Source organism: Sinomonas sp. (genome assembly GCF_036848755.1).
Lineage (GTDB): Bacteria > Actinomycetota > Actinomycetes > Actinomycetales > Micrococcaceae > Sinomonas.
Window position 1 is genome coordinate 1 of the sequence record NZ_DAIUJO010000012.1, and the last position, 47,665, is coordinate 47,665.

Below are 47,665 nucleotides of genomic sequence, written 5' to 3' on the forward strand. Positions count from 1 at the left end.
AGCGGCGACGACGGCAACGGCCGAGAGACGGCCGAAACGAATAGCCTTCACGAAAATGACCCCTTCCAGGGTGATTTGAGGTGCGCCGTGCGAAGGGCGCTGACCATCGGGTGCGTACGAGTCGTACTGACTTCGAACGTAAGAGCCTCAGGTAACGAGATTCCGCGACGATGGTTAACGCAAGGTGAACACGTGGGGGAGGGCCGGTGACATCTGGCGCGGGAGTCTTGCACATCACACGGTTGCCTGAGTAATGGAACGGCTCCCAAGCTCCAGGCAACGCAGAGGTGAACGCAGCGCTCCCACCCGTCGTGGTCCAGCGCCCAGCATGCCTCCCTAAACTGCCTCTATGGAGATCGCTCACGGGGGGAAGGCGCCGGAGGGAGAGTCGACGCGGCCGGCTTCGGGGACGGTGAAGCTCGCCGGCGTGCCCCGGGCCGCGAGGGACCGCGCACGCGCCGGCTGGGCGCGCACCCGCGCCTCCCTCATGCCCGTTCTCCTCATGGCGTTCGGCGCGGTCTCGGCCTACCTCATCGCACAGCAGCTCCTGCACCATGTAGGCCCCATCTTCGCTGCGACGTCCGCTCTCGTCTCACTCGGCTTCGGGCGCGACCTCACGCTGCGCAAGGTGCTCGAAGTCTCCGCAGGCTGCACCCTCGGGATCGTGCTGGGCGACCTCATGGTGACGTTCTTCGGCGGGGGTATCACCCAGGCCGCGATCGTGCTCGTCGTCTCGCTCCTGCTGGCCCGCTTCCTCGACCGCGGGGTGATCTTCGCGACGCAGCTCGGCATCCAGTCGCTCTTCGTCGTGCTCCTGCCGGCCCCGGTCGGCGGCCCGTTCACCCGGAGCCTCGACGCCGTCGTCGGCGGCCTCGTCTCGCTCCTGATCACGGCGCTCCTCCCGCGCGACCCACGCGTCCAGCCCCGGCACGACCTCCAGCAGCTGGTCGGTGCGTTCTCCGAGATGCTCCGCGAGTGTTCCGAGGCGCTCATGCACGCCGATTCGACCCGCGCGTGGCATGCTCTCGTGCGCGGCCGCGGCTCGCAGAGCCTCGTCGATGCCATCCGGACCACCCTCAAGTCCTCGAGCGAGGTCACGCGCCTCGCACCCGCCTACCGCCGCTACCGCTCCGAGATCGAGAACTTCGAGCACGCCGTCGAATACCTTGACCTCGCGCTCCGGAACGGACGGGTGGTCGCGCGTCGGATCGCGAGCGCCATCAACAACGCCGCGCTTTCCGAGGCGGGGGCGGAGAGCATCGCGGAGCTCCTCGAGAACACCGCGGAGGCGCTCGACCTCGTCGCCGCCGGGCTCTCGACGACCGACCGCGAGGAGCGACGCGTCAACCGCCGCACTGCGGGCCTCATGCTCGAAGACATCGCGTCCCGGGCCCATCCCCGCAAGCTGCACGTCGAGCGGCTCGAGGGGGAGGCGCTCGTGATCCTCATCCGGCCCATGCTCGTGGACCTCCTCGAAGCCTCCGGCTACGACCACGAAGAGGCGGTCGCGCTGCTTCCGGCCCTGTGAGGGCGCCGTCGGCGCGCCCGCGACGGGCTGGCTCCGGGAGCGCGCGCAGGAATGTCGGAGCTCCCCACTAGCCTTGGTTCATGGCTTCGAAGACCTCCACACGCGCCTCCCGGCCCCAAGCCGGATACCGCTGCGCAGAATGCGGCTGGACGACCGTCAAGTGGGTTGGGCGGTGTGGCGAATGCCAGGCCTGGGGCACCGTCGAGGAGGTCGGCGCCGCCGTGGCGCGGACGACGGCGGCGGTCACCGTCCGCGAGCCCGCGCGCCTGATCGCGGAGGTCGACGCGACCGAGGCCGCCTTCCTGCCGACGGGGGTGGGTGAGCTCGACCGCGTCCTCGGGGGCGGCCTGGTACCGGGCGCCGTGATCTTGCTTGCCGGAGAGCCGGGGGTGGGCAAGTCGACGCTCCTGCTCGACGTCGCGGCCAAAGTCGCGAGCGCAGGTTCGCCGACGGCCCCTTCACCGGTCCTCTACGTCACAGGCGAGGAGTCGGCCGCCCAGGTCAAGCTGCGCGCCGAACGCATCGGGGCGGTCTCCCCAGGGCTCTACCTCTCGGCGGAGACGGACCTCGGCCAAGCCCTCGGCCAAGTCGAGAAGCTCGAACCGCGGCTCCTCGTCGTCGATTCCGTCCAGACGCTCTCGAGCGCCGAGGTCGAGGGCAGCGCGGGCGGCGTCTCGCAGGTCAGGGAAGTCACGGCGTCGCTCATCGCTGCCGCCAAACGGCGCAATATGACCACGCTCCTCGTGGGCCACGTGACGAAGGACGGGTCGATCGCAGGGCCGCGCCTGCTCGAGCACCTCGTGGACGTGGTGTGCCAATTCGAGGGGGAGCGGCACTCGAGGCTCCGGCTCATCCGGGCCGTCAAGAACCGCTACGGCCCGACGGACGAGGTCGGGTGCTTCGACCTCGGCGAGGACGGGATCGCGAGCGTCACGGACCCATCGGGGCTCTTCGTCTCGCGCACGAAGGAGCCCGTGTCCGGGACCTGCATCACGGTCACGCTTGAGGGGCGTCGGCCTCTTCTCGCGGAGGTTCAGTCCCTCCTCGCCGAAAGCTCGAACGCCCAGCCCCGTCGGGCGACGAGCGGCCTCGACTCCTCGCGGGTCGCCATGCTGCTCGCCGTGCTCCAGCAGCGGGCCGGATGCGTGCTGCACAAGGACGACAGCTACGTCGCGACGGTCGGCGGAGTGAAGCTGAGCGAGCCCGCCACCGATCTCGCGGTGGCCCTCGCGGTCGCGTCCGCGAAGACCCGCCAAGCCCTTCCCCAACGGCTCATCGCGTTCGGCGAGGTCGGCCTCGCGGGCGAGGTGCGGCCCGTGCCCGGAATCAACCGGCGCATCCAGGAGGCCCACCGTCTCGGCTTCACCCACGCCGTCGTGCCGGCGAGCCCCACAGGACCCGGCGAGATTCCGGCCGGGTTCTCCGTGCGCGAGGTGAGCCACGTGGCCGAGGCCCTCGGGCTGCTGATCGCGGAGAAGTAGAGCGCACAATGGTCGCCGAATCGTTGCCGTAGGCGAACATCACGCGCCTGTACGCGCATATAGCATGGAACCCGTGCCCACTGGGTGCCTTTGCTGTGCCGCGAAAGGGAATGACATATGGCTCGGAGTCCCGAGGAAGTGCTAGCCGCCACCTTGGGTCGGGTAGCACCGGGAACGGGCCTCCGCGATGGCCTCGAGCGGATTCTGAGGGGCCGCACGGGTGCGCTCATCGTCCTCGGCTTCGACCGCACCGTCGAGTCCATCTGCTCGGGCGGCTTCGAGATCGGCATCGACTTCTCCCCGACACGGCTCCGCGAGCTCGCGAAAATGGATGGTGCCATCGTCACGGACCGCGAGGCGAAGACGATCCTGCGCGCAGCGGTGCACCTCGTCCCCGACCCGACGATTCCCACGTCGGAGTCCGGCACACGGCATCGGACCGCCGAGCGCGTCGCGATCCAGACTGGACTGCCGGTCATCTCGGTGAGCCAGTCGATGCAGATCATCGCGCTCTACGTCCGGGGCCTGCGCTACGTGCTCGAGGGTTCCGAGAAGGTCCTCGCGCGCGCCAACCAGGCCCTCGCGACGCTCGAACGCTACCGCGCGCGCCTCGACCAGGTCACGAACTCCCTCTCCGCACTCGAGATCGAGGCGATGGTGACGGTTCGCGACGTCGCACAGACCCTCCAGCGGCAGGAAATGGTGCGCCGCATCTCGGAGGAAATCGGCCAGTACGTTCTCGAGCTCGGCGAGGACGGGCGCCTGCTCTCCCTCCAGCTCGAGGAACTCACGGTCGGACGCGGGCCGGGCAGCGACGTCGTCATCCGCGATTACGCCGGCGACGACGCGACGGCGGAGACGATCGACGCCGCCGCCCTGGCCCTCACCGAACTCTCCTCGACCGACCTCATCGACCTCAACCGCATCGCCGCCATCCTCGGCTACGCGGGCGGCGAGAGCACCCTCGACGCCGTGGTCGAGCCACGCGGCTACCGACTCATCTCGGGGCTCAAGCCCGTGCCGCGGGCCGTCGCCGACCGGCTCGTAGACCACTTCGGCGGCCTACAGAATCTTATGGCAGCAACGATCGAGGACCTCATGACAGTGGACGGCATCGGCGAGCAGCGGGCGCGGACCGTCCGCGAGGGACTCAGCCGAATGGCCGAAGCGAGCCTGCTCGACCGCTTCCTCTGAGCACACCGCCTGGCCGCCCCCTCGTCTGGAGGGTCGGCTCTCTCGCATCAGAACAGGCCTAGGCTAGAGGGCAGATCGGCCCCTCTGATCTCCTGGCGAAAGGGCGCGAAAGACATGGGTGACAATCACGAGCACACGAGGGTCGTCGAGTTCCAGAACCTGCTCCTCGACAGCGCCGACATGAGGACGTTCCTCGACGGCCTCTCCTCGGCAGCCGCACGCGGCCTCTCCCACGAGATCCCGGTTCAGTGCAGCGTGACCGTCTCGCGGGACCGCAAGCCGACGACCATGGGCCTGAGCGCCGAGCTCGCGGACGAGCTCGACCAGATCCAGTACGCCGCCCTCGAGGGGCCCTGCATCGACGCCCTGCGCACCGGGCACGTCTTCGATGTGCGCGACCTCGAGACCGAAGAACGGTGGCCCCGTTACACGGCGGGACTTCGCCCCACGGGCGTCCGGTCCATCCTCGCGGTACCGATCCCCCTCGCGGGCAGTGCGGCGGCGGCGCTCAACTGCTACGCGTACGCCCCCGAAGCGTTCGGCCGGGAAGCGCGCCAAGACGCCCTCGAGTTCGCGCAGGTCGCCTCGACCTCGGTCGCACTTGCCGTGCGTCTCACTTCGGAGTCGGACCGGGCGGCCGATCTGGCGACCGCGCTCGAGTCCAGGACGTCGATCAATCTCGCAGCGGGCGTCATCATGGCCCAATCCCGCTGCACCTCCGAGGAGGCCATCGAGATACTCAAGCGGGCCTCGAACCACCGGAACGTCAAACTCCGCGACATTGCCTCCTCGATCCTTGCCCGCTTCGACGATCCCGACCCCGACACGCACTTCAGCTAGAGGCTCCGATCCGGCCGGCTATTGGAGCGTGAACACAGCCTTCGGGCTGTCGAGGGGACCGAGCGATGTCGTCAGGACGTAGGTGCCGGGAAGGGGCTTGACCGGGACGTCCCTGCAGCCCTCGGTCGAACGCACGCGCGGCCACGGGAAGTTCGCGGTCTCACTCGCCCCTGGAGCGAGGGTCTTCAGGAGGTCGGCCGAGCCGTCCTGGCAGTCCTTCGAGTCGAAGATGCGGTCGGCGCCGCTCTCGATCAGGTACTCCATCTGCGACGTGCCAACGTTCAGCGTGCACGGAATGCTGTTCTGGTTCGTGACCTTGAGCGTCAGAACCGGGTCTTCGGTGGGGCCGTAGACCCGTTTGTCCGTGGAGGCCGTGACTGCGAACTTCGCAGGGTCGCACGCGACCGTCGGCGTAGGCGCCGACGTTGCCGCGCCCGGGGACGCCGCGCCTGCGGACGCGGAAGCTCCAGTTGCCGCATCGGTCGGGCCAGCGGACGGCGAGGCCGAGTTCGCGCTCGGCGACGAAGCCGGCTGCGAGGTGGCCGTGGCCGCGACAGGACCGCCGTCCTCCGACGTCCGGCCCGACGCCGTCGGGTGGCCCGAGCTGCGCACGAGCGCCCAGGCACCGCCGCCGAAAGCCACGAGCACGAGCGCGAGGAGCGCCCCGACGAGGAGCCGACGGCGCCGGTAGACGGCAGGGCTGTGGCGACGGGGTACGGGGCGCGAGGCAGCAGGCCGAGAGGATCCCTGACCGTTCCTGCCTCGTCCTCCACCCTGTGTTCCGCGCGCTGCCATGCGTCTAGGCTAGGAAATCTTGGGCTGCCCGCGGGCGCGCCGCGCCGCGCGGCTAGAGTGGAATCGCCCATAGCCGGTCCCGGGACCCGAAGGAGGAGCTCTGACCGCGAAGCTGCACGGCGCCGTCGTCCGCTGGTTCGCCGCCGAGGCCCGCGACCTCCCATGGCGTGACCCCGAATGCAGCCCGTGGGGCGTGCTCGTGAGCGAGGTCATGCTGCAACAGACCCCGGTGGCGAGGGTGCTCCCGGTATGGCGCGAATGGATGGAACGCTGGCCGAAGCCCGGAGATCTCGCGGCCGAGCCGTCAGGGGAGGCTGTCCGCGCCTGGGGGCGCCTCGGTTATCCACGCCGTGCGCTGCGCCTTCACGCCGCCGCCTCCGTCATCGCCACGACGTACGGCGGCGAGCTGCCGGACTCCGAGGCAGGCCTCCTCGCGCTGCCCGGTGTGGGCGGCTACACAGCTGCCGCGGTCGCAGCCTTCGCGTTCGGCCGGCGGGCGTCCGTGGTCGACACCAATATCCGGCGCGTGCACGCGCGGCTCGTCCGGGGCGAGGCACTCCCGGCCCCGGCTCTCACGGCGGCGGAGCGGCGGCTCGCCGAGTCGCTCCTCCCGGACGACGACGAGACTTCCGTCCGCTGGAACGCAGGGGTGATGGAGCTCGGGGCCATCGTCTGCACGGCACGTTCGCCCAAGTGCTCGGTCTGCCCAGTCGCCGATGAGTGTGCGTGGCGCGCGGCAGGGGAGCCCCCGCCGTCGTATGTTCCGAAGGGCCAGGCGTGGCACGGCACTGACCGGCAGGTGCGAGGCGCCGTGATGGCGGTGCTGCGCGAGGCCTCCCGCCCGGTGCCGCGCGCTGCCCTGGAGGCGCCACCGACGGCGGTCACCGACGCGGGTGTGACGGCCCCAGGGCTCGCGCGCCTCCACGCGCTCGCGCCCGCCCCGGAACAGCTCGAACGCTGCGTCGCCGGGCTCCTCGCGGACGGCCTGGCCGTCGAGCTCCCTGCCGGGCTCGCGCTCCCCCACTGACGGCGCCCCCAGGGACAGCGCCCCCAGGGACAGCGCCCCCAGGGACAGCGCACACAGCGCTGCGCCCGCGCGCGGCTACTCCCGCGCGCGCCCCGCGAGCCACTTGATCATGCGCGTATTGCCCAGGGTGTTCGGCTTGACGCGGGCCAAGTCGAGGAACTCGGCAACCCCCTCGTCGGCGGAGCGCAGGAGCTCCGAATACACCTCGGGATCCACCGCCGACTGGTCGGCCATGACCTCGAATCCGTGGCGCTCGAAGAAGCGCACCTCGAAGGTGAGGCAGAACACGCGCTGCACGCCGATTTCGGCCGCGTCCTCGAGGAGCCGCTCCACGAGGGCGTGACCCACGCCGTGGCCCCGCCAGCTGTCCGCGGCAGCGAGGGTGCGGACCTCGGCGAGGTCCTCCCACATGACGTGGAGCGCACCGCAGCCGACGAGCTCCCCATCCTCGGTCTCCGCGACCCGGAACTCCTGGATCGATTCGAAGTAGGCCACGGACTCCTTCGAGATGAGGATCCGCCGCTCCGCGAGAGGGGCCACGAGCCGCTTGATCGCCGCGACATCGCTCGTGCGCGCGCGTCGCACCCGGAAGGTCGGGGCGGCGGCGGGCTCGGTCGTGGCTTGGGCGGCTGTCATGCAGCCATCCTAGAGCCCGAGTTCCTTAGGCAGGTCACGCTCCTCCCCGAGGACGTGCTGCGCGAGGAACGAGCTCACGACGCCGTACCAGACCTTCGCGTGCTGCGGCTTGAGGATCCAGTGGTTCTCGTCCGGGAAGTAGAGGAACCGGTGCGGCGTGTGCCCCGACTCGTCGACGGCCAGCTGCGACTTGCTGAGGAGCTCGTACCAGAGCCGCAGGCCCTCCCCGATCGGGACCCGGTAGTCCTTGTCCCCATGGATGACGAGCATGGGCGTGCGGATCTCGCTGACCGCGCGATGCGGCGAGTACGCCTCCTGCATGGCCTCGTCCATTTCCTTCGCCCAGTAGTGAGCCATGTCGGTGGTCATGCCGAAGCCCTCGAGTGCCCAGAGGCTCGCGTGGGTGACGATCGCCCGGAAGCGGTCCGTGTGGCCTGCCACCCAGTTCGCCATGTACCCGCCGAACGAGCCCCCCATCGCTGCGGTCCTCTGCGGGTCGAGATCGGGCCGTTGGAGTGCCGCATCCGTGAGGGCCATGAGGTCGGTGAAGGGCTCGGCGCCCCATCGTCCCCAGCCGCGCTGGATGAAGTCCTGCCCATACCCGGTCGAGAGGGCCGGGTCCGGGAGAAGGACGGCGTAGCCCTGCGCCGTCAGGAGCCAAGGGTTCCATCGCCACGTCCACGCGTTCCACGACCCGATCGGCCCTCCGTGAATCCACAGGAGCAGCGGATGGCGGGTTCGCTCGCTGCTCGGGTTCTCCGCGTTCCGCGGCAGAGCGAGCCACGCGCGCAGGGGCGTCCCGTCGTCGGCGGTCGCGGTGACCTCCTCGAGGCGTCCTGGGATCTCGGGGCGCTCCGTCGGATTCGCCAGCCTGGTCACGTCCCCGCTCGCGAGATCGATCCGCACCGCCTCGGCCGGGAACAGGTACGAGCTGCGCAAGGCGTAGGCGGCCGAGCCGTCGGGTGCGACGACGACGTCGGTGTAGGCGGCGTCGTCGGACGTCACCCGGGTGACCTCGCCGCTCGCGGCGTCGATGCGGAAGACCGGCGAGCGCCCGGCGTCGTCCGCGCTGACGAGGAGGGCCGAGCTGTCCGGGAGCCACACCTGGGGGTGGGCCTGGCGGTCCCAGTCCGGGGCGGCGGGGCGCAGCTCACCGCTCGCGAGGTCGAGGAGATGCAGTTCGCTCCGGTAGGACTCGGTGGGCGTCGTGTGGGGTTCGACGACGACGGCGAGCGTGCGGCCGTCCGGGCTTGCCGGACCGGGGAAGAAGTCCTTGCGGTCTTCGGCGAGCAGCGTGCGGCGGGTGCCGCTCGCGGCGTCGATCGCGACGAGCTCGCTCCGCTGGTCCGCCTTCGCAAGCGACGTGAGGACCCCCGCGTACAGCGTCGTGCCGTCCGCGCTCACGTGCGTCTCGCCGAAGCGGAGTCCCGGCCCGATGCCGACGGTGAGGTTGCGGAGCTCGAGCGCGGGCGCCTCGTCGACCGTGGACGGCCTGCCGGGCTCCGGCGCCTTGGATGAGCGTTCGACGGCGAAGAGCCGCGGCTCGTCGGGGCCGAGGTCTGCGTCCCAGAAGCGGACCGGGTAGCCCGAGTGGAGGATCGCTGAAACTTTGCCGTCCTTGCGTTCCTTGCGGCGCTTCTCGTCGTCCTCCTCGTCGGCGGTCCCCGCCAAGGCCGAGGCTTGGACGAACGTGGCGTCCGCGGTACGTGCCGTCAGGACGGAGCCGACGCCGCCGGCCCGGCTCAGCGCGACGCGCGCTTCTCCGCCGTCCCGCGGGAGCAGCCACAGCGCATTGACCGGTTCCTCGTCCGGCTTCTCAGGGTCGGGGCGGGCCGAGGTGAAGAAGAGGTCCCCGTTCGCCGCGAACGCCGCACCCGCCTCGCCCTTCGCGCTGCGCGTGATGCGCCGGGCCGGGCGTTGCCCAGCGGGGTCGATCTCCCAGAGCGCCGAACCGTACTCGGTGCCGTTGCCGTTCACGGTGGCGACGGTTGTGACAAGCCTCGAGCCGTCGGGGCTCAGCACGAGGCCGCTCAGGCGGGGGATCGCCACATAGTGGTCAAGGTCGTGGAACGGGGTCTCGGGGGCAGGCTGCGGCTCGCGGTGCGGTGTCTGGGGCTCTTCGGTCTGGACGTCGGCGCTCATGGCACCGATTCAACCCGTTCTGTGGCGTGGGGCACAGAGGCGTTCACTCGTGGTGAAACACTTCTTTCAGACCCGCGCCCCTCCTCCTTGCGCCGTCACGTCCGCAGGGTTCACACCCTGCGGACGTGACGGCGCAAGGCTAGGCGGGCTCCCCGAAGCCCTGCTCCACCTGCTCCCGCACCAGGCGCACGGCCCGCGCCGCGTCCGCCCCCGAAGCCTCGACGACGAGCTGCTCGCCCTTCTTTGCCCCCAAGCCCATGAGAGCCATCACGGACTGCGCGTCGACCCCGTTGATCGTCACCTCCGCGTCCAGCTGAGAGAGCCTCCCGGCAAGGACTGCCGCCGGCCGCGCGTGCAGCCCGGTGCGGTTCGAGAGCGTGAGGACAGCCGACTCCGACGGCTCGGCCACTTCCGGCGCCTCCTCGGGAACGGCACCCGGAACCGCCTCCTCCGCGGCCCGCACGACCGCGTCCAGGCCCGCCCCGGACTCGGCCGCGACCGCAGCCGCCACGGCACCCTCGACGAGCGCGGCGTCCGCGATCCGCACCCGTGAGCGCTGCTCGTCGTCGAGGAACTCGAGCACCGACTCCGCCGTCATGATCGCGGAACCGAGATCGGCAATGACAACGACGCCCGCGCCGCGATCGGCCTCGGCGATCCCCTTCATGACCTTCTCGAAACTTGTGCCCACACCGCCGTCGTCGGTCCCGCCCGCCGCAACGAGCGGCACTGAGGCCGCCATCTGCTCCGCGAGCTCGACGACTCCCTCCGCGAGTCGGACGCTGTGCGAGACGATGAGCAGGCCCACTGGGCTCACGCGACCTCCCCCGCGCTGATCTCGGAGACCGCGGCAGTCACGGCCGCGCGCAGGATGTACGACGTCGACATGGCCCCCGGGTCGAGGTGGCCCGCGCTGCGGCTCCCGAGGTAGCTTGCCCTGCCCTTCCGGGCCACGAGCGGTTTCGTCGCCTGGGCGCCGGCCTCGGCAGCGGACGCTGCGGCCTCGAGCGCCGCCTCGCCGTCGGCCGGCGTCGAAGCCGCTTTGACCGCGGGGGTCCACGCGTCGACCATCGTCTTGTCGCCCGGCTCGGCCTTGCCTCGGGCCACGATGCCGTCCCGCGCCGCCGCCAACATGGCCTCGACCCCAGGGCCGTCGAGCTTGTCACGGTCGCCCGCCGCCACCGACGCGCGGAGGAATGCCGTGCCATACAGTGGGCCGGCCGCCCCGCCCACCTTGCTCATGAGCGTCATCGCCGCGAGCTTGAGGGCGGCCGCCACGGAATCGCTCGGCCCCTCGTCGAGCTTCGCGACCACGGCGCGGAAGCCACGGTCCATGTTCTCGCCGTGGTCGCCGTCGCCGATGGCCCGGTCGAGGTCGATGAGCTCCTCGCGCCGCTCGGCGAGGACTCGGGCGCACTCCCGAAGCCAACGATCAGCCCACGCGGCATCTAACGCCGTCATGATCACACCCCCCATCGCAGCGCCGGAGTCCTGACCGGCGCGTCCCACAAAGCGGTCAACTCGTCGTCGAGCCGCAGGACCGTGATGGAGCAGCCCTGCATCTCGAGCGACGTCGTGTAGTTTCCCACCAGGCTCCGCTCTACGCTCGCTCCCCGCTCCGCGAGAAGCTGTGCGGCGCGCCGGTACACGATGTACAGCTCGGAGAGGGGCGTGCCCCCCATGCCGTTGACGAACACGAGCACCTTCTCCCCGCCCCGGAGGCCGAGGTCCTCGACGACGGGGGTGAGCAGGTGCTCCGTGAGGGCGTCGGCGGGCTCGAGGCCGACGCGCTTGCGCCCCGGTTCACCGTGGATGCCGATACCGATCTCGATCTCGTCCTCCGCGAGCTCGAAGCTCGGCTTCCCGGCATGCGGGACCGTGCAGGGGGTCAGGGCGAGGCCCATGGACCGGACAGCGGCGACGACCTTATTCGCCACGGCTTCGACCGCGTCGAGCGGGTCGCCCCGCTCGGCAGCGGCGCCCGCGATCTTCTCGACGAGCACCGTCCCGGCGACCCCGCGCCGTCCTGCCGTGTAGAGGGAATCCTCGACCGCGACGTCGTCGTTCACGAGGACGGACCGCACCTCGATGCCCTCCGCTTCGCACAGCTCCGCGGCCGTCTCGAAGTTGAGCACGTCGCCCGTGTAGTTCTTCACGATATGGACGACGCCGGCCCCGCCGTCCGCGGCCCGGGTCGCCGGAAGGATCTGGTCTGGCGTCGGGGACGTGAAGACCGCCCCCGGGACGGCGGCGTCGAGCATGCCCTGCCCCACATAGCCCGCGTGGAGCGGCTCATGCCCGCTTCCGCCGCCCGAGACGAGCCCGACCTTGCCCTGCACGGCCCCGCCCCTGCGGGTCACGTAGAGGGGATCCAGATGCACCTCGACGAGGCCCGCGTGGGCCAGGCCAAAGCCCTCGACGGACTCGTCCACCACGGCCCTCGGGTCATTGATGAGCTTCTTCACGTTCTTCCTTCGCCCGGGTCAGTCCACGTCATGCTCGCCCCGCTCCTCGTCGTCCCCCTCGTCGCCAGGCTCGCCAGCGGGGGCGGTCCCGCCGCTGGCCTCCTGCCCGCCGGCCTCCTGCCCGCCGGCCTCCTGCCCGCCGACCTCCTGCTCTGGGGTGGGGCTGCCGTAGCCTCCCTGTTCCTCGGCGCGCTCGACGCCGGCATCCTCCGGCCCGCTGGTGCTCGTCATAGCTCTCCCCTTCCGTCACGAGGACCGCCGGGCCCGCCGGCGGTGCCCGGCAACGCCGGGCACTCCGACCGTAAGCAGAGGCACCCGCACAACTCCAGACCCCACAGATATTTTTGGGGGACGCGAGAGGGCGCCCCGACGCCCGGGCACAGACGACGGCGGCCCCTCCCCCTGCGAGGTGAGGGGCCGCCGTCGTCATTCAGCCTGTCAATTCAGCCGGTTACGCGCCGAGCTCCTTCGAGCCGCCCTTGCCAGCGGAGACGACCTCGGGGACTCGCGGGCGAGGCGTGCCGACGAAGGTGAACTTCGCCAGATCGCCCTCGCCCTCGACGTCGACGAGCACGATGTCGCCGGACGAGATGTCGCCGAAGAGGATCTTCTCGGAAAGCTGGTCTTCGATCTCGCTCTGGATCACGCGGCGCAGCGGCCGGGCGCCCATGGCGGGGTCGTAGCCGCGCGTTGCGAGCAGGACCTTCGCCTTCTGGGTCAGCTCGATGCCCATGTCCTTGTCCCTGAGCCGCTTCTCGAGCCGCTCGATCATGAGATCCACGATCTCGATGATCTCTTCCTGCGTCAGCTGCGGGAACACGACGATGTCGTCGACGCGGTTGAGGAACTCGGGGCGGAAGTGCTGCTTGAGCTCCTCCGTCACGCGGGCCTTCATCCGCTCGTACGTCGTCTTCGTGTCCGTGCCGGACTGGAAGCCCGTCATGACGCCCTTCGAGATGTCCCGGGTGCCCAGGTTGGTCGTCATGATGATGATCGTGTTCTTGAAGTCCACGACCCGGCCCTGGCTGTCGGTGAGGCGCCCGTCCTCGAGGATCTGCAGGAGCGAGTTGAAGAGGTCCGCGTGGGCCTTCTCAACCTCATCGAACAGGACGACCGAGAACGGCCGGCGGCGCACCTTCTCGGTGAGCTGGCCGCCCTCTTCGTAGCCGACGTAGCCCGGAGGGGCGCCGAACAGCCGCGAGACGGTGTGCTTCTCCGAGAACTCGGACATGTCGAGCGTGATGAGGGCGTCTTCCTCGCCGAAGAGGAACTCCGCGAGGGCCTTCGCCAACTCGGTCTTGCCGACGCCGGTCGGGCCCGCGAAGATGAACGACCCACCCGGACGCTTGGGGTCCTTGAGCCCGGCACGCGTACGGCGGATGGAGCGGGAGAGCGCCTTGATGGCGTCGTCCTGGCCGACCACGCGCTTGTGGAGCTCGTCCTCCATGTGCAGGAGCCGCGAGGACTCCTCCTCCGTGAGCTTGAAGACCGGGATGCCCGTCGAGTTCGCGAGCACCTCGGCCACGAGCTCCTCGTCCACCTCGGCCACGCCGTCCATGTCGCCGGACTTCCACGCACGCTCGCGCTCGGCACGCTCGGAGATGAGCTTCTGCTCCTTGTCCCGCAGCGCGGCCGCCCCCTCGAAGTCCTGCGCATCGATCGCGGATTCCTTCTCGAGCTTGAGGCTCGCGATCCGCTCGTCGAGCGCCTTGAGCTCCGGCGGCGCCGTCATCCGGCGGATGCGCAGGCGCGCGCCCGCCTCGTCGATCAGGTCGATGGCCTTGTCCGGGAGGAAGCGGTCGCTGATGTACCGCTCCGACAGGTTGGCCGCGGCAGCGAGCGCGCTGTCCGTGATCGTGACGCGGTGGTGCGCCTCGTAGCGGTCGCGGAGGCCCTTGAGGATCTCGATGGTCAGGGCGACCGTCGGCTCGGCGACCTGGATCGGCTGGAAGCGGCGCTCGAGCGCGGCGTCCTTCTCGATGTGCTTGCGGTACTCATCGAGTGTCGTCGCGCCGATCGTCTGGAGCTCGCCCCGCGCGAGCATCGGCTTGAGGATGCTCGCTGCGTCGATCGCGCCCTCCGCGGCGCCGGCGCCGACGAGCGTGTGGATCTCGTCGATGAACAGGATGATGTCGCCGCGCGTGCGGATCTCCTTGAGCACCTTCTTCAGGCGCTCTTCGAAGTCGCCGCGGTAGCGGGAGCCCGCCACGAGGGACCCGAGGTCAAGCGTGTAGAGCTGCTTGTCCTTGATGGTCTCCGGGACGTCTCCGCGCACGATCGCCTGGGCGAGGCCCTCGACGACGGCGGTCTTGCCGACGCCGGGCTCGCCGATGAGCACCGGGTTGTTCTTGGTGCGGCGCGAGAGGACCTGCATGACGCGTTCCATCTCGTGCTCGCGGCCGATCACGGGATCGAGCTTGTTCTCGCGCGCGGCCTGCGTGAGGTTTCGGCCGAACTGGTCGAGCACGACCGAGCCGGCTGGGCTGCCCTCGGGCTGACCGGGGCCAGAGCCGGTCGACGCCGTCTCCTTGCCCTGATAGCCCGACAGGAGCTGGATGACCTGCTGACGGACGCGGTTGAGGTCCGCGCCGAGCTTGACGAGGACTTGGGCAGCGACGCCTTCGCCCTCACGGATGAGGCCGAGCAGGATGTGCTCGGTGCCGATGTAGTTGTGGCCGAGCTGCAGCGCCTCGCGCAGGGACAGCTCGAGCACCTTCTTGGCGCGCGGCGTGAACGGAATGTGACCAGACGGCGCCTGCTGGCCCTGGCCGATGATCTCCTGCACCTGCTCCCGCACACCGTCCAAGGAGATACCAAGGGATTCGAGGGCCTTTGCGGCCACTCCCTCCCCCTCGTGGATAAGACCCAGGAGGATGTGCTCGGTGCCGATGTAGTTGTGGTTGAGCATGCGGGCCTCTTCTTGGGCCAGCACGACCACGCGGCGGGCGCGGTCTGTGAATCTCTCGAACATCGCTCGAACTCCCCGGTGTTGCTGATTGGGTGCAGGGCTGCCAAAGGCAGCACTGGCAAGTAGTTCGATGCTACGTGGCGGCCGCTGAGCGCACAGCGCTGTTCGCCACAGGGTGAACCGGCCTGCCTCCACGGAAGTCCCCCCGAGCTTCCCCGGACGGCGTCCGCGGAGGGTTCGTCCGGCGTCGTCCGTCGTCCGGCGAACGACGGCGGCGCCCCGCCCTTGCACGTGCGAGGGCACCGGCACGGGCTGGCTGAAAGAATTCCGAGAAATTTGCCCAACAAATGCAGAAAACCCAGCGCCTTGGGGCGCCGGGTTTTCCTTGAATCAAAGAAGAGTTCCGAATCAGGCGTTCGCCTTGCGGTACGCCTCCTGAATCTCGGCCTGAATACGCCCACGGCTGTTCACGCTGTAGCCGTTGTCGCGGGCCCACTGGCGGATCTTCGCGGATTCCGAATTGCGGGAAGCGGCGCTGCCCGAAGTGGCACGGGCCCGCGGTGCCTGCTGCCCACGGGTAGATGACTTGCGTGCCGCCGTCACGTAGCCCTGGAGGGATTCACGAAGCTTCGCCGCATTGTCGTGCGAGAGGTCGATCTCATAGCTCGAGCCGTCGATCCCGAAACGGACGGTCTCGTCCGCGGAGCCCCCGTCGAGGTCGTCAACGAGGATGATCTTGACTTTCTGTGCCATGGCATTCTCTCTCTGTCGGCGCTTGATGACGGCATGTCTGACAGGCACTGCTCGTGCAGATGGCACAATTCGTGCTGGCGTCGCTATTGCACTGCCATTATGCTGCCGCGCTACCACGGCGTCAAAACGAATCACTCCCCAGCGGGAGAACTTTTTCCTTGTTCGCGGAGGTCGGCTTCCCTTTCGGCCGCCGCCAAGGCCTCCCGCTCCGACTTGTCCGCATTGAAAATTGCGCGGATCGCAAACCAGAAAATCAGTCCGACCACGATCGGCGGGAGCAGGACTTCTACGTAATCCATGTCAGTTGGCCTCCGGCTTGAGCAAGGGGAAGAGGATGGTCTCGCGGATGCCCGCCTGCGTGAACAGCATGACAAGGCGGTCGATTCCAAGTCCGATGCCGCCCATCGGGGGAGCACCGTATTCGAGGGCGCGCAGGAAGTCTTCGTCGAGCTGCATGGCCTCGTCGTCGCCCTCGGCGGCCAGACGAGACTGCTCGGTGAGCCGCTCGCGTTGGATGACGGGGTCAATGAGCTCGGAGAAAGCAGTACCGCGCTCCATTCCGCCGATAATCAGGTCCCACGCCTCAATGAGGCGCGGGTCGTCACGATGGGGGCGGGCCAAGGGCTGCGCCGAGGGCGGGTAATCGTAGACGAAGGTCGGATTGATCAGCGTCGGCTCGACGATATCTCCGAAGAGTTCGACGACGGCCTTTTCCGTCGTCCACAGCGGGTCGGTCTTGACCCCGTGGCGGTCGCCAATCTCGAGAAGCCTTTCGAGCGGGGTGTCCGGCGTGATCTCTTCACCCACCGCTTCGGAGAGGCCCGGATACACTCCGAGCCAACGCCATTCCCCGTCGAGATCGATCGTTCCCTGGGACGTCTCGATCTGACGGGTGCCCACGACGTCGGCCACGTTGAGGATGATCTCCTTCATCCGCTCGGCCATCGTGAATTGGTCGGCGTAGGCCTCATAGCATTCGAGAGTGGTGAATTCGGGACTGTGGGTCGAATCCACGCCTTCGTTGCGGAACACCCGGCCGATCTCGTAGACCCGCTCGATTCCGCCCACCACGGCACGCTTGAGATAGAGCTCCGTCGCAATGCGCAACGTCATGTGCTGATCGAAAGCATTGAGGTGCGTTTCGAACGGCCGCGCCGTCGCGCCTCCGTGGATGAGATTGAGCATAGGTGTCTCGACTTCCACGTATCCGTGGGAATCGAGGGTGTCACGGACGGACTTTGTGATCTTCGCCCGCGTGTAGACCATTCGCCGGGCCTCCTCGCGCATGAGGAGGTCGACATAACGTTGCCGCACCCGCGTTTCCTCATTGAGTTCGGCGTGCAGGGTCGGGAGCGGGCGGAGGGCCTTCGACGCCATCTTCCAGTCGTCGGCCATGACCGACAGTTCGCCGCGCCTCGAGGAGATGACCTCGCCGTGGATGTAGACATGGTCGCCGAGGTCGACAAGGGATTTCCACTCGGCGAGACGCTCCTCGCCGACATTCGCAAGGCTCAGCATGGCCTGGAGACGGGTGCCGTCCCCTTCCTGGAGGGTCGCGAAGCAGAGCTTGCCCGTGTTGCGCACGAAGACGACGCGGCCTACGACGCCGACCACGTCGCCCGTTGCGGTGTCCGGCTCGAGATCGGGGTACTTCGCGCGGACCTCAGCCAGCGAGTGGGTGCGCTCAAGCGTGACCGGATAAGGCTCTTCACCCCGCGCAAGGAGCTTGCTGCGCTTGTCCAGGCGCACATGCATCTGCTCACTGGCGTCGGCGGGCTCTATTCCGGACGGAAGGGCCTGCTCGGCTCCAGGGACGGTGTTCTGCGCAGTCACAGTGTTCAATTCTAGGCCAGCAGCCTGTGAGCTAGGCTCATCGTATGGCAGCCTCCCAGTTCGTCGCTTCCACCGTCACGACACCTGACGGCGCCGTTCTCGAGCTGTTCACCGCCGCGACCGGCGCGGCTCGGGCGGAAGGCGGGGTCGTCGTCGTCCATGGCTCAATGGTGACGGCAGAGATGTACCGGGACCTGGCCCAGCGGCTGGCCGAGGCGCTCAATGCCCCGGTCCATGTCTACAACCGGCGCGGTCGCGGGGCGTCGTCGCCCCAGCCGGACGACTATTCGCTCACTGTCGAGATCAGCGACCTCGGCGCGGTCCTCGCCCACACCGGATCACAGTCGGTATTCGGGCACAACTACGGCGGCTGCATCGCGCTCAACGCCGGGCGGACCCTCGACATCACCCAGCTCGCCGTCTACGACCCCATCATCTCCTTCAACGGGAACTTCAATGCCGCCTGGCTTGACGACTACGAGTCGGCACTCGGCAGCGGCGACGAGGAGAAGGCCCTCGCGGTCCTCTTGCGCGGACTCCAGACCGCGGGCCCCATCGCCAAGCTTCCCCTCCCGATCCTTACCGTCCTCAACCGGATCGGGAGCCGGACCCAACCGGGCAAGGTGCTCACGAGCCTCCTGCCGACCGGTCCGAGGGAGATCCGCGCCGTCGTCGCGGCGGACTCGAAGGCCGAGCCATTCGAGCAGCTCCCGCTCGAGACCCTCCTGCTCGTCGGCGGGGCGAGCCCCGAATACTTCGCCGAGGCCGCCGAAGCGCTCGACGGCGTGCTGCCCGCCTCCGACTTCGGCGTGCTTCCGCGCCTTGCCCACGATGCACCCGAGCGCCCGGCAAAGGCCCTCGTGGACCGCCTCGCGGACTTCTTCTCGAGCTAACCCCTCCCCACCTCGGGTACGCCAACTCCCCTCCACCCCCACCTCGGGTACGCCAACTCCCCTCCACCCCCACCTCGGGTACGCCAAATCCGGCCCAGTTGAGCTGACACGGCACGTGTGCACCCGAAACGGTCAGGGGCGTGAGTTGGCGTACCCGAAACGGCCAGGGGCGTGAGTTGGCGTACCCGAAACGGCCGGGGGGGGTGGGGGTCAGTTGGCCTTGAGCGGCATGTTGTCGATGAGACGGACGTCGCCGACGCGGGCGGCAACGATGGCGAGGGCCTCCCCCGTGAACGGCGTCTCGCGGCAGTTGAAGGCCAGCGGCTCGAGGGTGTCCGGGTCGACGACCTCGAAGTAGTCGAGCCCGACCCCCGGCTGCGACTCGATGAGGGCGACGGCGTCGTCCGGCACGAGCGGTTCGTGGGCGCTCGCGCGCTCGTCCATGAGCCGCAGCGCGCGCGAGAGCACGAGTGCGGCCTCACGGTCCTCCTCGCCGAGGAACTGGTTGCGGCTCGAGAGTGCCAGACCGTCCTCGGCCCGCACTATCGGGACCCCGACCACCTCGACCGCGAAGTCGAGGTCCTTGACCATGCGCCGCACGATCGCGAGCTGCTGGGCGTCCTTCTGCCCGAAGTAAGCGCGGAATGCTGTGGGGCGCCCCGCCACGGGGCCTGGCGACGCGAGGTGGAACAGCTTCGACACGACCGTGAGGACGCCGTCGAAGTGGCCCGGCCGCGACGCGCCCTCCCACTTCTCCCCGAGCGGCCCGGCAGTCACGCGCACGAGGGGATCCCCACCCGGATACATCTCCTCCACCGACGGGGCAAACACAAGGTCGACGCCGACGGACTCGAGCAGGGCGGCGTCCGCGTCGAGCGTGCGGGGGTATCGCGCGAGGTCGTTGGGGTCACCGAATTGGAGCGGATTGACGAAGACGCTCGCGACGACGACGTCGTTGCCCGCGACGGCGGCCTCGGCGAGCATGCGGTGGCCGTTGTGGAGGGCACCCATAGTAGCGACGAGCCCCAGCGAGGCCGCGCCCTCTCCCCGTCGTCCCGCATGCTCATCGACGAGCCGCGCGATCTCCGACCGAAGCTCGGCCTTCGTGCGGACGACGGTGATGGGCATCTACGGTTCCTCTCCTGCGTTCTCGGCTCCTGGCTCGTCCTCCGGTCTGAGCGCGGCCTCGAGCCTGGCCCGGACGTCGGCGCCGAAGAGGCCACGACGCTCGGCGCGCCGTGCCGTGGCGACTGCCATTGCGCGGTACGCCTCAAGGATATCGGCGGTCCCGCCGTCGTCCGGGCCGCTCGTCTCCTGGGCGAGCTCGAGGAGCGCCTCGGCGTGCGCCGCCACGGTGCCGACGTCGCCGCGGGACACGGGCCCGGTGAGCGCCGACTCGCCCGCAGCGAGCGCGTTGTCGAGGGACGCGCGCAGCAGCGGCCCGAGGAGCTTGTCTGGTTCGTCGACGCCGATGCGGCCAAGGACCTCCGAGGCCTGCGCGACGAGCGTGACGAGATGGTTGGACCCGTGGGCGAGGGCGGCGTGGTACGTGACCCTGTCGCCTTCGGCGATGACCACCGGTTCCGCGCCCATCTCGACAACGAGCGCCTGGGCGATCGGCAGCATCGCGGGGTCGGCGGTCACTCCGAAGCGGCAGTCGAGGATTCGACCGAGGTCAAGGCTCATGCCCGTGAACGTCATGGCCGGGTGGATGGCGAGCGGAATCGCCCCCGCGGCCCGGACGGGCGCGAGCACGCCAACGCCGTGGCGCCCCGACGTGTGCGCCACGAGTTGGCCCGGCTGCCACGCCCCGAGCTTCGCGAGCCCCTCGACGAGCGGCCCGAGCGCGTCGTCCGGGACGGCGAGGAGGACGAGCTCAGAACGCTCCACGATGTCCGGGATCTCGAGAATCGGGACACCGGGAAGGAGGGCCTCCGCGCGGTCGCGGCTCGCCTCGGAGACCGCGGAAACGCCGACGACGGCGTGTTCGGCCGCGCGCAGGGCCGCGCCGAGGACGGCGCCCACCTTTCCTGCACCGATGACGCCGACCCCCAACCGCCCTGGCCGCGTCACCACGCGCTGGCTCCAGTCAGGGAGACCACCGCGCGCGGCGACCCGTCAGGCATAGCCGCCCTCGGCGTCGCCCGTTCTCGGGGCACCCTTGCCGCCGCCGTCGCCCTCGTCGGTGTCCTCGGGGGGAATCCGGCAGAAGCGCTCGACGAGCAGGCCAATCGCGACCATGACGATGCCCCCGCCCATCATCGCGATCGCCTGCAGCACGACCGGGCTCGTGGCCCGTGCGGCCCATACGGGGAACTGATCGGCGACGACGCCGGCGTGCCAGCCGAGCAGCACGGCGCCGGCGTACGCGCACGCGTGCGCGAGGACGAGGGTCCGCGCCGCGAAGATCGGGTCGATCATCCGCGTCCTGGTCTCCTCGTTGCGCCAACGCAGCACGCGGATGCCGAGCGCGAGCGTGAAGACCGCGATGATTGCCACGCTTCCGAGGGCGCTGTACGGCAGCACCGGCGTTGCCGAGGAGGCGCGGTCCGAGAGCTGGGTCGCCGCGAAGCCGAGGAGGCCGAGGGCGATTCCGATGAGGCCGAGAACGGTCACGCGGAGAGGTCTCATCCGAGCCCCTCGTCGAGCAGCATGTCGTAGTCCTCGATGCCGCTCGTGTCCCCGCAGTCCTCCAGGAGCTCGACGATCGGGTGACCCTCGAGCACGGCGGTCGGATCGATGAGGAGCCACGGGAACAGCACGAACGCGCGCTCGGCCGCTCGCGGATGCGGGAGGGTCAGGACAGGGTCGTCCTGGACGAGGTCACCATAGGTGATGATGTCGACGTCGAGCGTCCGCGGGCCCCACCGCACCTCGCGCGTGCGGAGGTGCTTGGCCTCGACCGCCTGGCAGTGCGCGAGCAGCTCGTAGGGTCCGAGGCTCGTCTGCACGATCATGACCATATTGAGGAACTCGGGCTGGCCCTCGGGTCCGCCCACTGCCTTCGTCTGGATGACGGGCGAGACGTCGACGAGCCTGACTTCCGGGCGGTCGACGAGGTCCGAGACGGCCTCCGCAAGCGTCTCGGCCCGTTCGCCGAGGTTGCTCCCGAGGGCGAGGACGGCTCGCGTATAGCCGGACTGGATGGCGGGGATTTCAGCGGTCATGTCAGCGCTCCCGGAAGACCGTGACGGCGACGTCGTCGAACGGAACCGCGATTGGCGCCTGCGGCTTGTGAACCGTCACCTGGGCGGCAGCAATCGCGGCGAAATCCCGGAGGATCGCGTCAGCGATCCGGACCGCCAGCGTTTCGATGAGGTTCACCGGTTCGCCGGAGACGATCTGGGTGATCCGCTCGGCGACCTCGGCGTAGCTCGCCGTCTTGGTCAGATCGTCCCCTGCCGCCGCGGCGGCGAAATCGCAGTGCAGCACGGCATCGACCACGAAGGGCTGCCCGTCGCGGCGTTCGAAGTCCAGGACGCCGTGGTGGCCGACGGCGGAGACGCCGCGAAGCGTGATGAGATCGGCTCGGGTGCCCACGCAGCCCGCCTCAGGTCCGGGCCCGGGCGACGACCTTGACCGCGTCGAGGTTGGGGGCGACGTCGTGCACGCGCACACCCCACGCGCCCTTCGCCGCGGCGAGCGTGGTGATCGCGGCAGTCGCCGCGTCCCGCTGCTCCGGCTCTGCGGCTTTCCCCGCGGTCGTCAGCAGCTCGCCCAGGAAGCGCTTGCGCGACGCCGCGACGAGGACCCGGTGGCCCAGCTGCACGAAGCGTTCGATGCCGGCCACCAGTTCCCAGTTCTGCTCGCCGTTCTTCGCGAATCCGAGCCCGGGATCGACGATGATCTTCTCGTCCGCGACGCCTGCCGCACGCAGGCGGTCGCGCACGGAGACGGTCTCCGCGAGGACGTCCTCGAGCACGTTGCCGTAATCCGTGAGCGTGGTCATGACGCGCGAATTGCCGCGGTTGTGCATGAGCACGTAGTAGGCACCGCGATCCGCGACGAGGTCGACCATGTCCTGGCTGACCTCGAGACCGGACACGTCGTTGATGATGAGGGCTCCGGCGTCGAGCGCCTTCGCGGCAGTCGTGGCGCGACGGGTGTCCACGGAAACGAGGGCGCCAGCCTTGACGAGCGCTTCGACGACCGGGAGGACCCGGCGCTGTTCCTCGCCCTCGGGCACCTCGTCCGCACCAGGTCGGGTCGACTCGCCGCCCACGTCGATGATGTCGGCTCCCGCGTAGAACATGCGGAGGCCCGCGGCGACGGCGGAATCCACCGATTCGTGCTGGCCGCCGTCGCTGAAGGAGTCGGGCGTGACGTTGAGGATCCCCATCACCACGGTGCGGTCCGTCGGGAGCGACTCGAAGGTGGCCCTGGGGCGGGGCTTGCGCAGGACGGGCAACGGAGTCGTGTTGGGCCCGGTCCCGGGCGCGGCGGCGAGGGTGTCCATAGTCGTGTTACCTTCCGAGGATGAGGCTCATGGCTTCGGCGCGGGTTGCGGGGTCGTGCAGCTGCCCGCGGACGGCGCTCGTCACCGTCTTCGCGCCGGGCTTGCGGACCCCGCGCATCGACATGCACATGTGCTCGCATTCGACGACGACGATCACGCCGCGCGGCTTGAGGTGCTTCACGAGCGCCTCCGCGACGTCCGTCGTGAGGCGTTCCTGGACCTGAGGCCGGCGGGCGTAGACGTCCACGAGGCGCGCGAGCTTGCTCAACCCCGTGACGCGGCCATCGTGCGACGGGATGTACCCGACGTGTGCCACGCCGTGGAAGGGGACGAGATGGTGCTCGCAGGTCGAGTAGAACGGGATGTCCTTCACGAGCACGAGCTCCTCGTGGTCGAGGTCGAAGGTCACTCCCAGGACGTCCTCCGGCGTCTGGTGAAGCCCCGCGAACGTCTCGGCGAACGCCCTGGCAACCCGCTTCGGGGTATCCCGCAGCCCGTGCCGGTCGGGGTCCTCCCCCACCGCCAGCAGGATCTCGCGGACAGCGGCCTCGATCCGCGGCAGGTCCATGCGCGAGTCGAAGTCGGCGGCGGCGGCAACGTCGTCGTCGTCAATGTGGGTCACGGAATGATCCTATCGGGGGCGGCTCACGCCCCGTGTCGCGGGCCTCGGGGCTGACCGTCGTGCGGGGGCTGACCGTTGTCCGAGGAGAACTCCTGCTCGCCCCCGGTGTGGACGTGCGGGTGCTGCGCGTCGAGCGGCTGGTTGCGCCGCGCGTCGTTCGCTTCCTCCTGCGCCTTGATCTCGGCGTCGGTCGCCTCGTGGTCGTGCTGGGCCTTGGCCTCCAGCTCCTCCCGCTGCCGGCGCTCGTTGTCGGTCTCGACCGGGGGAATGTGCTGGACGGGACGCGATGCCTTGGACAGCCACACCTCGCGGAAGTCACGCTTGCGAACGTCACGGAAGATCTCGGCGATTTCGCGCTGGTTGAGCGTCTCGTGCTCGAGCAGTTCACCGGCCAGCCGGTCGAGGATGTCGCGGTTCTCCGTGAGGATCGCGTAGGCCTCGTCGTGGGCCTGGTCCATGAGGCGCCGCACCTCTTCGTCCACCACGTAGGCGACCTGGTCCGAGTAGTTGCGCTCATGGGCCGCGTCGCGGCCGAGGAACGGCTCGCCGCCGCCCTGGCCGAGCTTCACGGCGCCGACGCGCTCGCTCATGCCGAACTGGGTGACCATCTTGCGGGCCGTGGAAGTGGCCTTCTCGATGTCGTTCGAGGCACCCGTGGACGGATCGTGGAAGACGATCTCCTCCGCGACGCGTCCGCCCATGGCGTACGCGAGCTGGTCGAGCAGCTCGTTGCGCGTCACCGAGTACTTGTCGTCTTCGGGGACCACCATCGTGTAGCCGAGGGCGCGGCCGCGCGGGAGGATCGTGATCTTCGTGACGGGCGCCGAGTTCCGCAGCGCTGCGGCGACGAGCGCGTGGCCGCCCTCGTGGTAGGCAGTGATCTTGCGTTCGAGGTCCTTCATGACGCGGCTGCGCTTCTGCGGGCCGGCCATGACGCGGTCGATGGCCTCGTCGAGAGCGCGGTCGTCGATGAGCTGCGCGTTCGAGCGCGCCGTGAGCAGGGCCGCCTCGTTGAGGACGTTCGCGAGGTCGGCGCCCGTGTAGCCGGGCGTCTTCTTCGCGACGGCCTTGAGGTCGACGTTGCCCGCCATCGGCTTGCCCTTCGCGTGCACCGCGAGGATCTGCTCGCGGCCAACGAGGTCAGGGGCCTCGACGGGCACCTGGCGGTCGAAGCGGCCGGGGCGAAGGAGGGCGGGGTCGAGGACGTCGGGGCGGTTGGTCGCAGCGATCAGGATGACGTTGGTCTTCGGGTCGAATCCGTCCATCTCGACGAGGAGCTGGTTCAGCGTCTGCTCGCGCTCGTCGTTGCCGCCGCCGATGCCCGCGCCACGGTGCCGGCCCACGGCGTCGATCTCGTCGACGAACACGATCGACGGGGAGTTCGACTTGGCCTGCTCGAACAGGTCCCGGACGCGGGAGGCACCGACGCCGACGAACATCTCGACGAAGTCCGAACCGGAGATCGAGAAGAAGGGGACGCCGGCCTCGCCCGCGACTGCCCGGGCGAGGAGGGTCTTGCCGGTACCGGGAGGGCCGTACAGGAGGACGCCCTTCGGGATCTTCGCCCCCACGGCCTGGAACTTGCCCGGCTCTTGGAGGAACTCCTTGATCTCCTGGAGCTCCTCGACGGCCTCGTCCGCGCCGGCGACGTCGGCGAAGGTGACCTGCGGCATGTCCTTCGTGATCATCTTCGCCCGGGACTTGCCGAACTTCATGACCTGCGAGCCGCCGCCCTGCATACGGGAGAGCAGGAACCAGAACAGCGCGCCGAGCAGGAGGACGGGGATGATGAGCGAGAGGATCGAGCCGAACCAGTTGTTGCCCGTCGGGACGTCGTTGTAGCCGCCCGGGAGGTTCGCGTTGTCGATCGCCTGGACGACCTCGTTGCCGCGCGGATCGACGTAGTAGAACTGGACGGACTTGCCCTTGTCCGACCCGCTGGGATCGACGTAGTCGTTCTTCAGCGTCAGGTCAACGCGCTCTTCGCCGTTGTTGATCTTGGCGGACTGGACTTTGCCGTCCTTGATGAGCTGCATGCCCACATTCGTGTCGACCGTCGCGCTCCCGCCCGGAGCCAGGGTTCCGAAGGCAATGAGGAGGAGGGCGATCACGACGAGGATCCAGATCCCCGGACCCTTGACAAAGCTTTTGACGTTCATGAACTCGGGGCCGAGCCCCGTCCCTTCTGTTGTGCCGCGGCGCCAGTAACTGCTGGGGTCCCCTGACCCTGCTGCCTTCTGCTGTCGAGCAGTACCGCAACAAGCTATACCGTTCGGAGACCTTCACGCACAGTGGCGGACAAAAGTTCCCCCCACGGAGCGCCGACGACGAATTCCTCGAGAGGGCGCGGGCCAGAGCTCTTGCCGCGCTACTCGTAGACGTGCGGCGCGAGGGTGCCGACGAAGTCGAGGTTGCGATACTTTTCGGCGTAGTCGAGGCCGTAGCCGACGACGAACTCGTTGGGGATGTCGAAGCCCACGTACCTGACGTCGATCTTGACCTTCGCCGCGGCTGGCTTCCGGAACGCAGTGCAGATCTCGACGGACGCGGTCCCTCTGGATTCGAGGTTTGTCTTGAGCCACGAGAGCGTGAGGCCCGAATCGATGATGTCCTCGACGATCAGCACGTGCTTGCCCATGAGGTCGGTGTCGAGGTCCTTGAGAATACGGACCACGCCGGAGGACTGCGTCCCCGAGCCGTAGGACGAGACGGCCATCCAGTCCATCGTGACGTGGCTGTGGAGAGCTCGGGCGAGGTCCGCCATGACCATCACGGCGCCCTTCAGCACTCCCACGATCAGCAGGTCACGGCCTGCGTAGTCCTCGTCGATCTGGGCGGCAAGCTCGGAGATCCGCTGCTGGATCTGCTCCCGGCCGTAGAGGACGTGCTTGAGGTCTGCCTGGACGTCTTGAGAATCCACGTGGGCTCCTGGGACTCGGTCTCGGCTGCGGCTCGGCCAGTGCCAGAAGGGCTAGGCCGCAAGCTCAGCGTCGGGGATGCGATACAAAGACTAGCTTCCCATACTCGGTTCCAGGCGCCGCATCCTTCCTCCGCGGCTGGCGGCGGACGCTCACGTGCCCCGGCACCTCGATCGGGCCCGCGGATCCGCGGCGGTCCAGGAGGTGTTCGACGGCGGCGAGCCGCTCGAACGTCGGCTGCCCTCCCAGCTCGACGACGGCGAGGGAGAGGACGCGAGCGCGGATTGCGCCCGGGAGGTCGCGAAGTTCCCAGCCGGGCAGGAGCAGCGTGCCGGGGTCGGTCCGCTCGACGAGCGAGGCGTAGACACGGGCGGCTTCGGCATCGAGGCAGTCCGCGTCGCGCCCGAGGATCGCGGCCGTCCGTGCGAGGCCCTCCGCGACGCCGGGCCCGAGCTCCGCTTCAAGGAAGGGCATGATGCCCATACGTACCCGCGACCGCATGTACCGCGGGTCCTCGTTCGTCGGGTCGAACCACGGCTCAAGGCCCTCGGCGGCACACACCTCCAGGGTGTCTGCGCGACGCAGCCCCAGGAACGGCCTCACGTACAGTCCCCGGACGCGGCGCATCCCCCCGAGCGAGCGCGTGCCGGATCCGCGGGCCAGCCCGAGCAGGACCTGTTCGGCTTGGTCGTCAAGCGTGTGCCCGAGCAGGACGCTCTGCGCGCCCCACTCGCGCGCCGCGGCCTCGAGCGCCGCAAGCCGCGCGGTGCGGGCCTCCGCCTCCGGCCCCTCCCCGGAGCGGCGCACCTCCACGGCGACCACCCGCACGGGCGAGAGTCCCAGCTCCCGGAGCACCTCCGCCGTCGTCCGCGCGACCTGCGCCGTAGCCTCTTGGAGCCCATGGTCGACGACGACGGCGCCCGCCTCGAGCGCGTGCCCGGCAACGTCGCGGCGACGGGCGAAATAGGCGACCGCGGCCGCGAGCGCGAGCGAGTCCGCGCCGCCCGAGCAGCCGACGAGCACGCGAGACGGCCAGTCAGCCTCTTCCAAGGCGGCCTTGACGGCATTCCGGGCACGTCCCACGGCGGGATTCAGCCGGCGCCGCGAGGGCGAGGCGGAGTCCCGGGAGCTCACCCCATCCTCGAGACCCACGCCTCAGGGGCGTGGATCTCCTCCTCGGTGGGCAGGTTCTCGGGCTGTTCCCAGATGCGGTTGAAGCCCTCCATGCCAATCCGGTCGACGACGGCGGTCACGAACTTCGCGCCGTCCGTGTACTGCCGCATTTTGGCGTCGAGACCGAGCAGCCGCCGGACAAACGATTCAAGGACTCCACGGTTCTCGCTGCGCGCGTTGTACCGCTGGCGGATGGTCCGCACGCTCGGGACGACGGCGGCGTCGACGGCGTCCATGACAACGCTCGCATGCCCCTCGAGGAGGCTCATGATCGCCGTCAGGTGCGAGATCGCGGCCTTCTCCGAGGGGTCCTGCAGGAGGTCGAGGATCGCGCCGCGGCTCGGAACCGGCTGGCCGGCGCCCGCCCACGGCCGGTCGCGGAGCGACTTCGCCGCCGCCGTGGCACGCTCCATGAGCGAATCCATGTTGCCGATCAGGCTGTCGGAGAGCTGGGCGACCTGCTCGAGGATGTGGCTCCGGAGCCACGGGGCCGAAGCGAACTGGACGCGGTGGGTCTGTTCGTGGAGACACACCCAGAGCCGGAAGTCCTCGGGGTCGACGTTGAGCTCGCGCTCGATCTGCACGATGTTCGGGGCGACGAGGAGCAGGCGGCCAGCCTCCGGGACCGTGGAGCCGGGCGCAAGCGCCGCGTACGGCTCGTATTGGCCGAGGACCTTGTTCGAGAGGAACGCCAGAACGGCGCCGAGCTGCGCGCCCGTGATCGCGCCGCCCATGCGCGCTGCAGACGGCGTGATCTCACTCGCCTTCTTCTCCACGAGATGCGTGAGGACGGGCCCGAGCATGACCTGGAAGCCCTGGGTGTTCGCCTTAGCCCACGATCCGCGGTCGACGACGAGGACCTGGGAGTCGCGCAGGTCCTCGGCCGCTGCGAGCCCGGTGATGCGGTGCACGTGGGGCACAGCGGCGTCCGCGAGCCGGCGGAGGCTTGCGACGGCGTCGGCTGCCTCCCACGGCTCGAGCTGCGGGCCGGGAGGGCTCAGACGCGCTGCCGTGGCGGCCGCGAGGTCCCAGTTGATGAGCTGCGGGGCCGTCTCATGGACATCCATACCCCCATCAGACCACACGGGGGCGACACAGCACACGGGCATGGGGCTGGCGCGCGGCCACGTTCGCTGAGGGCTGTGTTCGCTGCCCGGCGCGGTGTCTAGCGGCACCCGCAGCCAGCGAGGGCCGAGGCCGCGGCGTCGACGGCCGCCACATTCGTCGGGCTGCCGGGCGTGAGCCCGTTCCCGACGAACGAGAAGACGAGCAGCCTTCCGTCGGCGTCGACCACATACCCGGTGAGGCCGATGACGGTGTTGAGCGTGCCCGTCTTGGCCCGGACGAAACCAGCACCAGGCGAGTCGTATGGGTATCGCTTGGCGAGGGTGCCCGTGAGCCCCGCGACGGGGAGACCGCCGAGAACGCTCCGGAGGCGCGCGTCGTTGCCCGTCGTCATGCCGCGCATGAGCGCGGCGAGGTCGGCGGGCGAGATCCGGTCCGAGATGGCGAGACCGGACGCGTCGTCCAGCTGCAGCCCCGCCGTCGTTCCCAGAATCCGCTGCGCGGTGGCCTCCAAGAGGGACCGGGCGCCTTGGATGCTCGCCTCCCTGCCGCTCGCGGCGGCGGCGAGACGGGCGAGGGTCTCGGCCGCGTAGTTGTCTGACTGCTGGAGCGTGTAGGCGAGCTGGTCCGCGATGGGGGCCGAGGCGACGCTCGCGAGCTGCGGCGCCCCCTGCGCCGCCGAGGCGACGTTCACGCCGTCGGTCACGCTCACACCCGGTCCGAGCGCGGCGGCGAGCGCGTCGCGGAAGGCATTCCCCGCTGCCATCGCGGGGTCAGCCGGACGGGAGAACTCGTTGTTCGGGTCGGTGCGGGCGATGTTGAGCGCAATGGGGGCGATGGGTGCGATCTCGCCGGCCTGAACGTCCTCGGTCGCCCACGCGGGATTGAGGGGGGCGCCTGTGAAGAGCGACGTGTCGAGCTGGACCGATACCTGCCCGTGGACGGGTCCGAGCGCGGCGGCGGTCTCACGCGCGAGCGTCGCGAGGCCCGCGTGGCCCACGACCTGCCCGGGCTGCGAGTCGCCCGCGCCGAGGAAGACGTCACCGCCGGCCACGAGCACGACGCTTCCCGGGGCGCTCCCCCGAACGACGCGCGTGTGCAGGACCGCGTCCGGTCCGAGGGTTGTGAGCACTGCCGCGGCCGTCAGGAGCTTGAGGTTCGACGCCGGGGCCACCGGCTGGTCACCCGCCCGGCTGTACAGCACCTGCCCGGTCATCCCGTCGACCACCTCCCCGCCGAAGCTTCCGCCGTCCGAGACGAGCAGACCGTCGAGCTGCTTCGCGACCGAGGCGGGGGCCGGCTCCGGGGCCGTGCTCGCGAGCGGCGTCGCCCCCGCGAGGGGCGCGTTCGACGACGGCGGCGCCAACCACGGTGGCGTGCTGGCCGAGGGCGACGGGTGGGCGAGGAGCGGGGCGGGGAAGACCGGTCCGACGACTGCCCCGACGAGCGCCGCGACGACAACGACGAGGAAGGAGACGAGGCCCCAGGTCACGGCTCGATGAGCGCGGTCGGGCGGCGGAATCATGCTTTTGGTCCTGGGGTCGGGCTGTACGGCGGTCTGCGCGGTTCCCTGCGCAGTGGCACTCGCGCGGATGGGTTCTCGGTTGCGGGTTCCTGGCGCCGGGTTGTCAGCGGGTGGAAGGGCGCGCCCCCAGTGCAGATATCCTCAATACTAGTTGCCGCCCAAGACACTGACTGCCGCCACGGGCACGACCTCAAGGAGCACCATGAAGCACGACGTCACCATCGAGATCCCGCGCGGGTCCCGCGTCAAGTACGAGGTGGACCACGAGACCGGACGCGTCCGCCTGGACCGCGTCCTCTTCACCTCGATGCAGTACCCGACCCACTACGGCTACTTCGAGAACACGCTCGGGGAGGACGGCGATCCGCTCGACGCCCTCGTCTTCTACCCCGACGTCGACCTCTTCCCAGGGATCCTGCTCGAGGCGCGCCCCATTGCGATCTTCAACATGGAGGACGAGTCGGGCGGGGACGCCAAGCTCGTGTGCGTCCCCGCGGACAAGCGGTTCGACCACATCCAGGAGGCCTCCGACCTCGATGAGTGGCTTGTGAAGGAGATCGAGCACTTCTTCAGCCGCTACAAGGACCTCGAGCCGGGCAAGTGGGTCAAGCCTGCTGGCTGGGCCGACCGTGCGGCGGCCGAGGCCGAGCTCGAAGCGTCGATCAAGCGGTTCGGCGAAGGGCACTAGGAGCCCTCAGCCCCAGGACGGGACCCCACTCTCGGGTGGGGTCCCGTCCTTCGTGTTGAGACGCGAATTCCCCGGCCCAGCCCCCTCCGCCGCTAGGCTCGTGGCCATGTACACGGTCACGATCAATCAGCGCGACCGCGCACCGGGCGACCGTGTGCCCCAGCTCCTGCGCGCACTGGCCCGGCTCACGCCCGACGTCCCCCTTGCCCGGACGGTCGGCGACGAAGTCCAGGGCGTCTTCTCCACCCCCGAGCCTGCGGTCGACGCCGCGCTTTCCGCAATGCGCGCCGACGCGTGCGGCGGGGTTCGCTGGAACGTCGGCATCGGCGTCGGCCCCCTCGGCGAACCCCTGCCGACGGCGATGCAGGACGTCACGGGCCTCGGGCTCGTCTACTCCCGCCGCGCCGTCGAACGCGCCCAGCACATCAAGGACGAAGGCGCGGTCGCCGTCGACGGCCCGGACCGCGCACTCGCCGCGGAGGCGGGCGCCGTCCTCCGGCTGCTCGCGCTCACCGTCGCGCGGCGTACGACGGCGGAATGGCGGGTCCTCGAGCTACTGACGCCCGGGGTGCGGGGCCAGCAGAAGGCGGTCGCGGAGGCGCTCGGCATCACGGCGCAGGCTGTCTCGAAGGCGATCGCGCGAGCCCATTGGAACGAGGAGTTCGACGCGCGGCCTGCCGTCGCCCACCTTCTGCGGCTCATGCTCGAGCCGCGCTGACGGCTCGCGGGGGGCTGTGCGAGCTGAGTGTGCTCACATGAGCGAGCGCAGCACAGAGACCAGCCCGTCTGCCTCGACAGCGGACGTGACCTCGTTGGCCGCAGCCTTGACCTCGTGGGGAGCCTGGCCCATCGCGACACCGCGACCCGCCCATTGGAGCATCTCGATGTCGTTGCGCCCGTCGCCTACCGCCACCGTGTCCTCCGCGTCGATCCCCACCCGGCGCCGGATGAGCTCCAGGCCGCTCGCCTTCGTGACCCCTTGGGCGGCGATGTCGAGCCAAGGCGTCCAGCCGACCGAATACGTGACCCCGTGGAGGCCGATCGCCTCGACCGCATCGCCGAATTCCTCAGCAGTCGCGTCGGTGGAGAACACCACGAGGCGGACGGCCGCGAGTTCGAGGAGCTCCTCGAAGGAGACGCCTCTGGCCTCGACGCCGAAGCTCGGGTCCTGGAACCGTTCGGTCGAGTAGAAGTTCCCCTGATCGTCCTCGATGGCGTACTTGGCTCCGGGAAGACGATGGCGCAACGCGAGGAGCGCGGTCGAAGGGTCGAAGACGCGCCGGTCGATGACGGTATAGCCCCCATTCGACCCGGCTTCGATCCGCGTCACGACGCCGCCGTTCGAGGAGACGGCGTATCCGCGCTCGATGCCCAGCAGCTCGACGATCGGCAGGGTTGCGCCCAGGGAGCGTCCCGTGGCCACGACCACCTCGTGGCCGGCTGCGACGAGCTCGCGTCCCGCGGCACGCACCGCGGGGCTCATGTGGCCGTCATGATCCACGAGGGTTCCGTCCACATCGAGCGCGACGAGCTTGGGAAGTACTGAAATCGGCTGGTCATCGATGCCAGCCCTGATCGTTGTAGTCATGGATCTAGTGAACCACTAGACGCCGACAACGCCCCGAGCGGGCTGCACACAGAGCGTGAACGAGCGGTGAATACTCACAGGGATGCCCACAGTGTGGGTATTCATCTGAGCGCCACGGGTCTTCATCTGAGCGCCACGGCTTCTCGATCCGTCACTCCGTTATGCCCCGGGCTTCGGACTTCACCCCGCGCTTGAACGGGTGGCCTGGTCCGAATCCCGAGGTAGGGCTCTAGCTGGCTCGCGGAACCCCGGCTCGATGCAGGATCGCGGCGAACCGCTCCGGATGAAGCAGGTCGTCCCAGCCCCACCGGACAACTCGCTCACCCGCCGCCCTGATCTCGTCCTCTCGGCGTTTCTCCGCCGTCAGCACCTCGACTGGAGTGCGGCCGCTGAGATCTTCGGCCCTGGTGTACTTCATGAGGCCATCGAATTCCCCCACCAGCCGGAGCTTCGGCCAGTAGAAGTCGACTCGCGCGATACGGCGACCGTCGCGATGGATCCACACTTGGAGACTGGGAATCTCGAAGCCGAGTTCACGCATGAGAGCCCGGCTATAAGACTCCCCGACCGATTCGGCCTGCTCGTCGCCAAACCGGACCACGGCACTCATGCGCCGTCGTGCCGCCTCGGACGGCAGGCGGGAGACCAACCCCACCAACCCCTCGCGCGAGCGCACGACCGAGCGGAGCCCGCGGCCCGCCAGAACGGCGTCAACGATCACCACCGCATCGACGAAGGGGAGCCGGTGCAGGGTGTCCGCAAGTGCAAGATCGAACGGCTCGACTGGCAGGATCAGGCCGAGATTGGGGACGCGCAACGTCGCGGTACCGGTCCCTTCTCCGAGACGGTGCACATCGAGATGGCGCGCATCGGGGAAGCCGGCGGGGAGTCTGCCTGCTGCGGACCCAATGTCAGGGTGTTCCGCGAGAACGGCTGCCGGGTTGCCATAGAGACGAGAGACAGGCACCGAACCTACCGCTGAGCGTCGACGTGTGCGATAGCGGACGTGGGAGGGAACTTGACGCAGCTCGAGCCCCCATGCCATCAGCGCGGTTTCGCGGCACAGGGTCGGTGCCGGACCGGATACGGCGAGCGCGGCAGTGGTCAGCGCATAACGGTTCCAGGCGGTGCCCCTCAGCCACTCATCGGTGGGGAGGTAGACCCCTCGCCGCAATCGGACTAGATGTCCCGAGGCATACCCCCGACTCATCGATCGAGGATCACGGCCTGTTCGGGCCTCGGCGGCCGAGCTGTGGAAGCGGACAGTGGGAAACTGCATGGAACCAGCCAACTGCGTCGGACTGGAACCGCGCCATCGGGATTCTCCGTATGTGGACAACCAACAGATTCGCCCCGGCCTTCGGACATCGCCCCAAGTAGAAGCGTGGGGTTAAGTCCGAAAGCCGGGGCAATCGGGCAGTGCCAGGGAGCCGGGAGCCAAGGCCTTAGCCCGAGCCAGGGCTGCGGGGTCAGCGGACCGGCAGGACCTCGAGGCCGCCGAGGTAGGGACGGAGCGCGGCCGGGACGGTGACAGAGCCGTCCGGGTTCTGGTGGTGCTCGAGGATGGCCACGAGCCAGCGGGTCGTCGCGAGGGTCCCGTTGAGCGTCGCGACGCTGCGCGTTCCCTTGGGGGCGCCGTCGCCGTCGAACATCCGCTCGCGGATATTGAGGCGACGGGCTTGGAATCCCGTGCAGTTCGACGTCGACGTCAGCTCGCGGTAGCGGCCTTGTGTGGGAACCCAGGCCTCGCAGTCGAACTTGCGTGCCGCGCTCATGCCGAGGTCGCCGGCCGCGGTGTCGATGACCCGGTAGGGAAGCTCGACCTTCGCGAGCATCTCCTCCTCCCACGCGAGCAGACGGGCGTGCTCTGCCTCCGCTTCCTCGAGCGGGACATAGGAGAACATCTCGACCTTGTTGAACTGGTGCACGCGAATGATGCCGCGCGTGTCCTTGCCGTGCGAACCCGCCTCCCGCCGATAGCACGATGACCAGCCGGCGTAGCGGAGCGGGCCGCTCGAGAGGTCGAGGATCTCGTCCCCGTGATACCCGGCGAGGGAGACCTCGGAGGTGCCCACGAGGTAAAGGTCGTCTTCAGCGAGCCGGTAGATCTCGGCGTCGTGCTTGACGTCGAATCCCGTGCCCTGCATCGTTTCGGGACGGACGAGCGTCGGCGTGATCATGGGCGTGAAGCCGGCCGCGATCGCCTGGTTGAGCGCCATCTGGAGCAGCGCGATCTCCAGCCGGGCGCCTACGCCCTTGAGGAAGTAGAAACGCGCCCCGGAGACCTTGGCGCCGCGCTCCATGTCGATCGCGTCGAGCAGCTCTCCGATCTCGAGATGGTCGCGCGGCTCGAAGCCCTCGGCCGCGAAGTCACGGGGAGTCCCCACGGTCCTGACGACGACGTAGTCGTCCTCGCCGCCCGCCGGCACGCCGTCGATGACGAGGTTGGGGAACACCCTGATCAGCTCGTCCTGCTCAGCCTGGGCCGCGTCGGCGTCGGCGGAGGCTGACTTGACCTTCGCCGCGAGCGCCTTGACCTCGGCGAGCAGGGCTTGCTTCTCCTCGCCCTTCGCCGCTGCGACCTTCTTGCCGAAAGCGTTCTGCTCAGCACGCAGCGTCTCGTACTGGGTCAGGGCCGCCCGCCGGCGGGAATCAGCAGCGAGGAGCCGGTCCACAAGGGACTCGTCCGCGCCGCGTGCGCGCTGGCTGGCCCGGAACTTCTCGGGGTTCTCGCTGAGCTCTCGAACGTCGATCACGCCCCCTAGCCTAACGGGAGGCGCCCGTCCGTCCCGACGCCTCGGGATAGAGTGAGGAAACCATGCGCAATTGGGTCATCGCGGGAGCCGTAACGACGGCTGGGGCCGTCGCGGTCACCAGTTGGTGGGGCGTGCGCAGGCTCCGTGAGCAGCACAGCCGGAGCGCCGTGGGAGAGCCCGCCCAGACACCCCCGCCCGGCCGCCAACAGGTCGCAGTCATCCTCAACCCGACGAAGGCCCGCGCGGCCGAGGCCGAGATGCTCATCGAGGCAGCCTGCCGCGGCGCCGGCTGGCCCAAGCCCCTCGTCTTCGAGACGACGGCCGAGGATCCCGGCCACTCCATGACCCAGCGCGCGCTCGAGGCGGGCGCCGACGTCGTCATCCCCTGCGGGGGCGACGGGACGGTCCGGGTCGTCGCCGAAGCCCTTGCGGGCACCGATGTTGCCCTCGGCCTCGTACCGCTCGGCACGGGGAACCTCCTGGCGAGGAACATCGACTTGGACATCACGCGCATCTCGCAGTGCGTCCACACTGCCCTCTTCGGCAAGCAGCGACGGATCGACACCGCCACGATGTCGCTCGAGGACCGGACCACGGGAAGGAAGTCCACCCACACGTTCCTCGTGATCGCCGGCATGGGCATGGACGCGGAGATCCTGGGCGACACCAACGAGGACCTCAAACGCGCCGTCGGCTGGATCGCGTACACGGAAGCCGGAATCCGGCACATGCCGGGCCGGAGGCGCAAACGCGTGGACATCTCGCTCAACGACGGCGATTTCCAGACGCGCCGGATCCGCAGCGTCCTCTTTGCGAACTGCAGCAAGCTCCCTGGCGGTGTCGACTTCATCCCTGAGGCCTATATCGACGACGGGGTCCTCGACATCGTCGTCATGAGCCCCCGGAGCCTCATCGGCTGGATCGCCATGTACATCAAGATCACCTTCCAGCACAACCGGCCGCTTCCGGTCATGTCGTTCTACGGTGCCCAGAAGGTGCGTCTGCGCAGCGCGGAGCCTCTCCAGACGCAAGCCGACGGCGACCCGACAGGGCCCGCGACCGACATCGAGGTCGAGGTGCACCCGCTCTCGCTCCTCGTGCGCGTCACCCACTAGGCCTTCCGCGGCTGGATCACCCGCGGAGGATGGACCTCACCCAGGCCGCGCCGTCGTCGAACGCTGCATCGCTGTGATGGGCGGGGACGGTGGGTTCGACGCCGTCGGCCCGGGGATACGAGCCGAGGAACCGAGTCTGGGGGCTGAGCCGGTGCAGGCCAGCCAAGGCGTCGGCGACGCGGGCGTCGTGCGCGTGGCCCTCGGCGTCGATGCTGAAGAAGTAATGGCCGAGGTACTCGCCTGTGGGCCGCGACTCGATGCGGGAGAGGTTGATGCCCCGCGACGCGAACTGCTCGAGGATCTCCATGAGAGCGCCGGGATGGTCTTCCGGAAGCGGAACGGCCACGGTCGTCTTGTCTGCACCGGTCCGCGGCGGGAGGGAGCCCGGCCGGGAGACGAGGATGAAGCGGGTCACCGCACCCGGATTGTCGCCGATGCCCGCCGCGAGGACGTCGAGGTCACCGTGCTCGTCCGCCACAATCGGCCCGCAGATCGCGGCGTCCCCGCGGCCGCCCGAGCCGTCGAGAAGGGCGAGCGCACCCGCTGCGGTCGAGGAGGCCGGCTCATATTCCGCAGCGGGAATGTTCGCTCGCGCCCATCGCCGGCACTGCGCCCACGCGTGGCCGTGGGTGAAGACTCGCCGGACGTCCTCCAGCCGGGTTCCGGGACGGGCCACGAGAACGAAAGTGATCGGCACGAGTTCCTCGCGCACAATCCGCAGCTCGGGCCCAGTCGAGATCGCGTCGAGCGTCGCCGTGACCCCGCCTTCGACCGAGTTCTCGATCGGCACCATGGCCGCGTCGGCCCCGCCAGAGCGCACCAGGTCAAGGGCTTCGGGGACGCCCACGGAGGGGACGCGATCGGCCTCGCGTGCCCCGGGAACCTTGAGGAGCGCGGCCTCGGTGAACGTCCCAGCGGGACCGAGGAACGTGTAGAGCACTAGAGGACGGTGGGCTGCTGGCCGTTCTCCGACACCAGCGGGCGCCCCGACTCGAGCCACGCGTCCATGCCGCCAGCGACATTCATCGCCGAATACCCCTGGGCAACGAGCCAGCTTGTCACACGGGCCGAGCGGCCACCCGTGCGGCAGATGACGAGGAGGTCCTCATCCGGATCGAGCTCCCCGAGCCGCGCGGGCAGCTGGTCCATCGGAATGTGCACGGCTCCGTCAGCGTGCCCAGCCTCCCACTCATAGTCCTCACGGACATCGAGCAGCGTGCCGGCGGGCAGGGCGTCGACGCGCACGGATTCGAAGTCGGCCATGGCGGTCCCTTCTGTGAAGGCGAACGAAAAGCGATTCTCTTTCCAGCCTATAGTGGGTAGGCCGCAGCGGATGCCGGAAGGGAGGCTGCATGGACGACGGCGTTGGCCGGCTTTCCGCCCGCGGCCTCCGCGACGCCCTGCGCACCGGCGAACTCTCGGCGAGGGACGCCGTCGAGCACTTCCTGGACAGGATCGCCTCCCGCGGCCCGCACCTCGGCGCGTTCGTGATAGTGACCCCCGAATCCGCGATCGCCGAAGCCCGGGCTGCCGACGAGGCGCACGCTGCCGCCCGCAGGGCTGGGGACCTCGACTCCCTGCCGCTGCTCCATGGCATGCCGACGGCCTTCAAGGACCTCGTCGACGTCAAAGGCGTGCCGACGACGCACGGGAGCGCCGCCGTCGAGCCCCGCCCGGCACCCCACGACGCCCCCATCGTGGCCACCCTGCGGAAGGCAGGGGCCATCTCCCTCGGCAAGACCCAGGTGCCCGAGTTCGGGCTCACGGCCTACTCCGAGAACCGGGTTGCGCCGCCGTCGCGCAATCCGCATGGGCCAGCCCTCAGCTCGGGTGGATCCTCGGGGGGTTCGGCCGCCGCGGTGGCCGATGGGCTGCTCCCGTTTGCACCCGGCAGCGACGGCGGGGGCTCGATTCGGATCCCGGCGGCCGCCTGCGGCATCGTGGGCCTCAAGCCGGGCCGAGGGCTCGTGCCTCAGGCCCAAGCCACGGGCGACGCCGCGCGGCTCGTCGTCGCCGGGCCGCTCGCGCGCACCGCAGAGGATGCCGCCCTACTGCTCGACGCCCTCGTCGGCCCGCGGAACCAGAGCAGCGGTCAGGCGGCCGACGCGGACGCGCACGGGCGCCACGCGGCGTCGTATGCGGACGCGGTGGTGCTCCAACCAGCGCGACTCCGCATCGGCGTCGCCCTCGCGAGCCCTTGGGACCAGCGGTACCGCATCCACCCCGAGCCTGAGGCGCTCGAAGCGCTCGGCGCCGCCGTCACCCGCATGGAGGCGGAGGGGCATCTGGTGGGCGAGGCCGACGTCCGCTACGACAACCGCTACCCCGACGCGTTCACGGCGGCGTGGACGGCGGGAGTGGGGACTCTGCGCCTCGCACCTCACCGCGAGCCGCTCCTCACACCCTTGACCCGTGCGTTCCGGCGGCGCGCCCAACAGCGAAGCCGGGCCAAGCTCGATGAGTCGCTCCAGTTCCTGCGGCGCTTCGAGCGCGACACCATCGCCCAGTACGCCCAGTGGGACGCCATCCTCATGCCCGCCCTGGCGCAGACCCCGCGACCGGTCGGCTGGTTCTCCGGGCCCGAATGGCAGACGACGGCGGACGACGACTACGCAAGGCAGTGCGAGTTCGCGCCGTGGTCGTCGATGGTCAACGTCTGCGGCCTTCCCGCAGTGAGCGTGCCCACCGCGTGGACCGGTCTGGGCCTGCCGATGGCCGTCCAGCTTGTCGGGCCGATCGGGTCGGAGGCGCGGCTGCTTCAGCTCGCCCGGATCCTCGAGACGCCGAAGCCGCCCCCCGCGGGCACGGGGCGCGGCCCGTCGGGGGCTTGAGGGTCGAGGCGTCAGTAGTTGTAGCCGTACTGGCTGATCGAAGCGATCCCGATCACGATGAATGCAATCACGACCACCGTGATCAGTAGGCAGAAATAGCCCGTCGCGAGCCCGGCGATCGCGAAGCCCCGCCCGGCCGGCTCACGTGCGAGCGCAAGGTGGCCGAGCACGATTGCCGCGACCTGCGGGAAGAGCAGGAAGCCGAAGCCCAGCAGGGACGCGATGCCGCACACCATCGATGCGATGCTGAGGGTCCGTGGCTCGGGTTGGGCGTACGCGTAGGGCTGCGGATACCCGGGCTGCTGGTAGCCGGGCTGCTGGTAGTCGTAAGACGACGGATACTGCTGGCCGTACGGGCTCTGGCCGTAGGCGCTCGCACCGTACGCGCTCTGGTCGTGCGGACTCGGGTCGTACGCGCTCTGGTCGTACGGGCTCTGGCCTTGACCGGATTGGCTAGGCCCGTACGGGCCCTGGCCGTAGGGGCCCTGGCCGTGGCCGTACGGAGAAGCAGAGGCTCCGGCAACGCTGGGGGCCTGGGGAACCGGCGGGATGGGGCGGGTGGCATGGCGATGCTCGCGCGAGATGGGCTCGGTCGGGCGCTCGTCTGCGGGCGACCCTGACGGCTCAGGCTGATCGGGGCCCTGATGGGTCTCGGACACGTCTCCCCCTCTGTCTCGAAGCGCTTTCGCCGGTCCGGAAGAGTCCGGCGCGATGCTGGCACCAGCCTACTCGCGGCGGCTCGCCGGGCAACGACAGCCGGACCAGGCGGGGGCTCGGCCAGAAATGTCGGTGCCGGTCCCTAGCGTGAACGCATGATGAGAGCGCCCTCTGTCCCGACCCCGCCACCACGGCAGCACGCGATCCCTCCTTACCTCTTGGAGCGCCTCTCGCAAACCGACGCCGACGCCGTCCCGTCGGCCGTCGCCGCGAGGGCAGGCTTCGGGGCCGTCGCCGAGCTCGCGGAGCGCACGCTCCGCACCGACGAGAGGATCCGGCGACGGCGCACGGACGACGGCGACGGGTCGCCTCAGTCTGGCGGCGCGGGTCTCCGCCGCGAGATCACCGATGCGGACGGCGAGGAGAACCTCCCGGGACGGCTCGTGCGCAAGGAGGGTCAAGGACCGGTGGAGGACCCCGACGTCAACCGGGCCTACGACGGACTCGGTGCGACCTACTCTTTCCTCGAGGAGACGTTCGGGCGCTCAAGCTTGGATGGCGAGGGGCTGCCCCTCGAGGGAACCGTGCACTACGGGGCGGGCTATGACAACGCGTTCTGGGACGGGACGCGGATGGTATTCGGCGACGGAGACGGGCGCGTGTTCAACTCGTTCACTTCGTCGCTGAGCATCATCGCGCACGAACTCGGCCACGGCCTCTTGCAGTACACGGCGGGGCTCGCCTACGAGGGGCAGTCCGGCGCACTGAACGAGAGCTTCGCCGACGTGATCGGCGTACTCGTCGAACAGCACACTCGCGGCGAGAGTGCCGAGGAGGCCAGCTGGATCGTGGGCGAGGGGATCTTCGCCCGAGGGGTTCGGGGGGTCGGCGTCCGCTCCCTCGCAGCTCCGGGAACCGCCTACGACGATCCTGTGCTGGGGAAGGACCCGCAGCCAGCGCACATGGACCGCTACGTGCGAACGCGCGAGGACAACGGCGGAGTGCACGTCAACAGCGGCATTCCGAACCGAGCCTTCTACCTCAGCGCGATGGCCCTCGGCGGCAACGCGTGGGAACGCGCGGGCCGGATCTGGTACGAGACGGTGGCGGGGCAGCAGCTGCCACCTGAGATCGACTTCAGCGGCTTCGCCCGTGAGACTGTCCTCGTGGCGGGGCGGCTCTTCGGACGGGATTCCGCCGAGGAACGCGCGGTCCAGGAGGGCTGGGAGACCGTGGGGGTCCCCTTCTGGTTGCCAGCGCCCTCGTCCTAGCCGAAGAGCCAGTCCGGGAAGGAGATGGGCCACTGTGAGGGTCAGCGTGTCGCGGAGCGGTGGGGTCGCCGGGATAACCCGAAGTGCGGCCGTCGAGTTCGCCATGAGGGGTGACCGCTCGCCGTCCGACAACGACTGGGCCGCCCTCTACCGCGCGGCCCGCACCCAGACGGGGGAACTCGCGGGCGACGGCGGGCCGGGCCTCGCGCGCGACGCGTTCCAGTGGACGGTGAGACTAGGACGCCAACGCGTCGAGGTGCCGGACAGAGGCCTCACGGGTCCTCTCCGGGAACTCGCCGAACGCGTGCTGGCGGAAGGCGCATGACGCCGTCGTGGGTCCTTTCCGCCGGAGCTTCCTGAAATCTTCAGGCGGACGACACCCAGCGTCGGCGTTCTCTGCCAAGCTATGGGCATGGCTAACCGAGCAGGCACCGTTGCCCTTCCCAGTGACCTCGTCGATATCACGGCACTTCTCGATGCCTATTACGACATCTCCCCGGACCTCAGCGACCCCGGCCAGCGGGTGGCGTTCGGGACATCGGGCCACCGAGGCTCGAGCCTCAGGGCCTCGTTCAACGAGAAGCACATCGCCGCGATCACCCAGGCCATCGTCGAGTACCGGGCCGGGCAGGGCATTCGCGGACCGCTGTTCCTCGCGAAGGACACCCACGGTCTGAGCGAGCCGGCAACGAACACCGCCCTCGAAGTGCTCGCTGCGAACGGCGTGACGGTCCTCGTCGACGCCCGGCACGGCTACACCCCCACCCCCTCTCTGAGCCACGCGATCCTCAAGTACAACGCGGGCCGCGCGGAGGATGACCCCGCGCGTGCAGACGGCATCGTCGTGACACCGAGCCACAACCCGCCCGCCGATGGGGGCTTCAAGTACAACCCGCCGCACGGCGGCCCAGCGGACACCGATGCGACGAGCTGGATTGCGGACCGGGCTAATTCGCTCCTCGAGGCGGGCCTCGAGGGTGTCAGGCGGGTCCAGCTCCAGGAGGCGCTTTCCGCCGATACGACGGGTCAGTACGACTTCCTCTCCAACTACGTCGACGACCTTCCGCTCGTGCTCGACATCGCCGCCATTCGCGACGCCGGGGTCCGGATCGGAGCCGATCCTATGGGCGGTGCCTCCGTGGACTACTGGGGTGAGATCGGCGAGCGCCACCACCTCAATCTCACGGTCGTGAACCCGACCGTCGATCCCCAATGGGCCTTCATGACGCTGGACTGGGACGAGAAGATCCGGATGGACTGCTCCTCCCCCTCGGCGATGGCCGGCCTGATCTCGAAGGTCAACTCGGGCGATACGAAGTTCGACATCGCCACGGGCAACGATGCGGACGCCGACCGGCACGGCATCGTCACGCCCGACGCCGGTCTCATGAATCCCAACCACTACCTCTCGGTCGCGATCGACTACCTCTACCGCAACCGTTCGGGCTGGCGCCCCGACGCGGTCGTCGGCAAGACGCTTGTGAGCTCGTCGATGATCGACAGGGTCGCGGAGGGCCTCGGCCGGAAGCTCGTCGAGGTGCCGGTCGGGTTCAAGTGGTTCGTGCCCGGCCTGCTGAGCGGTGAGGGCGCGTTCGGCGGCGAGGAGAGCGCAGGGGCGAGCTTCGTGAAGCTCGACGGCGGGGTGTGGACGACGGACAAGGACGGGATCCTCCTGTGCCTTCTGGCCTCGGAGATCCAGGCCGTGACGGGGCAGAGCCCGTCCCAGCGCTACGCCGACCTTGCCGCCAAGTACGGGTCGCCGTCGTACGCGCGGATCGACGCCGCCGCCAACCGCGAGCAGAAGGCAAAGCTCGGGAAGCTCTCGGCGTCCGACGTGACGGCGACCGAACTCGCTGGGGAGCCCATCACGGCGAAGCTCACCGAGGCGCCCGGGAACGGGGCGAAGATCGGGGGCCTCAAGGTGACGACCCAGAACGCGTGGTTCGCCGCCCGCCCCTCCGGCACGGAAGACGTCTACAAGATCTACGCCGAGTCCTTCAAGGGCGAGGAGCACCTCAAGCAGGTCCAGGCCGAGGCGAAGGCGCTCGTCGATTCAGTGATCGCCTAGCACCCCCGTTGCGCCGTCACGTCCGCAGGGTTCACACCCTGCGGACGTGACGGCGCAAACGTTGGGGGGTGATCGCGATCATATACTTAGCAAGAGTAATGAACTATGCTAACTATCGATGATCACTCCACCAGCCACCCCAGACCTCGAAGCCGTCCCGGACCTCGGCGAGCTAGCCGTCGAACTGCGCGTGGCCATCATGCGCACGTCCCGGGTGCTCCGCACCCAGGCAGGCAGCGACGTCGTCACCCCCGGCCAGACCACGGTGCTCGGCCTCCTCGCCAAACGCGGGCCCCAGACGATGCGCCAGCTCGCGGACGCCGAACGCGTCCAAGCACCGAGCATGACGCGCACCGTCAACGCCCTCTCGGCACAGAATCTGGTCGAGCGGACCGAGAACCCGACCGACGGCCGCCAGGTCGTCGTCTCGGTCACCCCAGAGGGCGTCGCTGTCCTCGAGGAATCGCGGCGCCTGCGATCCGCGTGGCTCGCCAGCCGGCTCGAGGGGCTACCCGATCGAGACAGGGCCGTCATGCACCGCGCCGCCGAGATCCTCGTGGAGATGTGTGCCCGATGAGCAAGACCTTCAGCGCCCTCCGCCACCCGAACTACCGCCTCTGGGCCGCAGGCGCGCTCGTTTCCAACATCGGCACGTGGATGCAGCGCGTGGCCCAGGACTGGCTCGTCCTCACCCAGCTCACCCAGCACGACGGCGCGGCCGTCGGCGTCACGACTGGCCTCCAGTTCCTCCCGATCCTCATCCTCGGACCGTACGCGGGCGTCGTCGGCGACCGGCTCGACAAGCGCAAGCTCCTCATCGGCACCCAGAGTGCCATGGGCGCCCTCGCGCTCCTGCAGGCGGTGCTCGTGCTCTCGGGCACCGCGCAGCTGTGGCAGATCTACGCGATCGCGCTGCTCCTCGGCGTCGCGAGCGCCTTCGACGCCCCGGCACGGCAGGCCTTCGTCTCCGAGCTCGTCGGACGGCAGGACGTGCCCAACGCGGTCGCACTCAACAGCGCCTCCTTCAACCTCGCCCGCCTCGCCGGACCCGGAGTCGCGGGTCTCCTGATCGGGGTCATCGGCACCGGGTGGGTGTTCTTCCTCAACGCCGTCTCGTTTGCGGCCGTCATCGCCTCCCTCACCAAGCTCCGGGTTGACCTCCTCGAGCGTTCCGCGCCCGTCCCGCGAGGGAAGCACCAGATCATCGAGGGCCTGCGGTACGTCCGCACGCAGCCGCGGACGGTCCTCATCCTCGCGATGGCCGGCGTCGTCGGGATGTTCACGCTCAACTTCCAGGTCACGAACGCGCTCATGTCCGCGAACGTCTTCCGCACGGGTCCGGACGCCTACGGCCTCCTCGGCTCGGTCATGGCGGTCGGCACGTTCGCGGGTGCGCTGCTCTCCGCGAGGCGTCGGAACCCTCGAATGAGCCTGCTCGTCGCCGCCGCGATCCTCCTGGGCATCGCGACCATTGTCGCCGCCGCCATGCCGAGCTACTTCTGGTTCGCCGTCCTGCTCGTCCCGGTGGGCCTGTCCTCGATGACGTTCCTCAACCTGTGCAACACGATCGTCCAGCTCAACACGGACGCCCGCTACCGGGGGCGCGTGCTCGCGCTGTACATGGCCGTCATCCAGGGCGGAACGCCCATCGGCGCTCCGATCATCGGCTGGATCGCCAATTCGGCCGGTGCACGCTGGTCGATCCTCATCGGTGGCTTCGCAGCGCTTGTCGCAGGAGTCCTGGGCGTCGTAGCACTCGCCCGGTGGGGTGAGGGGACCCTCCGCGACCAGCTGCGCGCGGTCTGGGCCGCGAGGCGCGACGACGAGCTGGCCGAGGAAGCGACCGGGAGTTCCTTCCATGCCGCTGGGGACACGGGGGCACGGGCCGTCAAGTCCTGCTCGGCGAAGGAACCCCGGACCGCCACGGGCTCGACCGCTCGGATCGCGACGGGGAGCATCCCGCGTGTGGCTCCTCCACGGCGCCCTGAACGAGCCCACGGCAGCTGACCGAGGATCCGGGAAGCCGGCGTCCTGGGAAGCCAGGGGACAGCTGACCCCCCGTTGCCAGTTGGCAGCGGGGGGTCAGCCTTGCATCAGAGGGTCTCGACGACGTCCTCGTAGGCGAACTTCGCCTTCACCGGGCCGAAGGCGTCGGCGCCCGGGAGGCCGATGTTGACCACGAGGAAGCTCTTGCGACCGCCCTGCGGGAAGAACTCGGCGTCGATCGCGTCGAAATCGGCGCCCGTCATGGGGCCGGCGGCGAAGCCGAGGGCGCGCACGGCGAGGATGAAGTAGCCCGCCTGAAGGTGGGCGTTGTCGCGGCCCGTGCCATAGCGGAGGGACTCGTCGGCGTCGTACATGGACTTGACGCGGAGCGCCGCCGGGAGGAACTGCTCCCACTTCTCGTGCCACTCGGTGTCGAACGCGAGGACCGCGACGAGGGGAGCGTTGCGCGTCTTCTCCTGGTTGCCGGGCATCATGTGCGCGACGAGCCGCTCCCGGGCCTCAGCGGAACGGATGTACGTGACCCGAAGGGGCTGGTTGTTGAAGGCGGTCGGGCCGAACTTCGTGAGCTCGTAGATGGCCTGCGCCTGCTCCTCTGTCACCTCTCCGGTGAACGAGTTCGCGGTGCGGGCTTCGACGAACAGGGCGTCGACGGCGGCTGCGTCCAGCGCGGCTTCCTGATGGGCAATGCTCATGGGTTCTCCTTCTTCACGACGACGACGGCGGCCGAGGCGACCGCCCTCTCAAGGGGTGAAACCCGCCGTCGTTCGCTAGGCTTCCACCATCGGCGGTGAGATTCGACACACGCAGGCCGCCCCTCCCGTTCGGCTGGCTCAAGCGCACGAGTAGGATTTCTCCGGCATCCCCCACATTTCCCGCATTGGAAGGCGCCCTGCATGAGCCTGCTCGGAACCAGATGGAAGCTTCACGGAGACGGTCGCACCGTCCGCCCCGGCGAGGTCGTCGCGCCGCAGGAGCGGCTCGCGTGGCCACTCACCATCGGCATCGGCCTCCAGCACGTGGTCGCGATGTTCGGGGCGACGTTCCTCGTCCCGATCCTCACGCACATGCCCCCGGCCACGACGCTCTTCTTCTCGGGTGTCGGCACCCTGCTGTTCCTGGTCATCACGCAGGGACGGGTTCCCAGCTACCTCGGATCCTCCTTCGCGTTCATCGCACCGATCCTCGCCTCCCAGCAGCAGTTCGGCGTTGCGGGCGCGCTCGGCGGGGTGGTCGCCGCCGGGATCGTCCTCGCGCTCGTCGGCGCCGTGGTCCAGGCGTTCGGGGCGCATTGGATCAACATCGTCATGCCGCCGGTCGTGACTGGCTCGATCGTGGCGCTCATCGGCCTCAACCTCGCGCCCTCCGCGAAGCAGAACTTCGTTGCGGCCCCCGTCACGGCCTTCGTGACGCTCCTCGCCATCATCCTCGCGAGTGTCCTCTTCCGCGGGATCCTCGGCAGGCTCAGCATCCTCATCGGCGTCGTCGTCGGCTACGTCGTGGCCATTGCGCGCGGCGAGGTCAACTTCTCCAAGGTCGACTCCGCAGCCTGGATCGGCCTCCCCCACTTCCAGACGCCAGCCTTCCATCTCGGCGTGCTCGGCCTGTTCGTCCCAGTGGTGCTCGTGCTGGTCGCAGAGAACGTCGGGCACGTCAAGAGCGTCTCCGCCATGACGGGCCAGAATCTCGACGGGGTAGCCGGACGGGCGCTCATCGCCGACGGCGTCGCGACCCTCCTCGCGGGCCTCGGCGGAGGCTCCGGCACCACGACCTACGCGGAGAACATCGGCGTGATGGCGGCGACGAAGGTGTACTCGACGGCGGCCTACTGGATTGCCGGCCTGTGCGCGCTCCTGCTCAGCTTCTCCCCGAAGTTCGGCGAGCTCATCGCCACCGTCCCGCCGGGGGTGCTCGGCGGGGCCGCAACGATGCTCTACGGCATGATCGGAGTGCTCGGAGTCAAGATCTGGGTCCAGGGCAGGGTCAACTTCTCGAACCAGATCAACATCACGACGGCGGCAGTCGCCCTCATCATCGGGGTCGCCGACTACACGTGGAACGTGGGCCAGCTGAGCTTTGCGGGGATCGCGCTCGGTTCGGCGGCGGCGCTGCTGATCTACCACGGCATGACGGGGCTCGCCCGATGGCGCGGCACGGTGCGAGAGCCGGAGACCGAGCGCGCCTAGCGGGACCTGCCGGAGGCCGGGCTCTCGGCGGCGGTGGGGCGGCTGCGCGCCCGCGCGGCGAGTCCCGCGCCGCCGAGGACCTGCCCGCGGCCGTCGCTCTCAGGCAACATCACGGCCAGTCTCCGGCGGTCGGCTCAGACGCCGGCCAGGAGCTCCGCCACCGCGCGCCGGACGTAGGCGGCGCCCTCGGCTATCGCCTCCGCTGCGCTCGGCGCGAGGTCGACGAGTGCGCCCGCGACCTCGATCC

At 69.4% G+C, this 47,665-nt stretch carries 46 protein-coding genes; 16 read left to right on the forward strand and 30 right to left on the reverse strand.

Annotation, left to right across the window (positions count from 1 at the left end):
• Positions 1–349 precede the first annotated feature (349 nt).
• The 4 genes from V7053_RS03125 (at position 350) to V7053_RS03140 (ending at position 5,043) form a co-directional block, all read left to right on the forward strand.
• On the forward strand, positions 350–1,528 hold the full coding sequence (locus V7053_RS03125; protein WP_334170811.1) for an FUSC family protein: 1,179 nt from the start codon (positions 350–352) through the stop codon (positions 1,526–1,528).
• An 80-nt stretch (positions 1,529–1,608) separates the two neighbouring features.
• Positions 1,609–3,009: a DNA repair protein RadA gene (radA, locus tag V7053_RS03130; RefSeq protein ID WP_334170812.1), complete on the forward strand. Its 1,401-nt coding sequence runs from the start codon at positions 1,609–1,611 to the stop codon at positions 3,007–3,009.
• 117 nt (positions 3,010–3,126) lie between these two features.
• On the forward strand, positions 3,127–4,203 hold the full coding sequence (gene disA, locus V7053_RS03135) for a DNA integrity scanning diadenylate cyclase DisA (RefSeq protein WP_334170813.1): 1,077 nt from the start codon (positions 3,127–3,129) through the stop codon (positions 4,201–4,203).
• Positions 4,204–4,317: 114 nt separating this feature from the next.
• A complete protein-coding gene (locus V7053_RS03140; RefSeq protein ID WP_334170814.1) occupies positions 4,318–5,043 on the forward strand; it encodes a GAF and ANTAR domain-containing protein in 726 nt (241 codons plus the stop codon).
• Between the two features lie 18 nt (positions 5,044–5,061).
• Here V7053_RS03140 and V7053_RS03145 read toward each other — a convergent pair whose 3' ends face one another.
• The gene (locus tag V7053_RS03145) at positions 5,062–5,838 is read right to left on the reverse strand and encodes a hypothetical protein (RefSeq protein WP_334170815.1); all 777 of its coding nucleotides are present in this window, start codon (positions 5,836–5,838) and stop codon (positions 5,062–5,064) included.
• 211 nt (positions 5,839–6,049) lie between these two features.
• Here V7053_RS03145 and V7053_RS03150 point away from each other — a divergent pair, with 211 nt between their 5' ends.
• A complete protein-coding gene (locus V7053_RS03150; protein ID WP_443022493.1) occupies positions 6,050–6,865 on the forward strand; it encodes an A/G-specific adenine glycosylase in 816 nt (271 codons plus the stop codon).
• Between the two features lie 75 nt (positions 6,866–6,940).
• Here the strand turns inward: V7053_RS03150 and V7053_RS03155 are convergent, their stop codons facing one another.
• The 10 genes from V7053_RS03155 to lysS form a co-directional block, all read right to left on the reverse strand.
• Entirely contained in the window at positions 6,941–7,501 is a 561-nt protein-coding gene (locus tag V7053_RS03155) for an amino-acid N-acetyltransferase (protein ID WP_334170816.1), read from the reverse strand.
• A gap of 9 nt (positions 7,502–7,510) precedes the next feature.
• Positions 7,511–9,643, reverse strand: a complete 2,133-nt coding sequence (locus V7053_RS03160; RefSeq protein ID WP_334170817.1) for a S9 family peptidase — start codon at positions 9,641–9,643, stop codon at positions 7,511–7,513.
• 139 nt (positions 9,644–9,782) lie between these two features.
• A complete protein-coding gene (gene dhaM, locus V7053_RS03165; protein WP_334170818.1) occupies positions 9,783–10,460 on the reverse strand; it encodes a dihydroxyacetone kinase phosphoryl donor subunit DhaM in 678 nt (225 codons plus the stop codon).
• A complete protein-coding gene (dhaL, locus tag V7053_RS03170) occupies positions 10,457–11,104 on the reverse strand; it encodes a dihydroxyacetone kinase subunit DhaL (protein ID WP_334170819.1) in 648 nt (215 codons plus the stop codon). The genes dhaM and dhaL overlap by 4 nt, the downstream gene beginning before the upstream one ends.
• 2 nt (positions 11,105–11,106) lie before the next feature.
• Positions 11,107–12,108, reverse strand: coding sequence for a dihydroxyacetone kinase subunit DhaK (dhaK, locus tag V7053_RS03175; RefSeq protein WP_334170820.1), 1,002 nt, complete (start codon positions 12,106–12,108; stop codon positions 11,107–11,109).
• An 18-nt stretch (positions 12,109–12,126) separates the two neighbouring features.
• Complete coding sequence (locus V7053_RS03180; RefSeq protein WP_334170821.1) at positions 12,127–12,339, reverse strand: hypothetical protein; 213 nt, start codon at positions 12,337–12,339, stop codon at positions 12,127–12,129.
• A 220-nt stretch (positions 12,340–12,559) separates the two neighbouring features.
• On the reverse strand, positions 12,560–15,079 hold the full coding sequence (locus V7053_RS03185; RefSeq protein WP_334170822.1) for an ATP-dependent Clp protease ATP-binding subunit: 2,520 nt from the start codon (positions 15,077–15,079) through the stop codon (positions 12,560–12,562).
• Positions 15,080–15,424: 345 nt separating this feature from the next.
• Positions 15,425–15,769 carry a histone-like nucleoid-structuring protein Lsr2 gene (locus V7053_RS03190; RefSeq protein WP_334170823.1) on the reverse strand — a complete coding sequence of 115 codons (345 nt, stop codon included), beginning with the start codon at positions 15,767–15,769 and terminating at the stop codon, positions 15,425–15,427.
• 131 nt (positions 15,770–15,900) lie between these two features.
• Entirely contained in the window at positions 15,901–16,068 is a 168-nt protein-coding gene (locus V7053_RS03195; RefSeq protein ID WP_334170824.1) for a hypothetical protein, read from the reverse strand.
• A gap of 1 nt (position 16,069) precedes the next feature.
• The gene (gene lysS, locus V7053_RS03200; RefSeq protein WP_334170854.1) at positions 16,070–17,524 is read right to left on the reverse strand and encodes a lysine--tRNA ligase; all 1,455 of its coding nucleotides are present in this window, start codon (positions 17,522–17,524) and stop codon (positions 16,070–16,072) included.
• Between the two features lie 122 nt (positions 17,525–17,646).
• Between lysS and V7053_RS03205 the strand changes: the two genes are divergently transcribed.
• Positions 17,647–18,495, forward strand: coding sequence for an alpha/beta hydrolase (locus V7053_RS03205; protein WP_334170825.1), 849 nt, complete (start codon positions 17,647–17,649; stop codon positions 18,493–18,495).
• 210 nt (positions 18,496–18,705) lie between these two features.
• Here the strand turns inward: V7053_RS03205 and panC are convergent, their stop codons facing one another.
• The 12 genes from panC to dacB form a co-directional block, all read right to left on the reverse strand.
• Entirely contained in the window at positions 18,706–19,623 is a 918-nt protein-coding gene (gene panC, locus V7053_RS03210; protein WP_334170826.1) for a pantoate--beta-alanine ligase, read from the reverse strand.
• Complete coding sequence (locus V7053_RS03215) at positions 19,624–20,568, reverse strand: Rossmann-like and DUF2520 domain-containing protein (protein WP_334170855.1); 945 nt, start codon at positions 20,566–20,568, stop codon at positions 19,624–19,626.
• Positions 20,569–20,613: 45 nt separating this feature from the next.
• Positions 20,614–21,126, reverse strand: a complete 513-nt coding sequence (locus V7053_RS03220) for a DUF3180 domain-containing protein (RefSeq protein ID WP_334170827.1) — start codon at positions 21,124–21,126, stop codon at positions 20,614–20,616.
• Positions 21,123–21,662, reverse strand: coding sequence for a 2-amino-4-hydroxy-6-hydroxymethyldihydropteridine diphosphokinase (gene folK, locus V7053_RS03225; RefSeq protein WP_443022494.1), 540 nt, complete (start codon positions 21,660–21,662; stop codon positions 21,123–21,125). Before folK ends, V7053_RS03220 begins: the two co-directional genes overlap by 4 nt.
• 1 nt (position 21,663) lies before the next feature.
• Positions 21,664–22,035 (reverse strand): dihydroneopterin aldolase, encoded by a 372-nt coding sequence (gene folB / locus V7053_RS03230; RefSeq protein WP_334170828.1) that lies wholly within the window; start codon positions 22,033–22,035, stop codon positions 21,664–21,666.
• 10 nt (positions 22,036–22,045) lie between these two features.
• The gene (gene folP, locus V7053_RS03235; protein ID WP_334170829.1) at positions 22,046–22,951 is read right to left on the reverse strand and encodes a dihydropteroate synthase; all 906 of its coding nucleotides are present in this window, start codon (positions 22,949–22,951) and stop codon (positions 22,046–22,048) included.
• A gap of 7 nt (positions 22,952–22,958) precedes the next feature.
• The gene (gene folE, locus V7053_RS03240) at positions 22,959–23,573 is read right to left on the reverse strand and encodes a GTP cyclohydrolase I FolE (RefSeq protein WP_334170830.1); all 615 of its coding nucleotides are present in this window, start codon (positions 23,571–23,573) and stop codon (positions 22,959–22,961) included.
• Positions 23,574–23,596: 23 nt separating this feature from the next.
• Positions 23,597–25,732, reverse strand: coding sequence for an ATP-dependent zinc metalloprotease FtsH (gene ftsH, locus V7053_RS03245; RefSeq protein WP_334170831.1), 2,136 nt, complete (start codon positions 25,730–25,732; stop codon positions 23,597–23,599).
• A 209-nt stretch (positions 25,733–25,941) separates the two neighbouring features.
• A complete protein-coding gene (gene hpt, locus V7053_RS03250) occupies positions 25,942–26,493 on the reverse strand; it encodes a hypoxanthine phosphoribosyltransferase (RefSeq protein ID WP_334170832.1) in 552 nt (183 codons plus the stop codon).
• Positions 26,494–26,557: 64 nt separating this feature from the next.
• A complete protein-coding gene (gene tilS / locus V7053_RS03255) occupies positions 26,558–27,574 on the reverse strand; it encodes a tRNA lysidine(34) synthetase TilS (RefSeq protein WP_334170833.1) in 1,017 nt (338 codons plus the stop codon).
• A 47-nt stretch (positions 27,575–27,621) separates the two neighbouring features.
• Positions 27,622–28,731, reverse strand: a complete 1,110-nt coding sequence (locus V7053_RS03260) for a zinc-dependent metalloprotease (protein WP_334170834.1) — start codon at positions 28,729–28,731, stop codon at positions 27,622–27,624.
• A 98-nt stretch (positions 28,732–28,829) separates the two neighbouring features.
• Positions 28,830–30,254, reverse strand: coding sequence for a D-alanyl-D-alanine carboxypeptidase/D-alanyl-D-alanine endopeptidase (dacB, locus tag V7053_RS03265; protein WP_334170835.1), 1,425 nt, complete (start codon positions 30,252–30,254; stop codon positions 28,830–28,832).
• Between the two features lie 202 nt (positions 30,255–30,456).
• On the opposite strand from dacB, the gene V7053_RS03270 reads away from it, so the two are divergent.
• Together V7053_RS03270 and V7053_RS03275 are read left to right on the forward strand one after the other, a co-directional pair.
• The gene (locus V7053_RS03270; protein ID WP_334170836.1) at positions 30,457–30,942 is read left to right on the forward strand and encodes an inorganic diphosphatase; all 486 of its coding nucleotides are present in this window, start codon (positions 30,457–30,459) and stop codon (positions 30,940–30,942) included.
• A 106-nt stretch (positions 30,943–31,048) separates the two neighbouring features.
• Positions 31,049–31,660, forward strand: a complete 612-nt coding sequence (locus V7053_RS03275; RefSeq protein ID WP_334170837.1) for a hypothetical protein — start codon at positions 31,049–31,051, stop codon at positions 31,658–31,660.
• Positions 31,661–31,693: 33 nt separating this feature from the next.
• Here the strand turns inward: V7053_RS03275 and V7053_RS03280 are convergent, their stop codons facing one another.
• The 3 genes from V7053_RS03280 to serS all read right to left on the reverse strand — a co-directional run bounded on the left by V7053_RS03280 (position 31,694) and on the right by serS (position 35,286).
• Complete coding sequence (locus tag V7053_RS03280; RefSeq protein WP_334170838.1) at positions 31,694–32,530, reverse strand: HAD family hydrolase; 837 nt, start codon at positions 32,528–32,530, stop codon at positions 31,694–31,696.
• Positions 32,531–32,759: 229 nt separating this feature from the next.
• Positions 32,760–33,497: a hypothetical protein gene (locus tag V7053_RS03285; RefSeq protein ID WP_334170839.1), complete on the reverse strand. Its 738-nt coding sequence runs from the start codon at positions 33,495–33,497 to the stop codon at positions 32,760–32,762.
• Between the two features lie 502 nt (positions 33,498–33,999).
• Complete coding sequence (gene serS / locus V7053_RS03290; protein ID WP_334170840.1) at positions 34,000–35,286, reverse strand: serine--tRNA ligase; 1,287 nt, start codon at positions 35,284–35,286, stop codon at positions 34,000–34,002.
• Positions 35,287–35,348: 62 nt separating this feature from the next.
• Between serS and V7053_RS03295 the strand changes: the two genes are divergently transcribed.
• On the forward strand, positions 35,349–36,401 hold the full coding sequence (locus V7053_RS03295) for a diacylglycerol/lipid kinase family protein (RefSeq protein WP_334170841.1): 1,053 nt from the start codon (positions 35,349–35,351) through the stop codon (positions 36,399–36,401).
• Between the two features lie 16 nt (positions 36,402–36,417).
• Here the strand turns inward: V7053_RS03295 and pheA are convergent, their stop codons facing one another.
• Positions 36,418–37,341 (reverse strand): prephenate dehydratase, encoded by a 924-nt coding sequence (gene pheA / locus V7053_RS03300; protein WP_334170842.1) that lies wholly within the window; start codon positions 37,339–37,341, stop codon positions 36,418–36,420.
• A complete protein-coding gene (locus V7053_RS03305; protein ID WP_334170843.1) occupies positions 37,341–37,664 on the reverse strand; it encodes a rhodanese-like domain-containing protein in 324 nt (107 codons plus the stop codon). The genes pheA and V7053_RS03305 overlap by 1 nt, the downstream gene beginning before the upstream one ends.
• Before the next feature lie 89 nt (positions 37,665–37,753).
• Between V7053_RS03305 and V7053_RS03310 the strand changes: the two genes are divergently transcribed.
• Positions 37,754–39,232 carry an amidase gene (locus tag V7053_RS03310; RefSeq protein WP_334170844.1) on the forward strand — a complete coding sequence of 493 codons (1,479 nt, stop codon included), beginning with the start codon at positions 37,754–37,756 and terminating at the stop codon, positions 39,230–39,232.
• Positions 39,233–39,243: 11 nt separating this feature from the next.
• On the opposite strand, the gene V7053_RS03315 is transcribed toward V7053_RS03310, so the two are convergent.
• Positions 39,244–39,891 carry a DUF4190 domain-containing protein gene (locus V7053_RS03315; protein WP_334170845.1) on the reverse strand — a complete coding sequence of 216 codons (648 nt, stop codon included), beginning with the start codon at positions 39,889–39,891 and terminating at the stop codon, positions 39,244–39,246.
• A 153-nt stretch (positions 39,892–40,044) separates the two neighbouring features.
• Here V7053_RS03315 and V7053_RS03320 point away from each other — a divergent pair, with 153 nt between their 5' ends.
• The 5 genes from V7053_RS03320 to V7053_RS03340 all read left to right on the forward strand — a co-directional run bounded on the left by V7053_RS03320 (position 40,045) and on the right by V7053_RS03340 (position 45,235).
• Complete coding sequence (locus V7053_RS03320; RefSeq protein WP_334170846.1) at positions 40,045–41,160, forward strand: M4 family metallopeptidase; 1,116 nt, start codon at positions 40,045–40,047, stop codon at positions 41,158–41,160.
• Between the two features lie 34 nt (positions 41,161–41,194).
• Positions 41,195–41,485 carry a protealysin inhibitor emfourin gene (locus tag V7053_RS03325; protein WP_334170847.1) on the forward strand — a complete coding sequence of 97 codons (291 nt, stop codon included), beginning with the start codon at positions 41,195–41,197 and terminating at the stop codon, positions 41,483–41,485.
• 87 nt (positions 41,486–41,572) lie between these two features.
• Positions 41,573–43,228: a phosphoglucomutase (alpha-D-glucose-1,6-bisphosphate-dependent) gene (gene pgm, locus V7053_RS03330; protein ID WP_334170848.1), complete on the forward strand. Its 1,656-nt coding sequence runs from the start codon at positions 41,573–41,575 to the stop codon at positions 43,226–43,228.
• Between the two features lie 118 nt (positions 43,229–43,346).
• Positions 43,347–43,805 (forward strand): MarR family winged helix-turn-helix transcriptional regulator, encoded by a 459-nt coding sequence (locus V7053_RS03335; RefSeq protein ID WP_334170849.1) that lies wholly within the window; start codon positions 43,347–43,349, stop codon positions 43,803–43,805.
• Positions 43,802–45,235, forward strand: a complete 1,434-nt coding sequence (locus V7053_RS03340) for an MFS transporter (protein ID WP_334170850.1) — start codon at positions 43,802–43,804, stop codon at positions 45,233–45,235. The genes V7053_RS03335 and V7053_RS03340 overlap by 4 nt, the downstream gene beginning before the upstream one ends.
• Positions 45,236–45,321: 86 nt before the next feature.
• Here V7053_RS03340 and V7053_RS03345 read toward each other — a convergent pair whose 3' ends face one another.
• On the reverse strand, positions 45,322–45,927 hold the full coding sequence (locus V7053_RS03345; protein ID WP_334170851.1) for a malonic semialdehyde reductase: 606 nt from the start codon (positions 45,925–45,927) through the stop codon (positions 45,322–45,324).
• Between the two features lie 201 nt (positions 45,928–46,128).
• Between V7053_RS03345 and V7053_RS03350 the strand changes: the two genes are divergently transcribed.
• Entirely contained in the window at positions 46,129–47,418 is a 1,290-nt protein-coding gene (locus tag V7053_RS03350; protein WP_334170852.1) for a uracil-xanthine permease family protein, read from the forward strand.
• Positions 47,419–47,665: the final 247 nt, after the last annotated feature.

Coding starts and splice junctions, on each gene's coding strand:
- V7053_RS03275 (WP_334170837.1), top strand. CDS start 31,049: ATGTACACGGTCACGATCAATCAGCGCGACCGCGCACCGGGCGACCGT.
- V7053_RS03305 (WP_334170843.1), bottom strand. CDS start 37,664: ATGGCCGACTTCGAATCCGTGCGCGTCGACGCCCTGCCCGCCGGCACG.
- V7053_RS03180 (WP_334170821.1), bottom strand. CDS start 12,339: ATGACGAGCACCAGCGGGCCGGAGGATGCCGGCGTCGAGCGCGCCGAG.
- panC (WP_334170826.1), bottom strand. CDS start 19,623: ATGCCCATCACCGTCGTCCGCACGAAGGCCGAGCTTCGGTCGGAGATC.
- V7053_RS03205 (WP_334170825.1), top strand. CDS start 17,647: ATGGCAGCCTCCCAGTTCGTCGCTTCCACCGTCACGACACCTGACGGC.
- V7053_RS03320 (WP_334170846.1), top strand. CDS start 40,045: ATGATGAGAGCGCCCTCTGTCCCGACCCCGCCACCACGGCAGCACGCG.
- V7053_RS03220 (WP_334170827.1), bottom strand. CDS start 21,126: ATGAGACCTCTCCGCGTGACCGTTCTCGGCCTCATCGGAATCGCCCTC.
- V7053_RS03125 (WP_334170811.1), top strand. CDS start 350: ATGGAGATCGCTCACGGGGGGAAGGCGCCGGAGGGAGAGTCGACGCGG.
- V7053_RS03155 (WP_334170816.1), bottom strand. CDS start 7,501: ATGACAGCCGCCCAAGCCACGACCGAGCCCGCCGCCGCCCCGACCTTC.
- dacB (WP_334170835.1), bottom strand. CDS start 30,254: ATGATTCCGCCGCCCGACCGCGCTCATCGAGCCGTGACCTGGGGCCTC.
- disA (WP_334170813.1), top strand. CDS start 3,127: ATGGCTCGGAGTCCCGAGGAAGTGCTAGCCGCCACCTTGGGTCGGGTA.
- V7053_RS03145 (WP_334170815.1), bottom strand. CDS start 5,838: ATGGCAGCGCGCGGAACACAGGGTGGAGGACGAGGCAGGAACGGTCAG.
- V7053_RS03260 (WP_334170834.1), bottom strand. CDS start 28,731: ATGGATGTCCATGAGACGGCCCCGCAGCTCATCAACTGGGACCTCGCG.
- V7053_RS03280 (WP_334170838.1), bottom strand. CDS start 32,530: ATGACTACAACGATCAGGGCTGGCATCGATGACCAGCCGATTTCAGTA.
- V7053_RS03270 (WP_334170836.1), top strand. CDS start 30,457: ATGAAGCACGACGTCACCATCGAGATCCCGCGCGGGTCCCGCGTCAAG.
- V7053_RS03345 (WP_334170851.1), bottom strand. CDS start 45,927: ATGAGCATTGCCCATCAGGAAGCCGCGCTGGACGCAGCCGCCGTCGAC.
- V7053_RS03185 (WP_334170822.1), bottom strand. CDS start 15,079: ATGTTCGAGAGATTCACAGACCGCGCCCGCCGCGTGGTCGTGCTGGCC.
- V7053_RS03295 (WP_334170841.1), top strand. CDS start 35,349: ATGCGCAATTGGGTCATCGCGGGAGCCGTAACGACGGCTGGGGCCGTC.
- V7053_RS03195 (WP_334170824.1), bottom strand. CDS start 16,068: ATGGATTACGTAGAAGTCCTGCTCCCGCCGATCGTGGTCGGACTGATT.
- ftsH (WP_334170831.1), bottom strand. CDS start 25,732: ATGAACGTCAAAAGCTTTGTCAAGGGTCCGGGGATCTGGATCCTCGTC.
- V7053_RS03340 (WP_334170850.1), top strand. CDS start 43,802: ATGAGCAAGACCTTCAGCGCCCTCCGCCACCCGAACTACCGCCTCTGG.
- pgm (WP_334170848.1), top strand. CDS start 41,573: ATGGCTAACCGAGCAGGCACCGTTGCCCTTCCCAGTGACCTCGTCGAT.
- V7053_RS03140 (WP_334170814.1), top strand. CDS start 4,318: ATGGGTGACAATCACGAGCACACGAGGGTCGTCGAGTTCCAGAACCTG.
- folK (WP_443022494.1), bottom strand. CDS start 21,662: ATGACCGCTGAAATCCCCGCCATCCAGTCCGGCTATACGCGAGCCGTC.
- V7053_RS03190 (WP_334170823.1), bottom strand. CDS start 15,769: ATGGCACAGAAAGTCAAGATCATCCTCGTTGACGACCTCGACGGGGGC.
- V7053_RS03160 (WP_334170817.1), bottom strand. CDS start 9,643: ATGAGCGCCGACGTCCAGACCGAAGAGCCCCAGACACCGCACCGCGAG.
- V7053_RS03335 (WP_334170849.1), top strand. CDS start 43,347: ATGATCACTCCACCAGCCACCCCAGACCTCGAAGCCGTCCCGGACCTC.
- V7053_RS03350 (WP_334170852.1), top strand. CDS start 46,129: ATGAGCCTGCTCGGAACCAGATGGAAGCTTCACGGAGACGGTCGCACC.
- radA (WP_334170812.1), top strand. CDS start 1,609: ATGGCTTCGAAGACCTCCACACGCGCCTCCCGGCCCCAAGCCGGATAC.
- folP (WP_334170829.1), bottom strand. CDS start 22,951: ATGGACACCCTCGCCGCCGCGCCCGGGACCGGGCCCAACACGACTCCG.
- V7053_RS03150 (WP_443022493.1), top strand. CDS start 6,050: ATGCTGCAACAGACCCCGGTGGCGAGGGTGCTCCCGGTATGGCGCGAA.
- lysS (WP_334170854.1), bottom strand. CDS start 17,524: ATGCATGTGCGCCTGGACAAGCGCAGCAAGCTCCTTGCGCGGGGTGAA.
- dhaL (WP_334170819.1), bottom strand. CDS start 11,104: ATGACGGCGTTAGATGCCGCGTGGGCTGATCGTTGGCTTCGGGAGTGC.
- V7053_RS03310 (WP_334170844.1), top strand. CDS start 37,754: ATGGACGACGGCGTTGGCCGGCTTTCCGCCCGCGGCCTCCGCGACGCC.